The sequence below is a fragment of the Enterobacter sp. BNK-13 genome, from assembly GCF_048685015.1.
Lineage (GTDB): Bacteria > Pseudomonadota > Gammaproteobacteria > Enterobacterales > Enterobacteriaceae > Enterobacter > Enterobacter quasiroggenkampii.
In genome coordinates this window covers 3,750,535-3,806,120 of the sequence record NZ_JBLQTP010000001.1, presented here as the reverse complement: position 1 = coordinate 3,806,120, position 55,586 = coordinate 3,750,535, and the positions used below count along the sequence as shown (strand labels likewise).

Below are 55,586 nucleotides of genomic sequence, written 5' to 3'. Positions count from 1 at the left end.
GCTGAAAGAAAGTAAGCTGGACCTGGTGGTTGCGGGTACCGAAGCCGCTGTGCTGATGGTTGAATCCGAAGCAGAACTGCTGAGCGAAGACCAGATGCTGGGTGCTGTGGTCTTCGGCCATGACCAGCAGCAGGTTGTTATCCAGAACATCAACGATCTGGTGAAAGAAGCCGGTAAACCACGTTGGGACTGGCAGCCAGAAGCAGCTAACGACGCGCTGAATGCACGCGTTGCAGCTCTGGCAGAATCTCGTCTGAGCGATGCGTACCGCATCACTGACAAACAGGAGCGTTACGCTCAGGTTGACGTGATCAAGTCTGAAACTATCGCAACGCTGGTTGCTGAAGACGAAACGCTGGATGCTAACGAGCTGAGCGAAATTCTGCACGCTATCGAGAAAAACGTTGTTCGTAGCCGCGTTCTGGCAGGCGAGCCGCGTATCGATGGCCGTGAAAAAGACATGATCCGTGGTCTGGATGTGCGTACTGGCGTGCTGCCACGTACTCACGGTTCCGCGCTGTTCACCCGTGGCGAAACGCAGGCGCTGGTTACCGCGACCCTGGGTACGGCACGTGACGCACAGATCATCGACGAACTGATGGGCGAGCGTACTGACAGCTTCCTGTTCCACTACAACTTCCCTCCGTACTCCGTAGGCGAAACCGGTATGGTTGGCTCGCCGAAGCGTCGTGAAATTGGTCACGGTCGTCTGGCGAAGCGCGGCGTGCTGGCAGTCATGCCAGAAGCAGACAAATTCCCGTACACCGTACGTGTGGTGTCTGAAATCACTGAATCCAACGGTTCTTCTTCTATGGCTTCCGTGTGTGGTGCCTCTCTGGCGCTGATGGATGCAGGCGTGCCAATCAAAGCCGCCGTTGCGGGTATCGCAATGGGCCTGGTGAAAGAAGGCGACAACTATGTTGTTCTGTCTGACATTCTGGGCGACGAAGACCACCTGGGCGATATGGACTTCAAAGTGGCGGGTTCCCGCGACGGTATCTCTGCGCTGCAGATGGATATCAAAATTGAAGGTATCACCAAAGAGATCATGCAGGTTGCTCTGAACCAGGCTAAAGGTGCGCGTCTGCACATCCTGGGCGTGATGGAACAGGCTATCAACGCGCCACGTGGTGATATCTCTGAATTCGCACCGCGTATTCACACCATCAAGATCAATCCAGACAAGATCAAAGATGTTATCGGTAAGGGCGGTTCCGTAATCCGTGCCCTGACCGAAGAGACTGGCACCACCATCGAAATCGAAGATGACGGTACTGTGAAGATCGCAGCAACCGACGGCGAGAAAGCGAAATTCGCGATCCGTCGCATCGAAGAAATCACTGCAGAAATCGAAGTGGGCCGCGTCTATGCAGGTAAAGTGACCCGTATCGTTGACTTTGGCGCGTTCGTTGCCATCGGTGGCGGTAAAGAAGGTCTGGTTCACATCTCTCAGATCGCTGACAAGCGCGTTGAGAAAGTGACCGATTACCTGCAGATGGGTCAGGAAGTACCGGTTAAAGTTCTGGAAGTTGATCGCCAGGGCCGTATCCGTCTGAGCATTAAAGAAGCAACCGAGCAGTCTCAGCCAGCTGCTGCGCCAGAAGCACAGGCCGCAGAACAGCAAGGCGAGTAAGTTGCCATTTGCCCTCCGCTTTGCGGAGGGCCTATTATCAGGCAGGACGCCTTGTTAAGCCGCCGGGGGACAGGACGTTCATCCAATAGTTGTCTTCGGGAGTGGGAAATGAAGCCTTTTTTGCGCTGGTGTTTCGTTGCGACAGCTTTAACGCTGGCAGGATGCAGCAACTCTGCCTGGCGTAAGAGCGAAGTCCTCGCAGTGCCATTGCAACCGACTTTGCAGCAGGAAGTGATCCTGGCACGCATGGAACAAATACTTGCCAGTCGGGCTTTAACCGATGACGAACGCGCACAGCTTTTATATGAGCGCGGAGTGTTGTATGATAGTCTCGGTCTGAGGGCATTGGCGCGAAATGATTTTTCACAAGCGCTGGCTATCCGACCTGCTATGCCTGAAGTATTCAATTACTTAGGCATTTATTTAACGCAGGCAGGCAATTTTGATGCTGCCTATGAAGCGTTTGATTCTGTACTTGAGCTTGATCCAACTTACAACTACGCGCACTTGAATCGCGGTATCGCTTTGTATTACGGCGGTCGTGACAAGTTAGCGCAAGATGATCTGCTGGCGTTTTATCAAGACGATCCTAATGATCCTTTCCGTAGCCTGTGGCTTTACATCGTTGAGCGGAAGCTCGATGAGAAGCAGGCAAAAGAGGCACTGAAACAGCGCTTCGATAAATCGGACAAGGAACAGTGGGGATGGAACATTGTCGAGTTCTACCTGGGCAACATTAGCGAAGCAACGCTGATGGAACGCCTCAAGGCGGACGCAACGGATAACACCTCGCTCGCTGAGCATCTCAGTGAAACCAACTTCTATTTAGGTAAGTACTACCTAAGTCTGGGGGATAAGGACAGCGCTACGGCACTGTTCAAATTAGCGGTTGCTAACAACGTACACAACTTCGTTGAGCACCGTTATGCATTGTTGGAATTATCGCTCTTGGGCCAGGAGCAAGACGACCTGGCAGAATCGGACCAGCAATAGCTGACGACATAAACATCAGCCCGTAATCTTTTGATTGCCATCACCTTAACTGGTGAGGGCGTTGTTGTTCGTCAATACACCTACTTTGAGCCGGTTCACACTTTTCAATGAAAATTGCTAATCATTTTCACGATGAGCTAAGTAGACTGGCCGCCATTGACATTGAGGCACTCGTACTACATGGCTGAATTCGAAACCACTTTTGCAGATCTGGGCCTGAAGGCTCCTATCCTTGAAGCCCTTAACGATCTGGGTTACGAAAAACCATCTCCGATCCAGGCTGAGTGTATCCCACACCTGCTTTCTGGTCGTGACGTGCTGGGCATGGCCCAGACTGGTAGCGGTAAAACTGCAGCGTTCTCGCTGCCGCTGCTGAACAACATTGATCCGGACCTGCGTGCACCGCAGATCCTCGTTCTGGCTCCAACCCGTGAACTGGCTGTTCAGGTTGCAGAAGCCATGACGGAATTCTCTAAACATATGCGCGGCGTAAACGTGGTTGCCCTGTACGGCGGCCAGCGTTATGACGTGCAGTTACGCGCCCTGCGCCAGGGCCCACAGATTGTTGTCGGTACGCCGGGCCGTCTGCTGGATCACCTGAAGCGCGGTACCCTGGACCTCTCTAAACTGAGCGGTCTGGTACTGGATGAAGCAGATGAAATGCTGCGTATGGGCTTCATCGAAGACGTTGAAACCATTATGGCGCAGATCCCGGACGGTCATCAGACCGCGCTGTTCTCTGCAACCATGCCGGAAGCTATCCGTCGCATTACCCGCCGCTTCATGAAAGAGCCGCAGGAAGTGCGTATTCAGTCCAGCGTAACCACTCGCCCGGACATCAGCCAGAGCTACTGGTCTGTGTACGGCATGCGTAAAAACGAAGCGCTGGTACGTTTCCTGGAAGCGGAAGATTTTGATGCGGCGATTATCTTCGTTCGTACCAAAAACGCGACCCTGGAAGTGGCTGAAGCCCTGGAGCGTAGCGGCTACAACAGCGCAGCGCTGAACGGTGACATGAACCAGGCCCTGCGTGAGCAGACTCTGGAGCGTCTGAAAGACGGTCGTCTGGATATCCTGATTGCAACCGACGTGGCAGCACGTGGTCTGGACGTTGAGCGTATCAGCCTGGTTGTTAACTACGACATCCCGATGGATTCCGAGTCTTACGTTCACCGTATCGGCCGTACCGGTCGTGCGGGTCGTGCTGGCCGTGCGCTGCTGTTCGTTGAGAACCGCGAGCGTCGTCTGCTGCGTAACATCGAACGCACCATGAAGCTGACCATTCCAGAAGCGGACCTGCCAAACGCAGAGCTGCTGGGCAAACGCCGTCTGGAAAAATTCGCCGCCAAAGTACAGCAGCAGCTGGAAAGCAGCGATTTGGATCAGTACCGCGCGCTGCTGTCACAGATTCAGCCTGTTGCTGAAGGCGAAGAGCTGGACATGGAAACCCTGGCTGCAGCACTGCTGAAAATGGCTCAGGGCGAACGTAGCCTGATCGTGCCACCAGATGCGCCGATGCGTCCTAAGCGTGAATTCCGTGACCGTGACGATCGCTTCGAACGTCGTGGCGACCGTAACGATCGTGGCCCACGTGGTGACCGTCCAGAGCGTGGTGGTGAAGACCGTCCACGTCGTGAACGTCGCGACGCAGGTGACATGGAACTGTACCGCATTGAAGTGGGTCGTGATGATGGCGTTGAAGTTCGTCACATCGTTGGCGCGATCGCTAACGAAGGCGACATCAGCAGCCGTTACATCGGTAACATCAAGCTGTTCGCCTCCCACTCTACCATCGAGCTGCCGAAAGGCATGCCGGGTGAAGTACTGCAGCACTTTACGCGTACCCGCATCCTGAACAAGCCGATGAACATGCAGCTGCTGGGCGATGCACAGCCACGTCCTGACCGTGGCGGCGAACGCCGTGGTGGTGGTCGCGGTTTCGGCGGCGAGCGTCGTGAAGGCGGTCGCAGCGAAGGTCGCGGTGGTGAAGGTCGTCGTTTCTCCGGCGAGCGCCGCGAAAGCCGTGGTCCACGTCGTGAAGAAGGCACCAGCCGTCGTCGTTTCGGTGACGCGTAAGCCTTACGCTTCTGACGTAAAGTAAAATATACAGCCCCGATACATGCTATCGGGGCTTTTTTTATTCCCTTTGTACTCTTGTACTGGTACAGTGCGTCACATTAAAATGCAGAACCGCATGATTGACTGGAGAAAAGGCTGTATGGCGACACTAACCACCACCCAAACGTCACCTTCGCTGCTTGGCGGCGTGGTGATCATCGGCGGAACCATTATAGGTGCCGGGATGTTCTCCCTGCCCGTGGTCATGTCCGGTGCGTGGTTCTTCTGGTCGCTGGCCGCGCTGGTTTTTACCTGGTTCTGTATGCTTCATTCCGGGCTGATGATCCTCGAAGCCAACCTGAACTACCGCATTGGCGCGAGCTTCGACACCATCACCAAAGACCTGCTGGGCAAAGGCTGGAACCTGGTGAACGGTCTGTCCATTGCCTTTGTGCTCTATATCCTGACCTACGCATATATTTCGGCGAGCGGTTCGATTCTGCATCACACCTTCTCTGAGATGTCGCTGAACGTTCCGGCGCGTCTGGCCGGGCTGGGTTTTGCACTGGGCGTGGCGTTTATCGTCTGGATGAGTACCAAAGCGGTAAGCCGGATGACGGCAATCGTACTGGGCGCGAAGGTCATCACCTTCTTCCTGACCTTCGGCAGCCTGCTGGGGCACGTGACGCCCGCCACGCTGTTTAACGTTGCCGAAGTGAATACCTCCTATACGCCGTACTTGCTGATGACGCTGCCTTTCTGTCTGGCGTCGTTCGGCTACCACGGCAACGTGCCGAGCCTGATGAAGTACTACGGCAAAGATCCGCGCACCATTGTGAAGTGTCTGGTCTACGGCACGCTGCTGGCGCTGGCGCTGTACGTCATCTGGCTGCTCGGAACGATGGGCAACATCCCGCGCCCGGAATTTATCGGTATTGCGCAGAAGGGCGGTAACATTGACGTGCTGGTGCAGGCGCTGAGCGGCGTGCTGAACAGCCGCAGCTTGGATCTGCTGCTGGTTATCTTCTCTAACTTTGCGGTGGCGAGCTCTTTCCTCGGCGTGACGCTGGGCCTGTTTGACTACCTGGCGGATCTGTTCGGCTTTGATGATTCTGCGATGGGGCGTTTTAAAACCGCGCTGCTGACCTTCCTGCCGCCGATTGTGGGCGGCCTGCTGTGGCCGAACGGCTTCCTGTACGCCATCGGCTATGCCGGACTGGCGGCAACCATCTGGGCGGCAATAGTGCCCGCGCTGCTGGCGCGTAAATCACGTAAACGCTTCGGTAGCCCGAAATTCCGCGTCTGGGGCGGTAAGCCGATGATTGCGCTGATCCTGGTGTTCGGCGCGGGCAATGCCCTGGTACACGTGCTGTCGAGTTTTAATCTGTTGCCGGTGTACCAGTAAACATTTTGTGCCGGATGGCGGCTACGCCTTATCCGGCCTACGCGTCCCCGTAGGCCTGGTAAGCGAAGCGCCACCTGGCAAAAAGGCTACCCCACCAACTCCTCCTTCACCTGCATGGCCAAATCAAACGAGTGCAAACGCGCCTGGTGATCGAAAATCTGGCCGTTAACCATAATTTCATCCGCCTGCGTTTCACGCAGCACCGCCTCCAGCCCGTGACGCACTTTCGCTTTATCGCCAACTAGCGACATGCTCAGCGCCTGTTGAACGCCATACTGCTCTGAAGCTGACCACAGCTGATGCATATTCTCCACTGGCGGCGGAAGCTGGCCCGTCTCCCCGCGACGCAGCTTTACAAACGCCTGCTGCATGGAGGTGAACAGGAATTCCGCGTCGCGATTGCTGTCGGCAGCAATGATGTTGATACACACCATCGCGTACGGTTTCTCCAGACGCTCGGACGGTTTGAAGTGCGTACGGTAAAGATGCAGCGCCTGATGCAACATATCCGGCGCGAAATGGGAGGCAAACGCAAACGGCAGCCCCAGCTGTGCGGCGAGCTGCGCGCTGTAGAGGCTTGAGCCCAACAGCCATACCGGGATCTTCTCGCCGTAACCAGGTACCGGGCGCACGTGCGGGTTCGGGTCACGTGCGTCGAACCAGTCCACCAGTTCGGCCACGTCGCGCGGGAAGTTATCAATATCGCCGCTCATATGGCGACGCAGGGCGCGCATGGTCGGCTGATCGCTGCCCGGCGCACGGCCAAGCCCTAAATCGATACGGCCCGGATAGAGGGTATTCAGCGTGCCGAACTGCTCGGCGATCACCAGCGGGGCGTGGTTCGGCAGCATCACGCCGCCGGAGCCCAGGTGCAGCGTGGTGGTATTTGCCGCCAGATAACCAATCAGTACCGAGGTGGCGGCGCTGGCAATGCCCACCATGTTGTGGTGTTCGGCCAGCCAGTAGCGGTGATAGCCACGCTTTTCGGCCAGCTGAGCCAGATCCAGAGAGTGCGAAAAGGCTTCTCTCGCCGAGGAGCCTTGTGGGATCGGCGCCAGATCCAGCACCGAAAACGGAAGGGTTTTGTCAGTCATAACAGCTCACTTTGTCGACGGTGAATCTTTAATACTGCATTAAAAAATGATAACCGTTGTTAACAAAGTGAGCCTTTTTTTAGGCCTGAAGTTCCAGCCCGGCCAGACGCTTCCAGTAGCCGTTACAGTCGCTGTTCGCCGTCAGCGGCAGCGGAGCGGCACCGTTTTCGTTAGCGCGGAAGGCGTCCAGCATCGCGAACACGCCGGTATCGAGCGGCGACAGACGCACCATATCTACCAGCCCGTCCATCGACGCCAGCTCGTTGCCGAGGTTATAGACATAGCCGCTCATGGTCTGAATACCGTTGAGAACAAACACCTGCTGGTTCTCCTGCGACAGCATGCTGCGCCCGTTTGGGTACTTAATGCAGCAGGTTTCGCACTCGTCTTTCGGACGGTCTTCCGAGCGTGCGGTAAAGCAGCGGGCGGAATAGGCCAGCGGCAGATGCCCGTAGCTCAGCACTTCCACTTCAAACTTGTTGCGAATGTCCAGCTCTTCGCACTGCGTGAGCAGGTTTGCCAGCCAGTCGCGGGAGAGTTCAACCGGCATGCACCAGCGCGTCATGCCCTGTTTGAGCAGCAGGCGAAGGGTCACGGCGTTGTAGCAGTTCAGGGCATGGCCCGCGACAAACGGCAGCTTGCGTTCGGCGCACATGTTCACCACGCCCAGATCGCTCGCTTCCAGCAGGAACTCGCCGTTCTCTACGTAGCGTTTCAGCTCGCCCAGTTCGGAAGAGGCCTGCACCAGCGCGAGCGTGGAGAGCACCACCTGCTTGCCGCTGCCGGCCAGGCTTTTCGCCATCTCCAGCCAGTCGCCCACTTTGGTGGCGCGGCGCTTGCTGCACACCGCCTCGCCGAGGTAAATCACATCGGCGCTGCTGGTGGCGGCCTGTTGGTAAAAATCTTCCAGCGTCTCTTTTGGCCAGTAGTAGAGCACCGGCCCTAATGAATATTTCATGATTTTCTCACTGCCATTTACGGTGATACGCGCCCAGCGTGGTTTGCGTGCCTTCGGACATCGATCCGAGCGTCTCCATCCAGGCCTGCTGCGGAGCGTAGTTCTGCGGGTCCGCCATGCAGCGGTCGATGGCCTGACGCCACACTTTCGCCACCTGGCTCACGTAGGCCGGGCTACGCTGGCGACCTTCGATTTTCACCGAGGCAATATTGGCCGCCAGCAGTTCCGGCAGCAGCTCCAGCGTGTTGAGGCTGGTCGGCTCCTCCAGCGCGTGATAGCGCTCGCCGTCGACCAGATAGCGGCCTTTACACAGGGTGGGATAACCGGCGTTTTCACCGTCCTGATAGCGGTCGATCAGCACCTCATTCAGGCGGGATTCCAGCCCCTGCGGCGTTTGCTGCCAGCGGACAAAGCGGGCAGGGGAGCAGGCCCCGACAGTATTTGGCGACTCCCCGGTCAGATACGAGGAAAGATAGCAACGGCCTTCGGCCATAATGCACAGGCTGCCAAAGGCAAAAACTTCCAGCGGCACTGGCGTGACGCGTGCGAGTTGCTTAACCTGATGAATAGAGAGCACGCGCGGCAGCACCACGCGGGCCACGTCAAAGTTTCGGTGATAAAAACGCACGGCCTCTTCGTTGGTGGCAGATGCCTGAACAGAGACGTGGCGCTCAATATGGGGATAGCGTTCTGCCGCATACTCAAGCATGGCGAGGTCGGCCAGAATCAGCGCATCGGCACCCAGTTGTGCCGCCATATCCACCGCGCGCTGCCAGCGGGCGTACCCGTCAGGATGAGCAAAGGTATTGATGGCGATATGCAGCTTGCGGCGGTGCTGGTGAACGAAGTTAACGGCTTCCTGAAGCTTTTTCTCCGTAAAGTTAAGGCCAGCAAAATGGCGGGCATTGGTGTCATCTTTTAGCCCGATATAGACCGCATCGGCCCCATTTTCGATGGCCGCCTTAAGCGCCGGAAGGTTTCCGGCAGGGCAGAGCAGCTCCATAATTTATCCTGATGTTATCGATCGCAAAAATGTTAACGAGCTGGGATTTTAATTAACCCATACGCGACAATTTTTGATTTAAGGCAGCTAATGGCGTATTGATGGCACCAATAATGAGGTTGTCCGGACGACGGTTTGTTGATTTACGCCGCTATGTTGTGCGTCGGATATGGCAAAATAGCAGGACTATAGATATCAGGGAGTAAAGCTCGTGCTGGATAAACTGCGTTCACGTCTCGTACAATTTGGCCCATCAATGCTGAGCGTGCCGGTCAAGCTGGCGCCGTTCGCGCTTAAACGTCAGGTGCTGGAGCAGGTTCTGAGCTGGCAGTTCCGCCAGGCGCTGCAGGATGGCGAGCTGGAATTCCTGGAAGGCCGCTGGTTGAGCATTGAGGTGCGTGACATCGGGCTGCGCTGGTTTACCTCCGTTGAGAATGACCAGCTGATCGTCCGCGAAACCGCCGAGGCGGACGTGAGCTTTAGCGCCAACGCCAGCGATCTGCTGATGATCGCCGCGCGTAAGCAGGATCCGGATACGCTCTTCTTCCAGCGCCGTCTGGTGATTGAAGGCGACACGGAGCTGGGCCTGTACGTGAAGAATTTAATGGATGCCATTGAGCTGGAGCAGATGCCGAAAGCGCTGCGCGTGATGTTGATGCAAATGGCAGATTTCGTTGAGGCCGGGCTGAAAGCCCCGCCGGACAGTAAACACACTTCAGTAGGTGAGCCATGCTGATTCGAGTCGAAATAGGGATTGATGCGCCGGGGATCGATGCGCTGCTGCGCCGTGCTTTCGCGAGCGATGCCGAAGCCCAGCTGGTCCACGATCTCCGCGAAGACGGTCTGATTACGCTGGGGCTGGTCGCCACCGATGACGAAGGTCAGGTGGTGGGCTATGTTGCCTTCAGTCCGGTCACCGTTCAGGGCGAAGAGCTGCAGTGGGTCGGTATGGCGCCGCTGGCGGTGGATGAAAACTATCGCGGGCAGGGGCTGGCGCGTCAGCTGGTCTATGAAGGGCTGGATTCGCTCAATGAGTTCGGTTATGCGGCCGTTGTTGCGCTGGGCGATCCGGCGTTCTATGGCCGTTTAGGCTTCGAGCAGGCCGCGCATTACGATCTGCGCTGCCGCTGGCCGGGTACGGAATCCGCATTCCAGGTGCACCGTCTGGCGGACGACGCGCTCAACGGCGTCAATGGCCTGGTCGAGTACCACGACCATTTCAATCGCTTTTAATCATGCTCTCGCGTAGCGCCTCAAAGGAGCCGTCTCCGGTCACGAGGCGCTCTTTCTGGCGCTTCGTCAGCTGTTTGATGCGGTATTCCAGCCTGAGCGCCAGCGATCGGTCACCGACGGGCGCCGAAAAGGCGAGCTGTAATTCCCCTTTCCCTCGCAGCGCTTTTGCCCCTTTCCCCGTTTGATGTTGTAAAAAACGCCGCGCCACATCGGTGGTTATTCCGGTGTAGAGTGCGTTATCAGCGGTTCGGACGAGATAGAGAAACCAGCACACGGTAAACAGATTCAGTATGTTAAGGTGAACGCACCATAGCATGAGAGAGAACGAAAATGGAAACACTGGCAGCCATCAACCGCTGGCTGGCGAAGCAGCACGTCGTCACCTGGTGCGTCTACAGCGAGGGTGAGATGTGGTGCGCAAACGCGTTTTACTACTACGATCCGGAGCGCGTCGCGTTTTATGTCATGAGTGAAGACAAAACGCGTCATGCGCAGATGACCGGCCAGCAGGCGAAGGTCGCGGGCACGGTGAATGGCCAGCCGAAAACGGTCGCGCTGATCCGTGGAGTACAGTTTAAAGGGGAAATCCGTCGTCTGGACGGAGAAGAGAGCGACGCGCGTCGTAAGCACTACACGCGCCGCTTTCCGGTTGCCGCTGCGCTAAAAGCCCCGGTGTGGGAAATCCGGCTCGATGAGCTGAAATTTACCGACAACACCCTGGGCTTCGGCAAGAAGCTGCACTGGCTACGCGCCGAGCAGGCGTAGCGCTTCGCGGTTAAACGCCGGGAGATCGTCCGGGGTCCGGCTGGTGATCAACTGGTCTTTGTCGTTGACCACCTCCTGATCGTAAAATTCGGCACCCGCATTTTTCAGATCGATAACGATCGGTTTCACCGCCGTGAGCTTACGCCCGCGGACAACCTCCGCGCTGATGAGCAGCTGCGGGCCGTGACAGATGGCAAAGACCGGTTTGCCGGTAGAGACAAAGTCCCGGGTGAAGGTCACGAAGCGCTCGTCTCCGCGCAGGGAATCCGGTGAATGGCCGCCGGGTAACAGCAGTGCGTCAAAATCGGAGGGGCTAACGTTATCGATGGTCTCATCAATGGTTACGGTCGCCTCGCCCTTATGACCTGTCACCGTTTTGCCCGCTTCTTTCTCGATGGTGATGACCTCATGTCCCGCCTTGCGGAACGCCTCTGCAGGAGAGGTGAATTCTGAATCTTCAAACTCGTCGGTAATCAAGACTGCGATTTTCTTGCCCATGCTTCCTCCGTTGTTTTGGCTTCAGACTGATTTTTCTCCGCTTGTGGTAAATACTTACCTGTAACAGACTTCTAAGTGTGGTCGACGACGCTGAGTTCGCAAACGGACAATTCTGTAAAGGGGATACGATGAGTCAGGTACTGATTACCGGGGCTACCGGGCTAGTGGGCGATCATCTGCTGCGGCTGCTGATTCAGGATCGCCGCGTGAACTACATCGCCGCCCCGACGCGTCGACCGCTGGCGGACATCTCCGGCGTCTTTAATCCGCACGATCCTCAGCTGACGGATGCGCTGGCGCAGGTGCAGGATCCCATTGATATCGCGTTTTGCTGTCTGGGCACCACGCGGCGGGAGGCGGGGAGCAAAGAGGCATTTATCCACGCCGACTATACGCTGGTGGTGGACACCGCGCTTACGGCGAAAAAGCTGGGAGCCAGACATTTTCTGGTGGTCAGCGCGCTGGGCGCCAGTGCCGGATCGCCTTTCTTCTACAACAAGGTGAAGGGCAAGATGGAGGATGCACTGATTGCGCAGAAATGGGAGCAGCTGACGATTGTGCGCCCCTCGATGCTGATCGGCCACCGCGACGAGCGCCGCTTTAACGAGTCGATCCTGGCCCCGCTGTTTCGGATCCTTCCCGGCAACTGGAAAGCCATCGAGGCGCGGGACGTCGCGCGGGCGATGTTAAAAGAGGGACTGGCCCCGTCAAAAGCGGGCGTAAACATTATCCCTTCGGCAAAACTGCGTGAAATCGCGCAGGGCGAGGCGTAAACTCCCCCGGCTAATTACTCATACTCTCCGGGGAATGCTATGACTGGTCAGTCTTCATCTCAGGCGGCAACACCTGTTCAATGGTGGAAGCCCGCACTCTTCTTTCTCGTGGTCATTATTGGCCTCTGGTACGTGAAATGGCAGCCGTACTACGGCAAAGCCTTCACCGCCGCCGAAACGCACAGCATCGGTAAATCTATTCTCGCTCAGGCTGATGCCAATCCGCTTCAGGCGGCGTGGGACTATGCCATGGTCTACTTCCTAGCCGTCTGGAAGGCTGCCGTCCTGGGCGTGATCCTGGGCTCTCTGATTCAGGTGCTGATCCCGCGCAACTGGCTGGTGAAAACCCTCGGGCAGCCGCGCTTTCAGGGTACGTTGCTGGGAACGATCTTCTCCCTGCCGGGCATGATGTGCTCCTGCTGTGCTGCACCTGTGGCGGCAGGCATGCGCCGCCAGCGCGTATCAATGGGCGGCGCACTGGCGTTCTGGATGGGCAACCCGCTGCTCAACCCGGCGACGCTGGTGTTTATGGGCTTTGTCCTGGGCTGGCATTTCGCGTTCATTCGTCTGGTGGCAGGACTGCTGACCGTGCTGGTGGTGGCGACGCTGGTGCAAAATCTGGTGAAGGATAAGACGCCAGAGTCCGCGTCTGTTGAGCTGGACGTCAGCGAGCCGCAGGGCGGGTTCTTTGCCCGCTGGGGCAGGGCGCTATGGCAGCTTTTCTGGAGCACCATCCCGGTCTATATCCTGGCGGTACTGGTTCTCGGTGCGGCGCGCGTCTGGCTCTTCCCGCATGCGGATGGCGCTATAGACAACACGCTGTTGTGGGTCATTGCGATGGCCGTTGCAGGCTGCCTGTTTGTGATCCCTACCGCCGCAGAAATTCCTATTGTTCAGACCATGATGCTGGCCGGCATGGGCACCGCACCGGCGCTGGCGTTGCTCATCACGTTGCCTGCCATCAGCCTGCCGTCGCTGATTATGCTGCGTAAGTCATTCCCGGCGAAAGCGCTGTGGCTCACCGCTGGGCTGGTGGCGTTGAGTGGGGTGCTGGTGGGGAGTATTGCGCTTCTGTGAAAAACGCCCGGTGGCGCTACGCTTACCGGGCCTACAAAAAAATCCCCTCACTTGAGGGGATTTTTTTATTTAATGTAAGTAAACGCGGTGGTGACGTGCTTCACGCCGCTCACCCGGCTGGCGATATCGGCCGCCGCTTTCCCTTCACGGTCGGTCACCAGACCCAGCAGGAATACTTCACCGTTTTCCGTCGTCACCTTCACGTTGGAGGATTTCACCTGGTCCGAACCCAGCAGCTGAGAACGCACTTTGGTGGTGATCCAGGTATCGGAAGAAGCATCACCCAGGCCAATTGGCTTGCCCTGACGCACTTCGTTAAACACCTCTGTGGTCCCTTCAACGCCCATCGCAATCTGTTTCGCACGCGAGGCGAGTTCCATATTCGGCGCCTGGCCTGCCAACAGCACTTTGCCCTGGTAAGCCGTCACGTTGATACGCGCCTCTTTCTTGATCTGTTCGTCTTTCGACAGCGCACTGTTGACGCGCAGCTCCAGCGTACCGTCATCCACCTGTGTCCCCACAGAGCGCGGATCGGTTGCCGCTTTGGTGCCTACTGCGGCGGTACCCACAACGGCCGCAGCGATACATCCCTGAAGCAGTAATGCAGACATAAGGACTGCGAGGGTCGATAAAGCCTTCATAAGAACTCCTTAATCATCCTGGTGAGGGAAAAGCGTGTTATCGATCAAGTCACATAAGCAGTTCACCGTGAGCATATGCATTTCCTGAATACGCGCGCTCCGGTGAGACGGAATGCGGATTTCCACATCCTGCGGCCCAAGCAGACCCGCCAGCTCACCCCCGTCATAGCCGGTTAAGGCCACGATGGTCATGTCGCGGGTGACGGCGGCTTCAACGGCTTTGACAATATCCCGACTATTGCCGCGCGTGGAGATGGCCAGCAGCACATCTCCGGCATGACCCAAGGCTCGCACCTGCTTTGCGTAAATTTCGTCATGCAGACGATCGTTAGCAATCGCCGTTAAGACCACATTATCGGTATTAAGTGCAATGGCAGGTAAACTCGGGCGTTCTGTTTCAAAACGATTGATCATGCTGGCAGCAAAATGCTGTGCGTTGGCGGCTGACGTGCCGTTGCCACAACAGAGGATTTTGTTGCCGTTTAGCAGGGATTGCACCAGCGTCATTGCGGCACGCGAGATAGCATCCGGAAGGGCTTCCGCCGCGGCAATCTGAGTCTGGATGCTTTCTGTGAAGCACACTTTAATTCTTTCGAGCACGTTATCCCTTTTAAATCTTAATTATGCGTCTTCGCCAAAAGCGTTTTTAAGCCATTCGATCTCATTTCCGGTGAAGGCTATCACATCGAACCGGCAATCCACAGTATCAAAACTCCCATTATGGCGGGCAAGCCACAAGTGGGCAGTCTGTAATAATTTATGTTGTTTGGCGAGCGTCACGCTGGCGGCAGCACCGCCAAAACGGGAGGACTGTCGAAAGCGCACTTCTACAAACACGATGACCTGACCGTCTTTCATGATCAGGTCGATTTCGCCGCCACGCCCGCGGACGTTGGCGGCGATGAAATGCAGTCCTTTGCCTTCAAGCCAGCGACGCGCCTTTAACTCCCACGCATCGCCGGTCTGTTTGCGGCTTAACTGGCCGGGACGATCTGCCCCTGCTGGTATTTGAGCCATGATAACTTCCTGTTAATCACACAATCCTGAGTGGCGGTCAGATCGCCGGTGTTGCCGTTAAGCTCGAAGCCCGGCACCTGACGCATCTGGGTAAAGTGGTTCGCCAGCGCCCACGCATCAACCCCCATCGCATACAGACGCGCCAGAGAGTAATCGTTACGCACCGCGCTCAGCGCCTGCTGCATCAGGGATGGATTGCTGCCGGCCAGCATCGGGATTTCACTGTACTGCAGACCGTCCATTTCCAGACGGAAATCCGGGCCTGCGGTGCCTTGTGCGCTGCGGGAGCTGGCGTAGAGCGTTGCGCCGCTCTGGCTGCCGTTACGCATTGCAATCATCGGTTTAATAAAGGCGATCTCCTGCGGTGTGGCAACGATATAGGCCGCATCCACTTTACCGCCACCGCTAATCTGCGCGTCGGTTGGCGGTGCAGGGATCGTCAGGCCGCCAATCGTCACGCCCTGCTGCTGTGGCAGGCTCGCGGTGACCGGGCTACCGTTAAGCGCGATACCCGCCCCGCCGTTGACGCCCGCGCGCAGTTCAGAGACGGAACCGAATTTCTGCTGCAGTACCACGCCGCCGCCCAGCTTCTGCCACTCATCGGCAAAGGCATTGGCCACGCGATCACCCAGTGCGCTGCGTGGGATGAGCAACAGCGGCGCCTGCTTACCCTGCTCGTGAATATGACGCGCCGCATCGCGGGCTTCATCTTCCGGAGAGAGCGCGAAGTAGCAGATATTGGCCCGGTTCTGAACCTGCTCTGGCTGGTTGAGCGCCAGCACGTTCAGCGTGGTATTGCTCTTCATCAGCTCTTCCACGTTGTTTTTCAGCAGCGGACCGACAACGATGCTCGCGCCATCCTGTTGAACCTGCGCCAGAACCTGGTCCAGCGGCTGCGAACTGGTATCGTAGATTTTCAATTCAGCGCCCGGGTTGGCGCTGGTGGTTGCCACGGACTGCGGCTGCGCGGCAGGTTGAGCAGTCGGCTGTGCAGGCTGCGGTTGAGGCTGTTCTGCTGTTGTGGCAGGCGCTGGAGCAGATGCTGGCGGCGCTTGCGTCTCGGCCGGAGCCTGGGTCGCAGGTGCTGTAGTAGACGGTGCCGCTGTCGCTGGCGGTGTCGTCGGGGCCGTCACCGGGTTTTGCATCGTGCCCTGCGCTGGCGCTTGCGCCGTGGTCAGGTCGCTGGTCTCTGCGGCGGATGGGCTGACAACATCATTCACGTTAGCCGCCTGGGCCGCCTGTGCGGGAACGGCGCTGCCAGTGACCGCCGTCGTGCCGTTTTTCGCCGCTTCAAAGCCCTGCTGAATGGTGCGTCCAAACACCGCCGCCTGGCCGTTGAGTGGCAGAAGGAGGGCGATTTTGCTGGTCGAGGCAGGCTTAAAGTTCTGCACGTTTACCAGCTGGGTTGGCAGCATTTTCGCGCCCGGGTTTTGCGGGTAGCGCGTCTGCCAGTCCGTAATGCCGGCTTTCAACATCTTAGGGTCGCTGCGGTTGTTAAACCACATCTGCTGCAGATCCAGCCAGCCCTGCAGGACGTTTTCATCCGCGTTGATGACCAGCGCCTGCGCCTGTTCCTGCGTCATCGACGCCAGCGCTTGCCAGGTGGCATCAATATTTTTCTGCTTATCAGCACCGCCAAGCAGCGGTTCTTGGGCGACGAGCGCACGGAGCAAGGTCAGGGAAGGGCGTCCCTGCTCAGCGGTAATGCCCGCCTGCCAGAAGCGCGCCTGCTGGTTTTTATCCAGCGCGCTCACGTCGATATCACCGAGGATCTTCTTCGCGGCGGCGTAATCTTTCAGCGCAACTTTCAGCTCGGCAGAGAGCAAGCTCTGCTCACGACGCTGGGCGTCGTTAAGATCTTTTGGCAACTGGTTAAACAGTTCGGCTGCCCGCTGGGTTTTACCCTCTTTCAGCAGTGCACGAATGGCGAGTAATTGCCAGTTGGTCTTGGTATCATTTGAACTCTGCGACATTTGTTGCAGATAAAAGCCAGAATCAGCCTGAGCAGAACCCTGGAGATGGGCGGTGCTCTGGTCAGGTGCCTGGGTGCCACAGCCTGCAAAGATCAGGGCTGCCAGCAGAAGCGGCACGCTGCGCGTGGCTTTTTTTCGAAGAAACGTTAACGGTACCATACTGTATCCAGTGATTTTTTTTACGCAATGCTCAATATTAAATCGGCAATACGGACGAAACAATGAAACAACACGAAACGGCAGATAATTCTCAAGGCCAGCTTTATATTGTACCTACTCCTATCGGGAATTTGTCTGATATTACCCAACGTGCGCTGACCGTACTGCAAGCTGTTGATTTAATTGCTGCTGAAGACACCCGCCATACCGGCTTACTGCTGCAACATTTCGCGATTAACGCCCGTTTGTTTGCTCTGCACGATCACAATGAGCAACAAAAAGCCGAAACGCTGGTGGCCAAACTGAAGGAGGGGCAAAACATTGCCCTGGTCTCCGATGCCGGTACGCCGCTGATCAACGATCCGGGCTATCACCTGGTGCGTACCTGTCGCGAAGCCGGTATTCGCGTGGTACCCCTGCCGGGACCGTGCGCCGCGATTGCTGCGTTAAGCGCCGCAGGTCTGCCGTCTGACCGTTTCTGCTATGAAGGCTTCCTGCCCGCTAAATCCAAAGGTCGCCGCGACGTCTTAAAAGACCTGGAAGCGGAACCGCGTACCCTGATTTTCTACGAATCCACGCACCGCCTGCTGGAGAGCCTGGAAGATATGGTGACCGTCTGGGGGGAAGGCCGCTACGTGGTGCTGGCGCGCGAGCTGACCAAAACCTGGGAAACCATCCACGGAGCGCCGGTAGGTGAACTGCTGGCGTGGGTGAAGGAAGACGAAAACCGCCGCAAGGGTGAAATGGTGCTGATCGTCGAAGGGCACAAGGCGGAAGAAGACGCGCTTCCTGCCGATGCGCTGCGTACGCTGGCGCTGCTGCAGGCGGAACTGCCGCTGAAGAAAGCCGCTGCGCTGGCGGCAGAAATTCACGGCGTGAAGAAAAATGCTCTGTATAAGTATGCGCTGGAGCAGCAGGGGGAGTAAGGCATCTCCTGCCCGTTTTTGCCGGGGGGCGGCTACGCCTTACCCGGCCTACAGATCTTTAAGCGTCTTTTAGCTAGCAGGTATCGCCTCAAACACCAGCGTTTCCAGCGGTTGCAGCGTAATCACCACGGCGTTTTTGTACGCCTCCGGTACGGTTGAATTACGGCCATACACCGCCTTCAGACTAAACCGCGCCGCGTTTCCTGTCGGGACTTCGAAATCTCTCGTCAAATCCAGGTAGTAGCTTTGCGGCTTATCCGACGGGTTACGCAATCCAAGAATCGCTTTGTCTTTATTCCATGACGCCCAGCCGTAAACCTGCAGCGCCGTTGGGTCGCCGCCTATCCAGTGGGTGTCCACCAGCACGCTGGCGTTTTCCCGGGACCATTTCGCGGCCTGCGCCAGGGTGTCCCACTTCGACTTATTCAGCATTGACGGTGTGATATACAGCTCCTGCAGCTGCGTACCGGTCGCGAAATAGCTCCAGACCTGGTCGGCAAAATCGCTGTCCGTTTGTACCTTCTCCAGACCGTAGTAGGCATTCTCCGCGCTGACGATCCCGTGGTACATCAAGGAGTTCAGCGGGAACAGCGGGCCCTTGCGCACAATCGAGCGGTACGTTTCCGCATCGCGGTAGGTCATCCACTGCTGCACCGGCGTGCCGGGGCCGTACAGGTTGATGTCGTCCCCCTGGCGCCAGATCGAATCAGCGTAGAACAGCCAGGACGGGCTGGCGTTGGTCCCGGTGGTCAGGTTGATAAACAGGTTTGGGTTAGCGCTGCGCATGTTATGCAACAGGGCGATAGAGGCGTCAAAATCCGAGGCGAACGGACTGCCCTTAATATGCGAATTGGCGTTTCCCATCCCATCAAGTTTGAACGAAGTAATGTGTTCGTTTTTGATCAGCTTAACGATCTGCGCATTGAAGTTCTTAAAGTAGTTCGGCCCTGACAACGCCAGCTTCCCGTCGACGGTTTCGAATCCATACTCTTTTGCATGCGAGACGCGAACGTCGCGGGGCTTGTTGTAGCCTCCCCACGGTGAGAGCCACAGCCCGACCGAGCTGTGCAGGCTGTCGGCTTTTTCCCGTACCTTGCCAAAACCGTTGCTGAATGCCGGACCAAACAGCCAGCGCCCGGTAAGGTCGTCCCAGCCGTCGTCCAGCAGGAACGCGTCCAGCGCCACGCCGCGTCCGGTGATAAATTCCTTATTCCACTCGTCCATCCGCCCCAGCACATCCTGCTCGGAGTAAGGTGTAAAGAAGCCGATGTCCATCCAGCTGTTGTAGTGCAGGTAAGGCTTATACGGACGGGGACGCACGGCATCGATAAACTGGTTCACGCTGCGGCGCAGTTGGCTGGTTTCCGGGAAGGTGCCGAAATACATCGTGTAGCTGACCGGCGTTTCAGGCTGAATGGGGGTTTTTAGCTCGACGTTGAGGTTGGTCGTCGCTTCATAGGCGTAAGTATTCACGATCGGTTTATCCGGCAGAATAAAGAACGAATCAGCCACGATCGGCGAACTGTTAATGGCCCCGTCAACATATGGTGCCTGTGACTGCTTTTTCGTCGGGAAGAAGGTGATTTTCGCCACGTCTCGCGGCTGACCAACAGCCGCGAGGGTGTAATCGATACTGGCATATTTATCCTTCACCAGATTCAGCTTCACCGTTACGTTAAAATCCGGGCGCGTAAAGTCGATGACAATCGCGTTGTCCCGCTTTTCGGCATGCTTGATGGAGAAATCAGCGGCGTGGATTTTTGTCTCATCCGGCAGCGTCAGAAAGAACAGCTCCTGGGGCGTGAGCGGATGGTTAGCCTTGTTGTCCTTCACTACCACCGTTGCGTTTGCATCATCAAACGAAAGGGCAATATTGTCGTTATTGAGCGCGTAGTTGGCGGCCGCCGCGCCATGAGAAACAGAGAGAGCCAGCAGCGAAAGAGTGAGCACTTTTTTCATCGGGTTTAGATCCTTATCAGTAATGCTTCAGCATTCGGGTGATGGACTGCTCCAGCCAGTAGCGCTGGGTGCCGAAGTTAATCCGCAGGTAGTTTTCGCCGTTTTGCACGTAGTGGCTGCCGTCTTCAATGACCACGCCCGCCTGCCGGGCAAAATGTTGGGTTAACTGGGTGGCGCTGCGCTTGTCGGCGCTCACGTCTATCCAGGCCAGATACGACGATTCCGGGTTCATCATCTTCCACGCCGGGAAGTGGGTCTGAATCGCGTCTGCAAGGTAGCGCGCGTTGCCTTGCAGATACCCGTTCAGCGCGTCGAGCCACGGCAGACCGTGCTGATAGGCGAGGATAATCCCCCATACGCCGAACATATTGGGGGAAGTAATCGAGTTCTTCTCAAGCTGCTGGCGGAAGCGCTGGCGCAGCGAATCGTCCGGGATCATCGAATAAGACGTTTTCAGCCCGCCCAGGTTGAAGGCTTTATTGGGGGACGTCAGCACGATCAGGTTGTCCTGCGCGGCACAGCCCGAAGTCAGACAGCTGACGAATGTACCGTCCAGAATGTGCTCGGCGTGAACCTCATCGACCACCAGAATCGTGCCGTAGCGTTTACAGAGATCGGACACCTGCCGTATCTCATCTGCGCGCCAGATTCGGCCCGAGGGGTTATGCGGCGAGCAAAAGAACCACAGTTTTGGACGGTGGGTTTTGAGCTGATCTTCAATCAGATGAAAATCCAGCTGATAGCGGTTTTCCTCAACGCGAAGCGGGTTAGCGAGGACCTTAACGCCCTGGCGCTGTGCCGCCATTGCAAACGGGTCGTAGACCGGGGTGTTCATCATCACGCTGTCGCCAGCCCTGCAGAACGCCTGAACCGTGTAGTGCAGTGTGGACACGGTGCCGTAGGTTAGCGTGATCCACGACCTGTCTACCTCAACCTGATGACGCGTGCGCTGAAAGGCGATCGTCGCGTCGTAGAATTCGTCGAAACACCACGTATAGCCAAAGGTGCCGTGCTCCACGATGCGCTGGAAGCCTTCAATAACGGCGGGCGGTGAGGTGAAATCCATATCTGCGATCCACAGCGGAATAAACCCCTCCGGAACATCACCAAAGCGTGAGCAGACAAACGCATGGTCCCATTTACGGCACTTATCGCTTTTACGCTCGATGATTTTGTCGAAATCAAACACAACGACCCCCTGTTAAATTAAGGCTTCAATGCCGGTTTTGACGCTCTGCACCTGCGGACCGATGATCACCTGTACGCTGTGAGCATCCAGCACCACCACCGACAGGGCGCCCGCTGCTTTCAGCGCCTGCTGATCGATAAGGCCCATCTCTTTCACCACCAGACGCAAGCGGGTGATGCAGTTGTCGAGCGACTCGATGTTCTCTTTGCCACCGAGCGCCTGCAGGATAAGCCCATGATCGTATTTCGATTTTCCACGCGCGCGGGTGTTGGCTTCGACAGCCTGCTGTGCAGCCTGTACATCCACTTCACGTCCCGGCGTCTTGATATCGTGTTTGAGGATGTACCAGCGGAAGACGACGAAGTAGATAGCAAACCAGGCGATACCGACCGGGAACAGCAGATACCATTTGGTCGACATCCCCTGCATCACGCCAAAGATCAGCAGATCCAGAATCCCACCGTCGGTGTTGCCGATGGTCACCCCAAGCAGAGCCATCACCATCAGCGCCAGGCCCGACATCACGATATGGAAGGCGTAAAGCGCAGGCGCGATAAACAGGAACAGGAACTCAATCGGCTCTGAAATACCGGTAACGACGGACACCAGCACGCCGGAAAGCAGCAGTCCCTTAATCACCGGGCGGTTTTCCGGACGCGCGGTGCGGTAGATGGCATAGGCCACGGCAGGTAAGCCAAAGATAAAGGTCGGCATAAACCCTTGTGACAGAAACGCGGTAACGTGCGGGCTAAACGGCAGTCCGGCTTTCAGCTCGGCGTAGAAGATATTCAGCGCGCCGGCCACTTCATGGCCGTTGACCATCTCAATCCCGCCTGCTGGCGTGAAGCGCACCATCGCCAGCAGAATGTGGTGCAGGCCGAAGGGTTTAAGCAGCAGCACGCCCACGCCGTAAAGGAAGGGGCCGAAAACGCTGGTGCTCTGGATAATATGGCCAATCCCGGCAATCCCCAGCGCCACGTATTCCCACAGCAGGGGAATGAACAGCCCGACCAGCGAAAGGGTAAGGGCAGTGATAATCGGTACAAAACGGATGCCGCTAAAGAAGGCAAAGGCGTCGTGGAGGACCGTGTCCTGAAAACGCTCGTGCAGGAAATAGGTAATCACCCCCACCACGATGCCGCCCAGCACGCCCATCTCCAGGGTCTGGATCCCCAGCACGATCGATTGTCCCACCTGTCTCATGGTCGCGGCATCGGCAAGCTGGTGGGTGGCGGTCAGGTAGTAGTTGATGCTCATGTTCATCAGCATGTAGCCAACGAACCCGGCAAAAGCGCCCACGGCCTTGTTGCGTTTCGCGAGGCCCATCGGGATCGCCATGGCGAACATCAGCGGCAGATAGGTAAAGGCGAAGCCGCCCACCATGGCGATAAAGCCAAAGGTTAACTGCGTTAACTCGCCGCCCAGAAAGGGAAAGCTTTTAATGGTGGAAGGGCTGGTGACGGAGCTACCGATCCCCAGCAGCAACCCCATAAAGGCCAGCAGGGAGACCGGGAACATAAAGGTCTTTCCCAGGCTTTGGAAAAATTCCCACGCTTTCGATTTAAACGACTTTTCCTGTGTCATGTAGGGACTCCTCGGATTTTTAGGATAATGGAAGGCGCTGTCCGGCTTAAGGACGCGCCTTCATATTTGCGAGGCTTATAGTTATTTTTAGGTACTGACGTAATGCGCGATGGGATCAGGCTTCCGCTGGAAGCAGCAGCCGGTTTGCGGAGCCGCAAACGGTGATTTTGCTTCTGACCACCTTTTTCATGGCGTCCATGCCGACCCGCATATAGAAGCGCGGATCGTTGCCCTGCGGGTTGTCGGCAAACCAGGCTTTCACCGCGTCAGAGAAGGCGATTTTCAGCTCGGTTGCCACGTTAACTTTGCACACGCCCAGTTCGATGGTGCGACGCACATCCTCATCCGGCACATCGCTCGCGCCGTGCAGCACCAGCGGCACGGTGACCACTTCACGGATCTCGGCCAGCCGCTGGAAATCGATTTTTGGGCGCTTGGTATACAGGCCGTGTGCGGTGCCGATGGCGACGGCAAGGCTGTCGACGCCGGTCAGTTCGACAAAGCGTTTCGCTTCCTGTGGATCGGTGAGAAACGCGCTTTCCGCATCAACACTCATGTCATCTTCCACGCCGCCCAGGCGGCCCAGTTCGGCTTCGACGCTGCAGTCGTTGAGGTGGCAGAAATCGACCACCGACTTCACCAGCTTCACGTTCTGTTCAAACGGATAGTGGCTGCCGTCGATCATCGCGCTGCGCACGCCCGCGTTCACCTTGCGGCGAATATCGTCCAGCGATTCGTGGTGATCGAGGTGCAGCGCCAGCGGCATGTCGTAGGTGAGGGAGTAGGCGCTGCACAGGGCGTAAATCTCTTCCAGCGCAATATGCTTAAAGGTGCCCGGCGTGCCCGCGAGGATCACTGGCGATCGCATTTCGCTGCACACTTCGAGGATCGCCTGGATCGTCTCCGCGTTGTGGATGTTGAACGCCGGAACGGCATAGCCTTTTGTCTGCGCGTCCTGGAGAAGATATTTCGTCGAGATAATACTCATAATCAGATCCTCTTAAGCCTGCCACGGATGAATAACAACGCCCTGCACCACGCGGTTGACCGTCCCGCTGGCGGATGGCGTATCGGGCGTATTGCCTACGCTGAGCGACTGGGTAAGGGCAAAGACCTGCGCATACATCAGGAAGCAGAACGCCTGTTCCATATCGCTAAACGGACGGGAAGGCGGCAGGAGAATATGCGGCCCCGCTTCAATGGCCGGATCGTTTTCAGCGGCGATGGCGACGACGCGCAGGGCCTGGCGATCGCGGCGCAGCTCGGCCAGCAGATCCAGATCGTACTGGCGCGTATACGGATGGCTGGAGATGAACACCACCACCAGCGTTTCGTTATCCACCAGCGACTTCGGCCCGTGACGGAAACCGGTGGGGGAATCGTAGAATGCCGCCAGCTTGCCCGCCGTCAGCTCCAGCACCTTCAGCGCCGATTCGCGCGCCGCGCCCTGCAGACCGCCGCTTCCCAGATACACGACGCGTTTCCACGGTTCGCTGCCAAAGACGCCGTGGCTGAAATCGCCGAGCGAGGTGAGGATCGCCTGACAGCGATCGGCCACGTCGCGGAAGGTGTGACTGTTGATCGTTTCCGGGGCGAATACGGCCAGACAGCTCGCCATCATGGTGGTGATGCTGCTGGTCATCGCGAACCCGCGATCGTGCGTTTCGGCAGGCATCAGCAGGGCATAAGCGTTATCGCTGTCGACGGCGGTCTGGTACAGGCTTCCGGCCTCGTTACAGGTGATCGACAGGTGGTAGCACTCCGGTACGAACTGATTGGCCAGCTCAACGGCTGCGACGCTTTCCGGACTGTTGCCGGATCGGGCAAACGAAACCAGCAGCAGCGGATGCGCAGGGCTGAAGTAATCCATCGGGTTTGTGACCAGGTCAGTGGTCGGGACGGCGGAGATAGTTTTCCCGGTGTGGCTCGCAAGCCATGGCGCAATGATATCGCCGATAAACGCGGACGTGCCCGCGCCGGTCAGGACGATCCGCAGATCGTGCTTGCGCAGCAGCGGCGTAAGGAAGCTGTCGATCGAAGAGCGCAGGCTATCGATATTGTTGAGCGAGCGGATCCAGCTGGCAGGCTGCTGGCGGATCTCTTCCTCGGTCCAGGTGCCGGTTGCGGCGGTGGTAGTTTGTGGCATAACTCAATCCTTAGTCGTGTGAATTCCACATCAGACGCTGGCAATCGTGTCGCTATCTTTCGTTTCGTTTCACTTGTTCACTTTAGCAGTTAAATAAAATCTATAGAAAAGAAATCGAAACTTCAATGAAAGAAAAGAAATAAAACGAAAAGTGTGATCGTGAAGGGAAGAGGCAGATTAAAGGAAAGGAAAAGAAAGGCCTTACGGTTTCAGGCCGTAAAGCCAAAAGGAGACACAATGAAAGGGCTAAAGGGGGAGAGCCTGGCCCTGAATCCAGATCTGCTGGAGGTGTAAACCCCCGTTCAGCGCGTTGAGATTCGCGCGTTTACCCGGCGCTAACGAACCGAGTTGGTTATCCATGCCCAGCAGGCGGGCGGGATGCAGCGAGGCCATATGAATGGCGTCTTCGGCAGTGGTGCCCGTATGTTCCACCATATTGCGTACAGCGGCATCCAGCGAGAGCGTGCTCCCGGCCAGCCCGCCGGAGCCGGTTCGAACCACGCCGTTTTGCATCGTGACCGCTTCACCACAGAGCGTATACCGACCGTCCGGCATACCGGCTGCCTGCATGGCATCGGTGATCAGCACCAGGCGTTCTTTTGCACAGCAACGGCATAACCGCATGGCTCCCGGATGGACATGGTGGCCGTCGGCAATCAGCTCCAGCCACGCCCGTTTGTCCGTCAGCCCTGCGCCGACCATGCCGGGTTCCCTGTGGTGCAGTCCCGTCATGCCGTTATAGCAGTGCACCAGCCCATCGGCACCCGCGTCAAACGCGGCGAGGGTTTGATCGAACGTAGCGGCGCTGTGGCCCAGCATCACGCGTATTCCTCGCTGTTTGAGATGGCGGATCGCCAGCAACGCGCCAGGTTTTTCCGGCGCCAGCGCCACCACCCGTAACGTGCTCAGTGAAACGTCAATCAGGCCGTCCAGCTCGGCGACATCCAGTTCCCGGAACAGATCCGGCGGATGCGCCCCTTTGTTCTGCGGCGTAAAGTACGGTCCTTCCAGGTAGCAGCCCAGGATCTGCGCGCCGGGGCCGCCCGACTGACAGCGACGGGCGATTCGCGCGAGCGCGCCGTGGATAGCCTCCAGCGGCGCGGTAACGGTGGTGGGTAAAAAGGCGCCCACGCCTTCGCGCGCTTTATGCATCGCGAGAATATCCAGCACGTCAGGCGGATCATCCATCACGTCCACGCCCGCGCCGCCATGGACGTGCGTATCGATATACGCCGGGCAGAGCAGTTCCGCATCGCGCGACGTCACGCCCGCCGGGACAGGCTCAATAGCCGCAATCACGCCGTTTTCAATGCGTAGCTGGTGGTCATCCAGCCAGCCCTGTTCGGTAAGCACCCGCCTCGCGCGCAGCAGCTGCCTCATATCCCTTCCTCGGCAGGGGCTTCCTCGCGACAACGTCCCAGTTCGTCTACGAGGCTCGTCAGGCCGCGGTGCCCGCACTCCAGCGCCTGCAGACGAAACGCTTCGCTGCTTAATCCGTCGCGCTCCAGCACCATCTCCAGCAGCAGCTGCAGGTTGGTCCCGGTGATCACTTCGCTGCCCGGCCGTTGCATGGCGAGCGTCGATGCCACGCGAAACGGCGTGCCGCCGAGCAAATCGGTGAGAAACACAATATCGTGCTCTGCATCGAGTTCACTCACTGCCTGCTCAAGCTGAGCGGTCAGTCGCGCGGTGGTGGATGTTTCAGGAAAATCGATGGCGATAAACTGCGGCTGCTCGCCGAGGATCTGCTTCATCGCCTGCTCAAGCCCGCTGGCAAAACCGCCGTGACCCGTCAAAATAATGCCTAACATCGCAACCTCTTTGCTTTTACAGGAAGTGACAGAACTTACCGACTACGCCCAGCAGCACGGTGATACCGATCAGCCGCAGCGGGCTCCAGCCGCGGCGCACCAGCCAGAACATGGTCAGGGTGTAGACCAGCGGCAGGAACGCGGGCATCAGCTTGTCGATAACGTCGGCCTGCAGTTTGACGACGGCATCACCCGCCTTAATTTCAAGCGTCGTATTGAGTCGGACATAGGTTGCCACCAGCGCGCCAATCACCGTCATCCCGACGATAGACGCCGCGTGACCGACCTTTTTGGTGTTGGCTTTGATCAGCGGAATGGCCGCCACGCCCATCCGGTATGCGTAGTGCGCCAGACCAAAACGCAGGCCGAGGTGCACCACGTTAAAGAGCACGATAAAGACCACGGCCCCCAGAATCGACCCTTGCAGCGCCAGGCTAGCGCCGATACCGCCGCAGATGGGCAGCAGGGTTAGCCAGAACATGGCGTCGCCGATACCGCCGAGCGGCGCGCCGACGGCAATTTTGGTGCTCTGGATGCTGTTCACATCCTGCTTGGAGCGCTCCATCGCCAGAATGATGCCGATAACAAAGGTCACCAGGAACGGGTGGGTGTTAAAGAAGCCCATATGGCCTTTCATTGCCCGCGCCAGATCCCGCTTGTTGGTGTGGATCTTTTTCAGCGCGGGCAGCAGCCCGTACAGCCAGCCGGAGGCCTGCATACGTTCATAGTTAAACGAGGCCTGCAGCAGCATTGAACGCCAGGCCACGCGGTTAATATCTTTTTTCGTCAGTTCGGCACCGATGCTCTGGTCTTCGTAGACGTTTTCGTTGACGCCGGTCAGCAGCGTCTCTTCGGATTCAGACACGCCCGGTAACGTTGTTTGATTAGATGCCATCTTCGAATTCCTCTTTCTGGGCCGCTGTAGCCGTCGGTTCAGGTGATTTACGCATCAGGTCGATCAGCGCCATGGCCAGCGCGGCGGCCGCAATCGCCAGCACCGGAAGCTTGAGCCAGGCGGCGGCGACAAAACCGATAATGAAGTAAGGGATGTAGACGTTTTTCATCATGATCTTCAGCAGTACGGCGAAGCCGATGGCAGGCATGATGCCGCCCGCAACGCCGAGGCCGTCAATCAACCGTGCCGGCAGAACATCAATGGCGGTTTTCGCATGTTCCGCACCGAAGTAGATCGGCAGGAAGGCGCACAGAAAATAGAAGATGCCGAGCGCCAGCAGCGCAAGATAGTTCACCCGTTCAATACCGTGAGTATCTGCATTGGCCGCCATGCGATCGCAGCGTGACATCACGCCGGACATTACCGAGAAGAGGAACGTAATTCCCATCTGTACCGCGACGGCAAACGGCACGGCGACACCCACGGCAACTTCTGGCTTCACCCCGGTGCTGATGGCAAATGCGGTACCCACAATGGTGCCGATAATGACGTTCGGCGGCTGGGCACCGGCGAGCGGCGCCAGCCCCATCCAGACCAGCTCTAACGTGCCGCCGGTCAAAATACCGGTATGCAGGTCGCCCAGAATCAGGCCGACCAGCGGCCCGAGCACCACCGGGCGGTGCATGTGCGTTAACCCGTTAAACATATCCAGACCGGCGATAAAGGCGAGTATGCCCAACCCCAGCGCCTGCAACAGACTGATTTCCATTGTGAATCCCTCAGAGCAGTTTAAAGAGATCCAAAGCAGTTTCTGTTGGAACGCCCTGAACGAAGCATTCCACCCCGGCCGCTTTCAGGCCGTTGAACGCGGCGATATCGTTCGCGTCGACAGAGACCGTTTTGGCAATTTGTTGTTTGCCACTGGCGTAGTGCATGTTTCCTACGTTGATACGGGTGATGGGCACGCCGCCCTCAACCAGCTTCAGAAAATCAGCGGGTGATTTGCAGACCAGCAGGATTTTCTGGCGGTCAGCGGCGCGGTGAATGTTGTCGATCACTTTTTGCAGTGACCAGAAGCGCACGGCGATCCCTTCCGCGAGCACCATCTCCATCAGGTTCTGTTGAACCGGATCTTCAGCCACCTCATCGTTGGCGACGAGTACCAGGTTTGCCCCCGCAAACCCCACCCACTGCACGCCCACCTGACCGTGGATCAGACGTTCATCAATGCGGCATAAGACAATGTTTGGCATAGCGCTTTCCTCTTTTTATTATGCGTTTTGCGTTGTTACACCTTCGCAGGCGGCGTGGTACTGCTGGAGTATGTCCTGAATGTGGTCGATGATGAGTTCCCGTGGCGTTGACTTGAGAGCGCCCTCGCGAACTTTGCCATACTGCAGCGGCAGGTACTGGCTGATCAGCGGCAGCGGAATGGGCTCGTCTGCCAGGTTGCGCACCAGCCGTTCAAAAGCGTCGTCAATCTGGCTGTCCGGCCAGTAATAGCGCACGCGGTCAGAGTAGCTGTAGCCGCGGGCCAGGCGACGCGCGTTGCCGTCACCGTGGTAATGGCTTTGCCAGTATTCCGGGCGATCGAGCATGACGTTTTCAAGCACGTGACGCAGGCCAGAAACGGCTTTCGCTGGCAGCAGTTCCTCTTCGATGGCGGCCAGCGCGAAGAGCGCTTCGCGCAGGGCGAAGGTCAGGGCGGGGCCAACTTTCAGAATCGCAAAGTGATCGTTGACCAGCTTTCGCAGCGCCTGCGGCGTCTGGTAGTCGGTGGAGTGCGCTTCAAACACCAGCGTGTCGTAGGCTTCAACCATTTTGCTCAGGGCGACGGCTTTCTGCGGCTGATAGTCGCAGACGTGCGCATGGTCGAACTCCACGCCGGGCTGGACGACCAGACCAATAATGCGCGGCCAGATGTCGGTTAAGCCTTCCTTTTCGAATGCATGACGGTGCGCTTCAAGCGTGGCGCGGGCTGCGTCCGGCGTGGTGACTTCAAGTTCGGTGAGCGTGTCGTGCGCACCGCCGGGAACCGGCACTTCCGTGCCGATAACGTAGACCAGATCGGCTACACCAAACTGCTCGCGACAGGTCGCTTCGGCAATCTTCGCCAGGCGTGCGGCGCGTCCGGCGACGATCGCATCGGTCAGGGGAACCGGATCGTCCTCACAGGACATGCTGCAGTCGAGGTGGATCTTTTTGAATCCGGCAGAAACATAGCTTTTGATCAGATCGTCTGCGTTGGCCATTGCCTGTTCCGCAGGGAGATTTTGCCAGCGGTTGGGGCCTAAATGATCGCCGCCGAGGATCAGCTGTGACGTCGGGAAACCGAGCGACTCGGCAAGCTTGCAGACAAACCCGTGAAAATCAGCGGGCGTCATGGCGGTATAGCCGCCAAATTGATCCACCTGGTTGGAGGTGGCCTCGATCAGCAGCGGGGATCGATGCGAATGCGCATAACGAATGGCCGCTTCCAGTACCAGCGGATGCGCGGAGCAGACGGCGTAAATCCCGTTTGAATTCCCCCGTTTATGGTGTTCCACCATTTCTGTCAGATGTTTCACTTTCCTCTCCATTTCGGATGGTAATGATATCTATCTTTCGTTTTGTTTCATTTAATCCTGCATCATGGTGATATAAAAATAAAACGAAAGATAATGGTTTTCCGATCTGTTTCACAAAAGAAACATAATGAAAGGTTTCAGCGTGATGCCAGCTTGCGTATCGTCACCATGCAGGGCTTGCATTCCCGTAAAGGAAAGGTCTTAATAGGCAAAACGAAATGAAACGAAAGAATATTGATTAAGGAGCTCGTATGAGCAGCACCGATTCATCCGCAGAAAAGCGCATCACCGGCACCAGTGAAAGGCGAGAGCAGATCATTCAGCGGTTGCGGGCGCAGGGAAGCGTGCAGGTTAACGATCTGTCTCATCTGTACGGCGTATCGACGGTGACGATCCGCAATGACCTCGCCTTTCTTGAGAAGCAGGGCATTGCCGTTCGCGCCTACGGCGGGGCATTGATTTGCGAAGGTAATGTGCCGGGCGCTGAGCCTTCCGTGGAAGATAAAAGCTCGCTGAATACAGCGGTGAAGCGCAGCATTGCCCAGGCCGCTGCCGCGCTGGTCAAACCCGGGCACCGTATTATTCTGGATTCGGGTACCACGACGTTTGAAATCGCCCGCATGCTGCGTCAGCACACGGACGTGATTGCGATGACTAACGGCATGAACGTGGCGAACGCGCTGCTGGAAGCTGATGGGGTGGAGTTGCTGATGACCGGCGGACATTTGCGTCGTCAGTCGCAATCCTTTTACGGTGACCAGGCCGAGCAGTCGCTACAGAATTACCATTTTGACCTGCTGTTCCTGGGCGTCGATGCCATCGATCTCGATCGGGGCGTGAGTACGCATAACGAAGACGAAGCCCGTCTGAACCGCAAAATGTGTGAGGTGGCGGAGCGTATTATCGTTGTTACTGACTCCAGCAAATTTAATCGCTCAAGCCTGCATAAAATCATTGATACGCAACGGATTGATATGATTATTGTCGATGAAGGTATTCCGGCGGAAAGTCTTGAAGGATTACGGAAAAGCGGGATTGAGGTGGTGTTGGTTTAAATTTTTTTACCCTCTCCCTGGGGGAGAGGGTAGAGTGAGGGAAAATCACGTCACCGGTGCCGGGTTAAACACCGCCAGCTGGTTGTGTAATCCCCACTGATCCGAAAAGGTTTTCTTCCGCCCGCTGGCGACATCGAGAATGAAGTGGAACAGCTTCCAGCCCACGTCCTCAATGCTCTCTTCTCCGGTGGCGATGGTGCCCGCGTTGATATCCATTAAGTCATACCAGCGGTTCGCGAGCGCGGTGCGGGTCGCCATTTTAATCACCGGCACCGCCATCAGGCCGTACGGCGTGCCGCGCCCGGTGGTAAAGACCTGCACCGTAATGCCGGATGCGACCTGCTGCGTGCCGCACACAAAATCGCTGGCCGGCGTTGCCGCGTAGATCAGTCCGCGTTTCGTCGGGCGCTGGCCCGGAGAGAGCACCTCTGCAATGGCGCTCTGCCCGGATTTGGCAATAGAGCCGAGGGCTTTTTCCACTACGTTTGCCAGGCCGCCTTTCTTGTTCCCGGGGGAGGGATTGGCGCTGCGGTCGGTTTTGCCCATATCGAGATAGTTATCGTACCAGGCCATCTCCTCAAGCAGGCGCTTGCCGACCTCTTCATTAACCGCGCGCGGCGTCAGCAGATGGATGGCGTCTCGCACTTCGGTCACCTCGGAGAACATTACCGTGGCGCCGCAGCGAACAAGCAGATCGGATGCAAAGCCCACCGCCGGGTTGGCCGTCACGCCGGAGAAGGCATCGCTGCCGCCGCACTGGGTACCCACAACCAGCTCAGAGACCGGGCACGTTTCGCGCTGGCGGCGGTTGAGCTTGTCCAGATGGCGTTCTGCTACCTGTAAAATATCGTCGACCATTGAGCGGAAACCGACGTGGCGTTCGTCCTGCAGGCGCACGATGCTGGCCTCGTCTGCCGGGATGGCTTTGACATCCTCGGTCCCCTGCAGCAAACGTTCTGGCTGCAATTTTTCACAGCCGAGGCCAATGACCATCACCTCGCCGCCAAAGTTCGGGTTCAGGGCGATATTGTGGATGGTCCGGATAGGCACCACGGCAGCAGGGGCGTTAATCGCCACGCCGCAGCCGTAGAGGTGGTTCAGGCCCACCACGCCGTCGACGTTCGGGTATTTTGGCAGCAGATCGCGTTCGATGATTTTCACCACGTAATCCACTACGCCCGCCACGCAGTGCACGCTGGTGGTAATACCGAGCAGATTTTTGGTACCGACGCTGCCGTCCGCATTGCGATAGCCTTCAAAGGTATAGCCTTCCAGTGGGGGAAGCGGTTCCGGCACGCGGGTTGCCAGCGGGAGCGTATTCAGCGGCGGCGCTTCTGGCAGCGCCACCAGCGACTCCTCCACCCAGCTTCCCTGCGGTATCGAACGAACGGCATAGCCGATGACTTCACCGTAACGCACGATTTCGCTGTTAACAGGGATATCCACCAGGGCGACTTTATGTCCCTGCGGAACATGCTCAATCAGTTCCAGCCCGTCCGGAAAGCGGGTTCCCGCTTTTAAGCCATTGTCGTTGACGATAATCGCCACGTTATCGGTGTCGTGCACTTTTATATAAAACGCTGTCGGCGGTGCCTGTCGAATTTCAATGTCGGCCATTGTTCAGTATTCTCCAGCAAAAAGTCTGATAATAAATTCAGCCATTTTTCTAATGGTAGAAATAAATACGCGGCTTTCAGAAATAAAGCATGTCAGCAGAATGAATAGCAAAATGTGATCCCGATCGCTTCAGAACCCGTAATCCTTGATTCTGTGCATTAGCGCCCAGTGCTTTGTGCATATGCAAAAATTTTTATCAAAATATACCGTAATACCTGAGCATTAAAACAATGTGCGGTCGTGGATAGCGTCTTATACTGAATGACGTTTTTATCACGCCAGAATACGGCAGAATAATAAACATCATGCTGGCGCGGTGTCTGAAAAAAATAAAATGATGCTGAAAAAGGCTGCTGAATTAAAAAGGTAAATACGATGAATAACGCGATCTTCCCGAATAAATTTAAAGCGGCTCTCGCGGCGCACCAGATTCAGATTGGCTGCTGGTCCGCGCTGGCAAACCCTATCAGCACCGAAGTGCTGGGCCTGGCCGGTTTCGACTGGCTGGTGCTGGACGGCGAGCATGCACCGAACGATATCAGCACCTTTATTCCGCAGTTGATGGCGCTTAAAGGCAGCCACAGTGCTCCGGTGGTGCGTGTCCCCACCAACGAACCGGTGATTATCAAGGGTCTGCTGGATATCGGCTTCTACAACTTCCTGATCCCGTTTGTGGAGACGGAAGAACAAGCGGCACTGGCCGTTGCATCAACGCGCTATCCCCCGGAAGGGATCCGCGGCGTCTCCGTTTCACACCGCGCCAATATGTTTGGCACCGTCCCGGACTATTTCGCGCAGTCCAACAGCAACATCACCATTCTGGTTCAGATCGAGAGCCAGCAGGGCGTTGATAACGTCGACGCGATTGCCGCCACAAACGGCGTGGACGGGATCTTCGTCGGTCCAAGCGATCTGGCTGCCGCCTTTGGCCATCTGGGCAACGCCAGCCACCCTGACGTGCAGCGCGCGATCCAGCACATCTTTGCCCGCGCCAAAGCACACGGTAAACCGTGCGGCATTCTGGCGCCGGTTGAGGCTGACGCACGCCGCTATCTGGAGTGGGGAGCCACGTTTGTTGCCGTCGGCAGCGACCTCGGCGTTTTCCGCTCGGCTACGCAGAAATTAGCGGACGCTTTTAAAAAATAACCATCATTGAGGAAACAGATTATGACGCTGAAAGTGGGCTTTATTGGCCTGGGGATCATGGGTAAACCAATGAGTAAGAACCTCATCAAAGCGGGTTACTCACTGGTGGTATCCGATCATAATCCACAGGCCGTGGCTGAGGTGATGGCGGCGGGAGCAGAAACGGCCACCACCGCGAAAGCGATTGCTGAGCAGTGCGATGTCATCATCACCATGCTGCCAAACTCCCCGCATGTTAAAGAGGTTGCGCTGGGTGAAAACGGCATTATCGACGGCGCGAAACCGGGCCTGGTGCTGATCGATATGAGCTCTATCGCACCGCTTGCAAGTCGTGAAATCAGCGAGGCGCTAAAAGCAAAGGGCGTCGATATGCTGGATGCGCCGGTCAGCGGCGGTGAGCCGAAAGCGATCGATGGCACGCTGTCGGTGATGGTCGGCGGCGATAAAGCTATTTTCGATAAATTTTACGACCTGATGAAAGCCATGGCGGGCTCCGTGGTGCACACCGGAGAGATCGGGGCGGGTAACGTGACCAAGCTGGCAAACCAGGTGATTGTGGCGCTCAACATTGCCGCCATGTCTGAAGCGCTGACGCTGGCAACCAAAGCGGGCGTCAATCCGGACCTGGTCTACCAGGCCATTCGCGGTGGTCTGGCGGGCAGTACCGTGCTGGATGCCAAAGCGCCCATGGTCATGGATCGCAATTTCAAACCTGGTTTCCGCATCGACCTGCATATCAAAGATCTGGCCAACGCGCTGGATACCTCCCACGGCGTGGGCGCACAGCTGCCGCTGACCGCAGCGGTCATGGAGATGATGCAGGCGCTGCGTGCCGATGGCCTGGGCACGGCCGATCACAGCGCAATTGCATGCTACTACGAAAAACTGGCGAAGGTGGAAGTAGCGCGTTAATCACGCCTTACCTATACCTGAGGGTGACAGCGGCGCGCAAACCCTCTATACTGCGCGCCGAAGCTGACCAGACAGTCGCCGCTTCGTCGTCGTCCCTTTCGGGGGAGACGGGCGGAGGGGAGGAAAGTCCGGGCTCCATAGGGCAGGGTGCCAGGTAACGCCTGGGGGGGAAACCCACGACCAGTGCAACAGAGAGCAAACCGCCGATGGCCCGCGTAAGCGGGATCAGGTAAGGGTGAAAGGGTGCGGTAAGAGCGCACCGCGCGGCTGGTAACAGTCCGTGGCACGGTAAACTCCACCCGGAGCAAGGCCAAATAGGGGTTCACATGGTACGGCCCGTACTGAACCCGGGTAGGCTGCTTGAGCCAGTGAGCGATTGCTGGCCTAGATGAATGACTGTCCACGACAGAACCCGGCTTATCGGTCAGCTTCAACTTCTTCTAAAACAATTCGTTGGTGTGTCTCAGGCTTTCTAAGGCAAAATGTGACACAGACTGTGATACAAACGAGGCACACCAACGGCTGTTCCATTCCGACTATCCTGAAACCTGGCAACCGCGACAGCCTTCATTTCTGACTACCTTCAGGTGGTTTTTTCGTATGTCTCTGGATTGTGATTCATGTTTATTCCCTGTCAATATTTGATCTACAGACCACCCTGGCTCACTAAAATGTATGAGAAAAATAAATGAATCGTTAATAAATACAGTTTACCCCTAATTAATTTCTGAAAATGAAGAGGGGCTATTGCTACAGGATGATAAGAGCGCTTAACTCAACGCCTAATTTACCCATCGGTATTCAGTTGAGCATGAACAAAAAAAACAAACTAAAAAAACTGATTAAATATCATAGAAATATACTGAAAGATCACCGATACCAGCCTGATTTGGCAGGTGCAGACCTGCGGTTTATGGATCTCAGGGGGCTCTATTTACGCAATATTGATTTATCGGGATGCGATATTTCGTTTTGTGATCTTCGGGGAGCCGATTTCTCCTGTGCTAATCTTGCAGGCGCTAATCTTAGCTACTGTAAAACGGAAGGTACTATTTTTAGTCATGCTGATTGTACTTGCGTGGATTTTACTGGAAGCGATATCCATAATGCCTGCTTCAACGATCGCACCGGGCCATTGACGGAACATGAGAAAATTGAAAGTGACATGCCACTATCCCGACCACTCATCTCCATCTATATGCCAACCTGGAACCGCCAGACATTGGCGATCAGAGCCATACAATCGGTGCTGAATCAAGACTATGTGCACTGGGAACTCATTATCATTGATGATTTCTCATCGTCATTTGACCAGCTCTTGACGTATATCACTGAACTGAATGACCCGCGCATTACCTATATTCGCAATGAATTTAACTCTGGCGCTTGTGCAGTTCGAAATCAGGCTATACGGATGGCCCGGGGTGATCTTATTACGGGTCTGGACGATGATGATGAATGGCTGCCGACACGCCTGTCCTCTTTTTTTACCTGTCAACATCAACTTCAGTTGCACAGTTTTTTATACGCAAATGATTATCTCTGTGACGGTACCGGATATCATCACCCTCATGAGTTGCAGGTATATCCGAAACCGGCTTATAAAAAAAGCCTGTTTGATAAACGCAATATTATAGGCAACCAAATGCTGACCTTAACCAGTAGAATGCAACAGATCCTGTTCGACGATGCCTTGCCTGCGGCTCAGGATTATGATGCGTTTTATCGGCTTGCAGAAACCTTCGGTGAACCTTTCAAACTGGATGACATCACCCAGGTGCTTTATGTCAATCACGGCGACGTCCGCATTACCTGCTCAGGACGAAAATTTTCAGGTTATCTACGTTTTTACCGGAAACACAAAGCCAAATTAGACGTACCGAGTAAAAAATATCAGCTCTTCACTCTTTACTACATTCGCAACAAAAAAATGCGCCCGCAAACCCTGGTGAAATTGATGACGCTACGCAATCTGAAACGCTATCTGATGATGTATACCCGCTTCCGGAACAAAAAGTTCTAAGGCGTACAAACGCCAAGAGTCGTGGTGGTGTTCAGAATGAGTAGATTGATACGGAAATCTTAGCGACGAGGGGCTGGATAAGTCGCCGGGAATCACCCCGGCAGACAACCACGACGAACGGGTAAGCGCTGCGCCACCCGACAACCACACAAACGACATCAATTCTCATATTTGCGACATTAAGCACATTTCACTGTTTTTCCCTTATCAATTCCAACCCGGCATCTGCATACGATCGACATCACAAAATTTAAATCCAAAAAACCGACGATATGTAGTATTGATAATTTGTTATGATTGTTAGCTTAATGATCGCAAATCTTTTCTCGTTTGATATGCACATATTGAAATCAAATACATTTCTCCCATGAATGTGTGACGTATTCCACTCTTTTCCTGAAGTCTGAAAATTTACGCCGTAAAAAATTGATAAATTGAAAGAATGTTTCAAACAAATAACGGTTATTTATTGGTCTTTAATTGCCTGAAATATCGTCTTTATTGATTTATTAAGATCGATGAAATTTATCCGGGTTATCGCCATAAAATAAATTTATTACCGCTATTTTTGTTGATCAATATCAGCGTTATAGCGTATTTTTATGTTTCTATTTTGTTGATTTGTAAGGTTTTTAATGGGTTTTTGAGAGGTGAGTTAAAAGGGCTGAAAAGCAAATTGTGAGTAACAGCACATACCCCTTTAAACATTATTGAGTAGAATTCACCCCGTCATAGGGAAATAAGCGCAGAATATTATGAACACTATTATTCTACCGAAAACACAGCACCTCGTGGTATTTCAGGAAGTCATTAAAAGTGGCTCCATAGGTTCTGCAGCAAGGCAGCTGGGCCTGACGCAACCCGCCGTCAGCAAAATCATCAGCGATATTGAGTCCTACTTCGGCGTGGAAGTGATGGTGCGCAAAAACACCGGCGTGAAACTGACCGCCGCGGGCCAGGTTCTGCTCTCGTACTCAGAGTCGATCACCCGCGAAATGAAAAACATGGTGAGCGAAATCAACAGCCTGAGCTTCAGCACCGTTATGGATGTCTCCTTTGGCTACCCGTCACTGATCGGCTTTACCTTCCTGTCCGGGATGATCAAAAAATTTAAGGAAGTGTTCCCGAAAGCGCGCGTCTCAATGTATGAAGCCCAGCTCTCCTCTTTCCTCCCGGCCATTCGCGACGGTCGTCTGGATTTTGCCATCGGCACGCTGAGCGACGAAATGCTGCTGCAGGATCTCCACGTCGAACCGCTGTTTGAGTCCGAGTTTGTGCTGGTCGCCAGCAAAACGCGAACGTGCTCCGGCCCGACGACACTGGCATCGCTCACGCACGAGCAGTGGGTGATGCCGCAAACCGATATGGGCTACTACAAAGAACTCCTGACTACTCTGCAAGACAACCACATCAGCATCGAAAACATCGTCCAGACCGATTCGGTCGTCACCATTTATAACCTTGTCCTGAATGCCGATTATCTGACGGTGATTCCCCGCGACATGATCGCCCCATTCGGTTCGGATCAATTTATTGTGCTGCCTGTGGAAGATGAATTACCCGTGGCGCGTTATGCCGCCGTGTGGTCTAAAAATTACAGAATTAAAAAATCGGCGTCCGTATTAGTTGAGCTGGCAAAACAATATTCGTCGATGAATGTCGAAAGACGACGATAAATAATAAATTTCTATTTTAAAAATACCCAGAGCTTAACGCATTAACGCTCTGATACCCTGACTTTGCCTGAAAAGAATGAATTATTATAACGAGGATATTATGCATATTACTTACGATCTCCCGGTAACCATTGAAGATATTCAGGATGCCAGAAAACGCCTGGCAGGCAAGATATATAAAACCGGTATGCCACGCTCGAATTATCTCAGCGAACGTTGTAAGGGCGAAATATTCCTGAAGTTTGAGAACATGCAGCGTACCGGTTCGTTCAAAATTCGCGGCGCGTTTAATAAATTAAGCTCGCTGACCGATGCTGAAAAACGCAAAGGCGTGGTCGCCTGCTCAGCGGGAAACCACGCGCAGGGGGTTTCCCTTTCCTGCGCCATGCTCGGCATCGATGGCAAAGTGGTGATGCCAATCGGCGCACCAAAATCCAAGGTGGCCGCGACGCGCGACTACTCGGCGGAAGTGGTGCTGCACGGTGAGAACTTTAACGACACCATCGCCAAAGTCAGCGAAATCGTCGAGATGGAAGGGCGCATTTTTATCCCGCCTTACGATGACGCCAAAGTGATTGCCGGGCAGGGCACCATCGGTCTGGAAATTCTCGAAGATTTATATGACGTGGATAACGTGATTGTCCCTATCGGCGGCGGCGGTTTAATTGCCGGGATTGCAACGGCGATTAAATCCATCAACCCGACCATTAATATTATCGGCGTACAGTCTGAAAACGTGCACGGAATGGCAGCCTCCTGGCAGGCAGGAGAAATAACCAACCATCGCGTCACCGGCACGTTAGCCGACGGCTGCGACGTCTCTCGCCCGGGCAAATTAACCTTCGAAATCGTTCGTGAACTGGTCGATGACATTGTGCTGGTGAGCGAAGACGATATTCGTAACAGCATGATTGCCCTTATTCAGCGAAATAAAGTAGTGACGGAAGGCGCTGGCGCACTGGCCTGCGCGGCGTTATTAAGCGGCAAACTGGACCACTATATTCAGGGCCGCAAAACCGTCTGCATTATTTCCGGCGGCAATATCGATCTCTCCCGTGTTTCCCAAATTACCGGCTTCGTTGACGCATAAAGGTGACCTATGAGCAACACAGAAAGCATTATCGTTGGCCAGACAAAAACGTCCTCCTGGCGTAAGTCTGATACCACCTGGACGCTTGGCCTGTTTGGTACCGCCATTGGCGCAGGCGTGCTGTTCTTCCCCATTCGCGCAGGCTTTGGCGGATTAATCCCTATCCTGCTGATGCTGGTTCTCGCGTTCCCGATTGCGTTTTACTGCCACCGCGCGCTGGCGCGCCTCTGCCTGTCCGGCAGCAACGTCTCCGGCAACATCACCGAAACGGTGGAAGAGCATTTCGGTAAAACCGGCGGGGTGGTGATCACGTTCCTCTACTTCTTTGCCATTTGCCCGCTGCTGTGGATTTACGGCGTCACCATTACTAACACCTTCATGACCTTCTGGGAAAACCAGCTCCAGCTGCCTGCGCTGAACCGCGGCGTGGTGGCGCTGTTCCTGCTGCTGCTGATGGCTTTTGTTATCTGGTTCGGTAAGGACCTGATGGTGAAGGTGATGAGCTTCCTGGTATTCCCGTTTATTGCCAGTCTGGTGCTGATTTCGCTGTCGCTGATCCCTTACTGGAACTCCGCTGTGATCGACCAGGTCAACCTGAGCGATATCGCCTTCACCGGCCATGACGGCATCCTGGTCACGGTGTGGCTGGGGATCTCCATCATGGTCTTCTCCTTTAACTTCTCGCCTATCGTCTCCTCGTTTGTGGTTTCCAAGCGCGAAGAGTACGAGCCGGAGTTCGGTAAAGAATTCACCGAGCAGAAATGTTCCAAAATCATCGGTCGCGCCAGCATGCTGATGGTCGCCGTGGTGATGTTCTTCGCCTTTAGCTGCCTGTTTACGCTCTCTCCGCAGAACATGGCGGATGCCAAAGCGCAGAACATCCCGGTGCTCTCTTACCTGGCGAACCACTTTGCCTCGATGTCCGGTACCAAATCGACGTTTGCGACGGTACTGGAATACGGCGCTTCCATTATTGCTTTAGTCGCTATTTTCAAATCCTTCTTTGGCCACTACCTGGGCACGCTGGAAGGGCTGAATGGCCTGATCCTCAAGTTCGGCTACAAAGGCGATAAGAAGAAGGTCTCTGTCGGCAAACTGAACACCATCAGCATGGTCTTCATCATGGGCTCCACCTGGATTGTGGCGTACGCCAACCCGAATATTCTCGACCTTATCGAAGCCATGGGCGCGCCAATTATCGCCTCTCTGCTGTGCCTGCTGCCGATGTACGCCATCCGCAAAGCGCCAGCCATGGCGAAATATAAGGGCAAACCCGAGAACATCTTCGTCACGGTTGTGGGCCTGCTGACCATTCTGAATATCGTTTACAAACTGTTCTAAACCATTGCTCAGGAAGAGCGGAGTCACATGATGATTGAGTTTCCGGTTGTACTGGTAATTAACTGCGGTTCGTCCTCTGTTAAGTTTTCGGTGCTTGACGCCAGCCGCTGCGACGCCCTGATGACGGGCATTGCTGACGGCATCAACACTGAAAAGGCCTTTATTTCCGTGAACGGGGGGGAGCCAGCCAGACTGGCTCACCAGGACTACGAAGGGGCGCTGGCTGCCATCGCCCTGGAGCTGGAGAAGCGTGACCTGATGAGCAGCGTGGCCTTAATTGGCCACCGCATTGCGCACGGTGGCGACCTCTTCAGCGAGTCGACCCTGATTACGGAAGAGGTGATTGAGCAGATCCGCCAGGTCTCTCCGCTGGCGCCGCTGCATAACTACGCCAACCTGAGCGGCGTGGAAGCCGCAGAGCGTCTGTTCCCGGGCGTGCAGCAGGTCGCGGTATTTGATACTAGCTTCCACCAGACGCTGCCGCCGCAGGCGTATCTGTACGGTTTGCCGTACCGCTATTTTGAAGCGCTGGGCGTGCGCCGCTACGGTTTCCACGGCACCTCTCACCGCTATGTGGCCGCGCAGGCACATTCGCTTCTCGGGCTGTCCCCCGATGACAGCGGCCTGGTGATCGCCCATCTCGGCAACGGGGCATCCATCTGCGCGGTGCGCAACGGCCAAAGCGTGGATACTTCCATGGGGATGACCCCCCTGGAAGGACTGATGATGGGTACGCGCTGCGGCGACGTGGATTTTGGCGCGATGGCGTGGATTGCTCAGCAGACCGGTCAGTCATTTGAGGATCTGGAGCGCGTGGTCAACAAAGAGTCCGGGTTGCTGGGGATCTCCGGCATCTCTTCAGACCTGCGGGCGCTGGAGAAAGCCTGGCATGAAGGCAACGAGCGGGCTGTGCTTGCGATCCAGACCTTCGTTCACCGCATTGCGCGACACATTGCCGGGCACGCGGCGTCGCTGCACCGCCTGGATGCGGTGGTCTTTACCGGCGGCATCGGCGAAAACTCAACGCTGATTCGCGCCCTGGTGGCTGAACGCCTGAAGGTGTTTGGCGTCCTCCTCGACGACGCCAAAAACTCCCTGCCGGGCAGCGCGGGTGAGCGCGTCATCAGCACCGATTCGTCCCGCGTGGCCTGCGCGGTGATCCCTACCAACGAAGAAAAAATGATCGCGCTGGACGCCCTCCGTCTTGGGAAGGTTACCCCGGCTGCGGCTTACGCCTGATAAAGCGAGAAACACATGAACGTAACAATCGATACGAGCGTCGCCCCCTACAGCGACGCATGGGCCGGGTTTCGCGGTGAAGAATGGAAAAACGCCGTCAACGTGCGCGATTTTATTCAGCATAACTACACCCCTTACGACGGCGATGAAGCTTTCCTCGCGCAGGCGACGCCAGCAACGACGGCGCTGTGGCAGAAGGTGATGGTCGGCATTCGTCAGGAGAATGCCACCCACGCCCCGGTGGATTTTGACACCAACATTGCCACCACCATTACGGCCCACGGGCCGGGCTACATCGATCAGGATCTGGAGACGATCGTCGGCCTGCAAACCGACAAGCCGCTCAAGCGCGCCCTGCATCCGTACGGCGGGATCAACATGATCCGCAGCTCGTTTGAGGCCTACGGGCGGGAGATGGATCCGCAGTTTGAATATCTCTTTACCGAGCTGCGCAAAACCCACAACCAGGGGGTGTTTGACGTCTATTCACCGGAGATGATGCGCTGCCGTAAATCCGGCGTGCTGACCGGGTTGCCAGACGGCTACGGGCGCGGGCGCATCATTGGCGACTATCGCCGCGTGGCGCTGTACGGCATCCGCTATCTGGTACGCGAGCGTGAACTTCAGTTCGCCGATCTGCAGGGCAGGCTGGAGCGCGGCGAAGATCTGGAGGCGACGATCCGCCTGCGCGAAGAGCTTGCGGAGCACAAGCGCGCGCTGCTGCAGATCCAGCAGATGGCGGCGAACTATGGCTTTGATATCTCACGCCCGGCGATGAATGCCCAGGAAGCGGTGCAGTGGCTCTATTTTGCCTACCTGGCAGCGGTGAAATCCCAGAACGGCGGAGCCATGTCGCTGGGGCGCACGGCCTCGTTCCTCGATATCTACATCGAACGCGACATGCAGGCGGGACGCCTGAATGAGGTGCAGGCCCAGGAGTTGATCGACCACTTCATCATGAAGATCCGCATGGTGCGTTTCCTGCGCACGCCGGAATTCGACACGCTCTTCTCCGGCGATCCGATCTGGGCCACGGAAGTGATCGGCGGCATGGGGCTGGACGGCCGCACGCTGGTGACCAAAAACAGCTTCCGCTATCTGCACACGCTGCACACCATGGGACCCGCGCCGGAGCCGAACCTGACGATCCTCTGGTCAGAACAGCTGCCGATCGCGTTCAAGAAATATGCCGCGCAGGTGTCGATTGTCACTTCGTCGCTTCAGTATGAAAACGACGACCTGATGCGTGCCGACTTCAACAGCGACGACTACGCGATTGCCTGCTGCGTCAGCCCGATGGTGATCGGTAAGCAGATGCAGTTCTTTGGCGCGCGCGCCAACCTCGCCAAAACGCTGCTGTATGCGATCAACGGTGGGGTGGACGAGAAGCTGAAGATCCAGGTCGGCCCGAAAACCGAGCCGCTGCTGGACGACGTGCTGGATTACGACACCGTGATGGCGAGCCTCGATCACTTTATGGACTGGCTGGCGGTGCAGTACATCAGCGCGCTGAATCTCATTCACTACATGCATGATAAGTACAGCTACGAAGCCTCGTTAATGGCGCTTCACGATCGGGATGTCTACCGTACCATGGCCTGCGGCATTGCCGGGTTGTCGGTAGCGGCGGACTCCCTGTCCGCCATTAAATACGCCACGGTGAAGCCGGTGCGCGACCATACCGGTCTGGCGGTCGATTTCGTAATAGAAGGGGACTATCCGCAGTACGGCAACAACGACGATCGCGTGGACAGCATCGCCTGCGATCTGGTGGAGCGCTTTATGAAGAAAATTCAGGCGCTGCCAACCTACCGCAACGCGGTACCGACCCAGTCGATCCTGACCATCACCTCCAACGTGGTTTACGGGCAGAAAACCGGGAACACGCCTGACGGACGCCGCGGCGGCACGCCGTTTGCCCCAGGCGCGAACCCAATGCACGGCCGCGACAGAAAAGGGGCGGTGGCCTCGTTAACGTCGGTCGCCAAGCTGCCGTTCACCTATGCTAAAGACGGGATCTCTTACACCTTCTCCATCGTGCCGCAGGCGCTGGGTAAGGACGAGCTGGTGCGCAAAACCAACCTGGTAGGGCTGCTGGACGGGTACTTCCATCACGAAGCGTCTATTGAGGGCGGGCAGCACCTGAACGTTAACGTGATGAACCGGGAGATGCTCCTCGATGCCATTGCGCATCCCGAGAACTACCCGAACCTGACCATCCGCGTCTCGGGCTATGCGGTGCGGTTTAATGCCCTGACGCGCGAGCAGCAGCAGGATGTGATTTCGCGAACGTTTACCCAATCTATCTAAATGTGAGTTCTCATGCCCCCTCAACGCAGGGGGCATTTTTTTGCCCGCTAAACATACAAAATTGTTTATATAATTACTCACACATATTCATCCGCTCTTGAAAAACAATGCTCCTGCTTTTTCCTATAACAGAATGTAAGGACAGTAAGATGATGAAAATGACCCGTATTGCGTTGGCAGCCGCCGCGCTGGCCGTGTGCAGTTTTACGGCGCAGGCCGCTAACGTTGAGGCTGCTCCGTCTCCATCGCAGGACCCGCTGGTTCAGCACCTGAAGCTCAGCAATGAGCAGGTTAAGAAGATTGAAGATCTGCATAAGCAGCTGGAACAAAATGTCAGCAAGATCCCAATGACGGGCGTGAAGGACGGTGCGCTGATCGACATGTTCCAGGCGGGTAAATGGGACGAAAGCACGGTGAAAAGCCAGCTTAGTGCATTCAGCAAAATTGAAGAGCAGACCCGCTATTACCGCGTGAAATATTACTTCGACGTCAGCCAGGTGTTAACGCCGGAACAGCGCAAACAGATTAGAACGGATATGGCTAACGCGCTGGCTGAGTAATCCTGAAATCATTCATTAGAAATGAGACCTCACAGAATCGCTTTAAATAGATTCTGTGAGGAATGATCCTGACTTTCATGCTGATGCCCGTTCATTCCATGCATCTGAGAATTGAATGTTCCCATCGCAATAGGTCCAGGTCGCTTTTTCGTAGCGCAATTGAATAGATTCAAGGTGGCCAGTACCAGGACAGTGACGAGTATCGTTAACAATTGGGGAGATAGAGACAACTTTCACACTGTCCAGCTCAGTTTTAAAATATTCTACCTCCAGACCTGCATCATTAATTCGGTAATATCTAATCTCAACTTTCTTAAGGTTTTGTCCTGTCGCTACCGCCTTATAAAGATAGGGAGATGAGCTATCAATTTCCTTCTCGAAAAGAAAAGGAGCGTGTTTCCTCGTCCCGGTTAATCTTCCGGAGAGTGGATCGGTTGGAATACTCACATTATGGGTTAAACCTCTAATTTCAACACTCCCTTCACGATCCTGAACATCACATGAACCTTTAATGAGTGAGCCACCATCGTCATAGAACCAAATGTGAACAGGTACGGCCATTATAAATACTCCTTCTAAATATCAATCGTGTATCCATTTACCTGCTTTAACCGCTTCGGCAAACATTCTTACCGTCAATGGCTTTGATATTTGCTTAACCGGTTCTTTAGTAAACCATTTCCTAAAAAACCAGGTTTGAGTCCAGGGGAAATAATTTTCAGTGTTAACGTCGATAAGGTACACTTTTTCAAATCTCTCAATGGCATATACAACATCATCCAGATCGGTGTAATCCTGTAGAACATCATCCATCTCAAGTGGGATTCGCTTGCCAGTAAATGTTCCTTGTTCTGGTAAAATATCTCTGAAGAATTTCAAAACATCCGTTTCACTAGTCATATTCACCAAATCCGATCTTTAGGATGAGCAATTGTATTATAGCGTGAGAGCGTTTTGTAACTTATCATTGCAACATCTGCAGTAAGTATGGTTATTCCTAATGCCGGTATCCATCTACCGATGAATGCACCTAAGTTTTTTGTATACTTTGGTTTTCGGTATCTGAAGCTTGCAAGTGTAATTGTAGGTAGTCGGTGTGGTAGCTGTACATTCAGTAGATCTCGCAGGTATTTAGATGCTACAGATGTGCCTATTGTAGCCGTTTCTGGCTTTGTTCTGGTTTCAAGTATCGGTAAACCAAGAACCATAGTGGCCATCATTACGACATCCTTTAATCCGCCGAACTGTTCATCGGTGGCATCCAGAAAAATCCAAAAAAATAACTCAGATGCTGAGATGTTACATACTCCTTTATAAAAGTATGTTCCATTGAGTTCTTCAACGCTGTCCATAGTAACCGTAATCATCCGGTGGTTTGTTGAAATATCATCCTATAAAAAAGAAAAGGCGGAGAGTAGGGCTTTCATCTTTATAAATTCTGAAATATTCTCGTTTTAATGATGATATGATTTTTTGAAGTGAATCACTTTTGGAAAATGTTATCTGTTTTTTATGGTTTAATAGAATTTCTTACTCTTAATGCGGAAAACTCTCATAAAAGTTGTGACTTTTTTCTCCCTCGCTCCGGTTAAGATTTTCTCACACCAATAACAAGCACCTGCTGCCATCTGAATCGCAATCGCTGGCGATCGGAACCCTATAAAAACAACTGTTTACCCTACAAAATAAGCGAGTGCCCCATGGATACGGCAACAAACAGCAGTGTCATTGTGAATGATTCCCCCGCGGCTAGGCGGGCTGGAATGAGTGAAAGTGAGTGGCGAGAGGCGATTAAATTCGACAGCACCGACACGGGTTGGGTCATCATGAGTATTGGGATGGCTATCGGCGCGGGGATTGTTTTTCTCCCCGTGCAGGTCGGATTAATGGGGCTGTGGGTATTTTTGCTCTCCTCCATTATTGGTTATCCCGCCATGTATTTATTCCAGCGGTTGTTTATTAACACGCTGGCGGAATCCCCGGAATGCAAAGACTACCCGAGTGTAATTAGCGGGTATTTGGGTAAGAACTGGGGCATTTTATTAGGTGCGCTCTATTTCGTCATGCTGGTGATCTGGATGTTTGTCTATTCCACGGCCATTACCAACGACAGCGCCTCGTATTTGCACACCTTCGGCGTGACCGACGGTTTGCTCTCGGAAAATCCGTTCTACGGTTTATTTCTGATTTGCATTCTGGTCGCGATTTCGTCACGCGGTGAAAAGCTGCTGTTTAAAGTGTCCAGCCTGATGGTGCTTACCAAGTTGTTTGTCGTTGCGGCGCTGGGGTTGTCAATGATTGGCCTCTGGCATTTAGCCAACGTGGGCATGCTGCCGCCGCTGGGGCTGCTGATTAAAAACGCCATCATTACGCTGCCCTTTACCTTAACCTCCATTCTCTTTATTCAGACCCTGAGCCCGATGGTGATCTCGTACCGTTCACGTGAAAAATCGGTGGAGGTGGCACGTCATAAGGCACTGCGGGCGATGAACATTGCCTTTGGCATCCTGTTTGTGACGGTCTTCTTCTACGCCGTCTCCTTCACCCTGGCGATGGGGCACGATGAGGCGGTCAAAGCCTACGAGCAGAATATCTCTGCCCTGGCGATTGCGGCGCAGTTCATCAGCGGCGACGGCGCGGGCTGGGTCAAAATCGTCAGCGTGATCCTCAATATCTTCGCTGTGATGACTGCGTTCTTCGGCGTCTACCTCGGCTTCCGCGAGGCTACGCAGGGTATCGTCATGAACATCCTGCGCCGCAAAATGCCGGCAGAAAGAATCAATGAAAACGCCGTCCAGCGCGGGATTATGCTATTCGCCATTCTGCTGGCCTGGAGCGCGATAGTCCTGAACGCGCCGGTGTTGAGCTTCACCTCCATTTGCAGCCCCATCTTCGGCATGGTGGGCTGTCTGATCCCGGCATGGCTGGTCTACAAGGTACCGGCGCTGCATAAATATAAAGGCGTATCGCTGGTGATAATCATCATCACCGGACTGCTGCTTTGTGTTTCTCCTTTCCTCGCATTCTCCTGAGGGTCATTAAGGTCGTAACGATGTCTGAGCAAACTCATCCTTTATGGAATCAATTTATTCGCGCGGTGCAGGAAGAAGTGAAGCCTGCCCTTGGGTGTACCGAACCCGTCTCTCTGGCACTGGCCTGTGCGATTGCCGCAGACCTTCTGCCGGGGGAGGTCACACGGATTGAGGCGTGGGTCTCGCCGAACCTGATGAAAAACGGACTGGGCGTGACGGTGCCGGGTACCGGCATGGTGGGGTTACCGATTGCGGCGGCGCTGGGCGCAATTGGCGGTAACGCGCACGCCGGACTGGAGGTGTTGAAAGATGCCACCGCCGATGCACTGGTCCGCGCCAAAGCCCTGCTTGAGGCAGGGCACGTGCAGGTAAAACTGCAGCAGCCCTGTGATGAGATCCTCTATTCCCGCGCCTGCGTTCATGCCGGCGATATCTCGGCGATGGTGACCATCGCGGGCGGGCATACCCGGGTGGTGGAAGTGGTTTGCCAGGGGGAAACGCGCTTTACGCTGGATAAGCCCGTGACCGAGGCGGATGGCGATCCGCTGGCGGTACTGTCGCACGCTACGCTGTCGCAGATCCTGGAATTTGTCGAGCAGGTGCCGTTTGAAGCCATCCGCTTCATCCTGGAAGCAGGACAACTGAACGATGCGCTCTCCCGGGAAGGGCTCAGCGGGAAGTGGGGGCTGCATATTGGCGCAACGCTTGATAAGCAGCGCTCGCGCGGATGGCTGGCGCAGGATCTGGGTTCAGACATTGTTATTCGCACCAGTGCCGCCTCGGATGCCCGGATGGGGGGCGCAACGCTGCCGGCGATGAGCAATTCGGGCTCTGGTAACCAGGGGATCACCGCCACCATGCCCGTCGTTGTTGTGGCTGAGCATCTTCAGGCCGGTGACGAACGGCTGGCGCGGGCGCTGATGCTGTCGCATCTGTCGGCGATCTATATCCATTATCAGCTTCCACGCCTGTCCGCACTGTGTGCGGCGACAACGGCGGCGATGGGCGCTGCGGCGGGAATGGCGTGGCTGATGGGTGGCAGTTACCAGACCATCGCGATGGCGATCGGCAGTATGATCGGCGACGTCAGCGGGATGATTTGCGACGGCGCGTCAAACAGCTGCGCCATGAAGGTCTCTACCAGCGTCAGTAGCGCCTGGAAAGCGGTGATGATGGCGCTGGATGAGTCGGGCGTGACGGGCAACGAGGGGATTGTCGCGCACGATGTGGAGCAGTCGATCGCGAACCTGTGCGCGCTGGCGTGCCGCTCGATGCAGGCAACGGACCGGCAGATTATTGAGATTATGGCGAGTAAGGTGTCGTGATTTAATCCAACCCGTTACCCCTCACCCTAACCCTCTCCCACTGGGAGAGGGAGCCGATCGAGCGAGGGAGCGTGTTTATCTTAAACCGGCAAATCAATCAGCAGCGCGCGCAGTGGCGTATCCGCCACCAGGGTGATATTCGCTTCATCACGAATAAACGCCCCGTCGCCGCAGGTGAGGGCTTCTTTCTCTTCCGTGTGCGTCACCGCATGCACCGTACCGTGAATGGACTGCAGATAGGCGCGCGGACCATGAAGCTGGAAGCTTGCCTGTTCACCTTTTTTCAGCTCGATATGATGCAGCCACACCTGCTGACGCAGCTGCAGGCTCCCTTTGCTGCCATCCGGCGATGCAATCAACTGCTGCTTATCGCCCGTTAAATCTAACTTCTGTACCAGCGGATTTTCCCGCTCAGGGCAGGCGTCGAGCCACAGCTGCATGCGCGTCAGCGTTTTGTCTTTGCTGAGGTTATGCTCGCTGTAGCTGATGCCCGGCTGCGTGGAAATTAACAACGCTTCGCCAGCCTTTGCCTGGACATGATTGCCCTCGCTATCGCGGTATTCTGCCTCGCCTTCCAGGATCAGGTTCAGGATATCGACTTTCGGGTACGTACGCGGCTGGAAGGAGGCACCCGGGGCGAGCACTTCCTGGTTCAACACGCGCAGTGAAGCGTAACCGAGGAGTTTAGGGTCAAAGTAGTGTCCAAAGGAAAAGGTGTAGCGGGCCTGCAGCCAACCGAAATCGGCTTGTCCGCACTGTTTAGCTGTTCTTGTCGTAATCATAAACTTGACCTCTCTTTACACTAAAACAATGGTAAAGGTATGGACGCTTCATTGTTAGCCAGATATTCTGCCTGGTATGTTCAAATTTCCTGAATGAGAACGAGATGGCTAAAGAGAGAGCATTGACGCTTGAGGCGCTTCGCGTCATGGACGCGATTGACCGGCGCGGCAGTTTTGCGGCGGCGGCCGATGAACTGGGGCGCGTTCCGTCTGCGCTGAGCTACACCATGCAGAAGCTGGAAGAAGAGCTGGACGTGGTGCTTTTTGACCGCTCCGGTCATCGAACAAAATTCACCAACGTGGGCCGAATGCTGCTGGAGCGCGGCCGCGTGCTGCTGGAAGCGGCGGATAAGCTGACGACAGACGCCGAAGCGCTCGCGCGCGGCTGGGAAACGCATCTGACGTTAGTTACCGAAGCGCTGGTCCCGACCGAAGCGCTGTTCCCGCTGGTGGATCGCCTGGCGGCGAAGGCCAATACGCAGCTGTCCATCATCACCGAGGTGCTGGCAGGAGCGTGGGAACGTCTGGAGACGGGCAGGGCAGATATCGTTATTGCGCCGGACATGCACTTCCGCTCATCGTCAGAAATCAACTCGCGCAAGCTCTACAGCGTCATGAACGTCTACGTTGCCGCCCCCAACCACCCGATTCACCAGGAGCCGGAGCCGCTCTCTGAAGTCACACGCGTGAAGTATCGCGGCGTGGCGGTCGCGGATACCGCGCGCGAGCGTCCGGTGCTGACGGTGCAGCTGCTGGATAAACAGCCTCGTCTGACGGTGACCTCACTGGAAGACAAACGGCAGGCGCTGCTGGCCGGTCTGGGCGTGGCAACGATGCCGTACCCGTTTGTGGAAAAAGATATTGCGGAAGGGCGGCTGCGGGTCGTGAGTCCGGAGTACACCAGCGAAGTGGATATCATTATGGCGTGGCGTCGCGACAGCATGGGTGAAGCCAAATCGTGGTGCCTGCGTGAAATTCCAAAGCTGTTTGCGCACCACAACAAATAAGCGTGTAGGCCCGGTAAGCGAAGCGCCACCGGGCTTTTTTTATGCGCCGATCTTAGGATCCGGACCAAAGCGGTTTTCGCCCGGCGTCCCACTCTGACAGTTGAAGATCAAAATCACGATCCAGCCCACGATCGGAATCAGCAGCAGCAGTAACCACCACGCCGAACGATCGGTATCGTGCAGCCGACGGAACAGTACCGCCCATGATGGCAGCAGGACTAACAGGCCATAGATGGTGGTCAGTACGCCTTCACCGCCAGCCCGCTCCCAGCCGAGAATTTTATCCACGATGCCCAGCACCATAATCAGGACGAAGTTCACCAGAACGAACATCCAGTACTCTTTGCGGCGGGCGCGGCCACCAAATCCAATGTAGTTGCGCAGTACTTTTAAATACCAGTCCATTTTCCTTGCCTCATTAGTCAGTCAATCACTTGTTTTCTAAGCGATCGAGGTAAGGATAGATGGAGATTGTGAATTAAAAAAGGGCATCTATTGATGCCCTTAATATTTATCCAAAACGGACGTCGCGCCCGTGCGGTTCATCCAGGTCCTGCCACGGACCGATGGAGATAATACCCGTTGGGTTGATGGTCTTGTGGCTGCGGAAATAGTGGGTGCGAATATGGTCGAAGTCGACCGTCTCCGCGATGCCCGGCATCTGGTAGATGTCGCGCAGGAAACCATACAGGTTCAGGTAGTCGCTGATGCGGTGTTTATCGCACTTAAAGTGGGTGACATAGACCGGATCAAAGCGAACCAGCGTGGTCCACAGGCGAATGTCCGCTTCCGTCAGGCGATCGCCCGTCAGGTAGCGATGCTGGCCCAGAATCTGTTCCAGGCGTTCCAGTGATTCAAACACCTTCCCGACCGCTTCGTCATACGCTTCCTGGCTGGTGGCGAAACCGGCCTTATAGACACCGTTGTTGACGTTGTCGTAAATCCAGCTGTTCAGCTCATCAATCTTATCGCGCAGTTCAACCGGGTAGTAATCCCCGGCACGGGCGCCGTGGGCATCAAATGCGGTATTGAACATGCGGATGATTTCCGCAGACTCATTGCTGACAATCGTCTGGTTTTTCTTGTCCCACAGCACCGGCACGGTCACGCGACCGGTGTAATGCGGATCGGCGCGCAGATAGAGCTGGTACAGGAAATCGTGGTGATACAGTTCGTCGCCGGTTGCCGCAGGGAAATCACTGTCAAACGTCCAGCCGTTTTCCAGCATCAGCGGGTTGACGACGGAAACCGGAATGAAGGATTCGAGACCTTTCAGCTTGCGCACGATCAGCGTGCGGTGGGCCCACGGGCAGGCGAGGGAAACATAAAGATGATAACGATCTTTCTCAGCCGCGAAGCCGCCTTCGCCGCTTGGGCCCGGCGCACCGTCGGCGGTCAGCCAGTTACGGAAGGCCGAAACAGAGCGCTTAAAGCGACCTCCGGTGGATTTGGTGTCATACCAGACATCCTGCCAGACGCCGTCTACGAGTTGTCCCATTTTTTCTCCTCCGTCAGATAGCAAAAGCGAGGAGATGTCTCCTCGCTTTGTGTTTATTCAGTATAGCGTGCTTACCATTTCTTATTCAGAACGCGGTCGATGCTGTATGCGCCCGGGCCAGTAACGGCCAGCAGAAGGAAGCCACCCGCGATGGTCAGGTTTTTCATGAACATCAGAGAGTTCACGCCTTCCGCAAAGTTGCTGTGGAAGATGAATGCCGTCAGCACGGTGAAGCCTGCAGTAAACAGCGCGGTGGTGCGGGTCAGGAAGCCGAACAGGACTGCCAGACCGCCGCCGAACTCAAGAAGAATGGTCAGTGGCAACAGGAACCCCGGAACGCCCATGGCTTCCATATACTGCTGGGTGCCTGCATAACCGGTGATTTTTCCCCAACCTGCCACGATGAACAGAATTGGCATCAGAATACGCGCTACCAGTACACCAACATCTTCTAATTTTTTCATTTTACTCTCCAGGAAACCACATCAGCGGCTGAACGTTATTTGTCTGCAATTCCGGGTAGATACCGCGTCGTTGCTGTCGATGGAGAGCATCATAAACGTGACGGTGGGCGATTGTTAGCAAGGAAAACTGTCAATCTTCTTCAAAGATATTGAGTAAGGGAGGGGGGAGGATTTTGCCGGGAGGCGCTGCGCTTACCCGGCCTACGCGTGCAAGTAGGCCGGGTAAGGCGTAGCCGCCACCCGGCGAGAAGGCTACCGCAACTGCTGCTGACGAATCGTGGCTTTCACCAGACGCCAGGCGCTCCAGGCACCAAATCCACGGCGCGCCCAGCGGATCAGCATATTTGGATGACGAACCGTCCAGATAGCCATCACGCTGCTGCCGACCAGCGCCCATGAACGCAGGCTCAGGAAGGTGTTCCAGCCCCGGTCAAACCGTCGCGTCGCGTCAATCCAGTCGCGGCGGCTCGCCGACAGATCCAGCCGTTGCTGCTGGATCTGGCTTAGCAGGTACGCTTTTCGCTTTTGACGTTCGGCTTTACCGCTCACGGCTTGTCATCCTCCAGCAGGGCGCGATCGTTAGCCAGCTCCTGACGCGTATGACGCAGGAACGTGGATTTACGCGCTTTCCGCAGCGTCCAGATACCGCCAATCAACGCGGCGACCAGCAGAACGACGGTGGTGGCAATCATCGCGTTAAGACGATACTGCGGGTCAATGGCCCAGATGATTAACACCATCAGGCTCATCAGACCAAACGCGGCGAAGAGCATGGTCAGTCCGAGCATCAGCAGCATCTGGAAGAGGTTGGCTTTCTCCTCTTCCAGCTCGACCACTGCCAGCCGGACGCGCGTTTCGGCAATCCCGACCAGCGTCGTTAAAATACGCTGGCCGATGCCGAGGACGTTGTTAGCAGGCCCTTGTGCGTGACGAGGATCTTCCATATCAACGACGCGTCAGCAGGACACCCAGTACCACACCGACTGCGGCACCAATCCCTACGCCCGTCCATGGATTATCACGCACGTATTCGTCCGCACGCGCGGCCGCTTCGCGGGTCTGTTTTGCCAGTGCATCACCGGTTTCACCCAGGCGATAGCGGCTCTCCTTGAGCGCCTGCTCCGCCTTGCTGCGCAGCTTGCTGACCTCTTCTTTTGACTTGTCAGCAGAGGAGTTCAGCACCTCTTCAAGGGTATCGGCCAGGGATTTCAGTTCAGCGCGCAGATGTTCAGACGTCGTATCTTTTGACATGATTCTCTCCTGTTGAGATTTCCGTTAACTCAATAATCGCGAGCTTCCAGCGCTTTCAGGTCGTCCTGCGCTTCTTTCAACTTCTTCTCGCGCTTAGCAATTTTTTCCGCATCCCCTTTCTCTTTCGCTTCCTGCAGGTCGCGACGGCGCTCGGCTATCTCGTCCTTCTGTTCAGCGATTTTCTTCTGGTGGTCGGCACGAAGCTTGCTGTCTGAACAGTTCGCTTTCACTTCGCTCAGCGCTTTTTTGAGACCATCAACACGGTGCTGATTGTTATGCTTTTCGGCATAACCGATCTCACGCTGAATATCCTGTTCTTTCTCCTGACAGAGAGAATTGGCGAAGGATGCTGTGCTTAAAGAAAAAAGGGCCAGAGCCAGAGTCATGCGGAATTTCATTATCGAAACCTTCCATTGTGTTGCGGCGTAAGCCGCTATCCAAAGTTATGCGGAGTACAGTCGAGGGGTGCTCCGCGTACTTAAGCATAGTAAGTAAACGGGGGATTCACCAAAGTGAGTGAAAAGATTCGGAATCCTGGTAATTATCCAAATCGATGCGACGTATCGCGAATCAGCGACAGCCAGGCTGCTGGCTGGCTGTCATCTTCCTGCTGAGCAATGATATACCCCTGCGGCAGCGTACGGTCGAGAACTACTTTTGCGGCGGCACTTTGCGCACGGGAATCAAACTTGATCAGTAAAACATCGTCCTGAGGGGTGATGCTCTTAAAACGTATCCCGTTCGCGTCCAGATGATGCCAGACAGAAAAACCGTCAGGCACGCTGGCACCCTGGTTCACCGGGCGAATGGCCAGCGTGGATTCCTGGTGCGAAAGCGCGCTCCATACCAGCAGCATGGCGCTGAGCACCACCAGCGTCATCACGGCACAGGCAAAACGGCG

57 protein-coding genes, 1 other RNA gene and 1 pseudogene (2 of these 59 only partly in view) are annotated in these 55,586 nt (G+C 55.7%); 26 read left to right on the top strand and 33 right to left on the bottom strand.

The genetic code is table 11. The features are described 5' to 3' along the window. The 5 genes from pnp to mtr all read left to right on the top strand — a co-directional run. On the top strand, window positions 1-1,633 hold the 3' portion of the coding sequence (pnp, locus tag ACMGGQ_RS18350; RefSeq protein ID WP_045910096.1) for a polyribonucleotide nucleotidyltransferase. The gene continues 506 nt to the left of window position 1, outside the view; only the last 1,633 of its 2,139 coding nucleotides appear in the window; its start codon lies off the left edge, out of view; its stop codon occupies window positions 1,631-1,633. Between the two features lie 108 nt (window positions 1,634-1,741). Beyond that, window positions 1,742-2,626, top strand: a complete 885-nt coding sequence (gene nlpI / locus ACMGGQ_RS18345) for a lipoprotein NlpI (RefSeq protein ID WP_420290386.1) — start codon at window positions 1,742-1,744, stop codon at window positions 2,624-2,626. A 107-nt stretch (window positions 2,627-2,733) separates the two neighbouring features. Further along, a complete protein-coding gene (gene yrbN / locus ACMGGQ_RS18340) occupies window positions 2,734-2,814 on the top strand; it encodes a protein YrbN (protein ID WP_100122156.1) in 81 nt (26 codons plus the stop codon). Then, entirely contained in the window at window positions 2,807-4,702 is a 1,896-nt protein-coding gene (locus ACMGGQ_RS18335) for a DEAD/DEAH family ATP-dependent RNA helicase (protein WP_048028855.1), read from the top strand. Before yrbN ends, ACMGGQ_RS18335 begins: the two co-directional genes overlap by 8 nt. Window positions 4,703-4,844: 142 nt before the next feature. Next, window positions 4,845-6,089, top strand: a complete 1,245-nt coding sequence (gene mtr / locus ACMGGQ_RS18330) for a tryptophan permease (protein ID WP_196346511.1) — start codon at window positions 4,845-4,847, stop codon at window positions 6,087-6,089. Window positions 6,090-6,175: 86 nt separating this feature from the next. Here the strand turns inward: mtr and ACMGGQ_RS18325 are convergent, their stop codons facing one another. From ACMGGQ_RS18325 to ubiU, 3 genes are all read right to left on the bottom strand, one after another. Then, window positions 6,176-7,183 (bottom strand): luciferase-like monooxygenase, encoded by a 1,008-nt coding sequence (locus ACMGGQ_RS18325; protein WP_023326163.1) that lies wholly within the window; start codon window positions 7,181-7,183, stop codon window positions 6,176-6,178. Window positions 7,184-7,262: 79 nt separating this feature from the next. After that, a complete protein-coding gene (locus ACMGGQ_RS18320; RefSeq protein WP_111967404.1) occupies window positions 7,263-8,141 on the bottom strand; it encodes a U32 family peptidase in 879 nt (292 codons plus the stop codon). A gap of 7 nt (window positions 8,142-8,148) precedes the next feature. Then, window positions 8,149-9,144, bottom strand: coding sequence for a ubiquinone anaerobic biosynthesis protein UbiU (ubiU, locus tag ACMGGQ_RS18315; protein WP_021242249.1), 996 nt, complete (start codon window positions 9,142-9,144; stop codon window positions 8,149-8,151). Window positions 9,145-9,355: 211 nt separating this feature from the next. Between ubiU and ubiT the strand changes: the two genes are divergently transcribed. Further along, a complete protein-coding gene (ubiT, locus tag ACMGGQ_RS18310; protein ID WP_045910093.1) occupies window positions 9,356-9,880 on the top strand; it encodes a ubiquinone anaerobic biosynthesis accessory factor UbiT in 525 nt (174 codons plus the stop codon). Next, window positions 9,874-10,377: a GNAT family N-acetyltransferase gene (locus ACMGGQ_RS18305; RefSeq protein WP_045910092.1), complete on the top strand. Its 504-nt coding sequence runs from the start codon at window positions 9,874-9,876 to the stop codon at window positions 10,375-10,377. The genes ubiT and ACMGGQ_RS18305 overlap by 7 nt, the downstream gene beginning before the upstream one ends. Here the strand turns inward: ACMGGQ_RS18305 and ACMGGQ_RS18300 are convergent. Further along, entirely contained in the window at window positions 10,364-10,693 is a 330-nt protein-coding gene (locus ACMGGQ_RS18300; RefSeq protein WP_420290385.1) for a GIY-YIG nuclease family protein, read from the bottom strand. The two genes, ACMGGQ_RS18305 and ACMGGQ_RS18300, sit on opposite strands and share 14 nt — an antisense overlap. A gap of 14 nt (window positions 10,694-10,707) precedes the next feature. Here ACMGGQ_RS18300 and ACMGGQ_RS18295 point away from each other — a divergent pair, with 14 nt between their 5' ends. Next, window positions 10,708-11,142: a YhbP family protein gene (locus tag ACMGGQ_RS18295; protein ID WP_008501485.1), complete on the top strand. Its 435-nt coding sequence runs from the start codon at window positions 10,708-10,710 to the stop codon at window positions 11,140-11,142. Here the strand turns inward: ACMGGQ_RS18295 and ACMGGQ_RS18290 are convergent. Further along, entirely contained in the window at window positions 11,122-11,640 is a 519-nt protein-coding gene (locus ACMGGQ_RS18290; RefSeq protein WP_023333577.1) for a type 1 glutamine amidotransferase domain-containing protein, read from the bottom strand. The two genes, ACMGGQ_RS18295 and ACMGGQ_RS18290, sit on opposite strands and share 21 nt — an antisense overlap. 128 nt (window positions 11,641-11,768) lie before the next feature. Here ACMGGQ_RS18290 and ACMGGQ_RS18285 point away from each other — a divergent pair, with 128 nt between their 5' ends. Continuing rightward, window positions 11,769-12,413: an NAD(P)H-binding protein gene (locus ACMGGQ_RS18285; protein WP_045910091.1), complete on the top strand. Its 645-nt coding sequence runs from the start codon at window positions 11,769-11,771 to the stop codon at window positions 12,411-12,413. 39 nt (window positions 12,414-12,452) lie between these two features. Next, a complete protein-coding gene (locus ACMGGQ_RS18280) occupies window positions 12,453-13,490 on the top strand; it encodes a permease (protein ID WP_420290384.1) in 1,038 nt (345 codons plus the stop codon). A gap of 65 nt (window positions 13,491-13,555) precedes the next feature. Here ACMGGQ_RS18280 and dolP read toward each other — a convergent pair whose 3' ends face one another. The 4 genes from dolP to ACMGGQ_RS18260 are packed head-to-tail and all read right to left on the bottom strand — an operon-like array spanning window position 13,556 to window position 17,280. Next, window positions 13,556-14,131 (bottom strand): division/outer membrane stress-associated lipid-binding lipoprotein, encoded by a 576-nt coding sequence (gene dolP, locus ACMGGQ_RS18275; RefSeq protein ID WP_024906379.1) that lies wholly within the window; start codon window positions 14,129-14,131, stop codon window positions 13,556-13,558. A gap of 9 nt (window positions 14,132-14,140) precedes the next feature. Beyond that, window positions 14,141-14,731, bottom strand: a complete 591-nt coding sequence (gene diaA, locus ACMGGQ_RS18270) for a DnaA initiator-associating protein DiaA (protein WP_003861754.1) — start codon at window positions 14,729-14,731, stop codon at window positions 14,141-14,143. 21 nt (window positions 14,732-14,752) lie between these two features. Next, a complete protein-coding gene (locus ACMGGQ_RS18265; protein ID WP_045910089.1) occupies window positions 14,753-15,148 on the bottom strand; it encodes a YraN family protein in 396 nt (131 codons plus the stop codon). Next, complete coding sequence (locus ACMGGQ_RS18260; protein WP_420290383.1) at window positions 15,106-17,280, bottom strand: penicillin-binding protein activator; 2,175 nt, start codon at window positions 17,278-17,280, stop codon at window positions 15,106-15,108. The genes ACMGGQ_RS18265 and ACMGGQ_RS18260 overlap by 43 nt, the downstream gene beginning before the upstream one ends. Window positions 17,281-17,342: 62 nt before the next feature. Between ACMGGQ_RS18260 and rsmI the strand changes: the two genes are divergently transcribed. Continuing rightward, a complete protein-coding gene (gene rsmI / locus ACMGGQ_RS18255; RefSeq protein ID WP_048028870.1) occupies window positions 17,343-18,206 on the top strand; it encodes a 16S rRNA (cytidine(1402)-2'-O)-methyltransferase in 864 nt (287 codons plus the stop codon). A 69-nt stretch (window positions 18,207-18,275) separates the two neighbouring features. Here the strand turns inward: rsmI and ACMGGQ_RS18250 are convergent, their stop codons facing one another. The 11 genes from ACMGGQ_RS18250 to kbaZ form a co-directional block, all read right to left on the bottom strand. After that, the gene (locus tag ACMGGQ_RS18250) at window positions 18,276-20,165 is read right to left on the bottom strand and encodes an enterotoxin (protein WP_420290382.1); all 1,890 of its coding nucleotides are present in this window, start codon (window positions 20,163-20,165) and stop codon (window positions 18,276-18,278) included. Between the two features lie 16 nt (window positions 20,166-20,181). Then, window positions 20,182-21,354, bottom strand: coding sequence for a MalY/PatB family protein (locus tag ACMGGQ_RS18245; RefSeq protein WP_420290381.1), 1,173 nt, complete (start codon window positions 21,352-21,354; stop codon window positions 20,182-20,184). A gap of 12 nt (window positions 21,355-21,366) precedes the next feature. Then, the gene (gene malX, locus ACMGGQ_RS18240) at window positions 21,367-22,938 is read right to left on the bottom strand and encodes a maltose/glucose-specific PTS transporter subunit IIBC (RefSeq protein WP_045415298.1); all 1,572 of its coding nucleotides are present in this window, start codon (window positions 22,936-22,938) and stop codon (window positions 21,367-21,369) included. A 115-nt stretch (window positions 22,939-23,053) separates the two neighbouring features. Continuing rightward, entirely contained in the window at window positions 23,054-23,926 is an 873-nt protein-coding gene (kbaY, locus tag ACMGGQ_RS18235) for a tagatose-bisphosphate aldolase subunit KbaY (protein WP_048028878.1), read from the bottom strand. A 12-nt stretch (window positions 23,927-23,938) separates the two neighbouring features. Continuing rightward, a complete protein-coding gene (locus tag ACMGGQ_RS18230) occupies window positions 23,939-25,084 on the bottom strand; it encodes an SIS domain-containing protein (protein ID WP_420290380.1) in 1,146 nt (381 codons plus the stop codon). Between the two features lie 246 nt (window positions 25,085-25,330). Continuing rightward, window positions 25,331-26,464 carry an N-acetylglucosamine-6-phosphate deacetylase gene (nagA, locus tag ACMGGQ_RS18225; RefSeq protein ID WP_420290379.1) on the bottom strand — a complete coding sequence of 378 codons (1,134 nt, stop codon included), beginning with the start codon at window positions 26,462-26,464 and terminating at the stop codon, window positions 25,331-25,333. Next, window positions 26,461-26,895 (bottom strand): PTS galactosamine/N-acetylgalactosamine transporter subunit IIA, encoded by a 435-nt coding sequence (agaF, locus tag ACMGGQ_RS18220; RefSeq protein ID WP_045355421.1) that lies wholly within the window; start codon window positions 26,893-26,895, stop codon window positions 26,461-26,463. Before agaF ends, nagA begins: the two co-directional genes overlap by 4 nt. A gap of 16 nt (window positions 26,896-26,911) precedes the next feature. Next, window positions 26,912-27,790, bottom strand: coding sequence for a PTS N-acetylgalactosamine transporter subunit IID (gene agaE, locus ACMGGQ_RS18215; RefSeq protein ID WP_024906386.1), 879 nt, complete (start codon window positions 27,788-27,790; stop codon window positions 26,912-26,914). Further along, window positions 27,780-28,559: a PTS N-acetylgalactosamine transporter subunit IIC gene (gene agaW, locus ACMGGQ_RS18210; RefSeq protein WP_223539608.1), complete on the bottom strand. Its 780-nt coding sequence runs from the start codon at window positions 28,557-28,559 to the stop codon at window positions 27,780-27,782. The genes agaE and agaW overlap by 11 nt, the downstream gene beginning before the upstream one ends. Before the next feature lie 10 nt (window positions 28,560-28,569). After that, window positions 28,570-29,043: a PTS N-acetylgalactosamine transporter subunit IIB gene (agaV, locus tag ACMGGQ_RS18205; protein WP_023333561.1), complete on the bottom strand. Its 474-nt coding sequence runs from the start codon at window positions 29,041-29,043 to the stop codon at window positions 28,570-28,572. Between the two features lie 18 nt (window positions 29,044-29,061). Continuing rightward, window positions 29,062-30,369, bottom strand: a complete 1,308-nt coding sequence (gene kbaZ / locus ACMGGQ_RS18200) for a tagatose-bisphosphate aldolase subunit KbaZ (RefSeq protein ID WP_420290378.1) — start codon at window positions 30,367-30,369, stop codon at window positions 29,062-29,064. A gap of 239 nt (window positions 30,370-30,608) precedes the next feature. Between kbaZ and ACMGGQ_RS18195 the strand changes: the two genes are divergently transcribed. Continuing rightward, the gene (locus ACMGGQ_RS18195; protein WP_045415290.1) at window positions 30,609-31,412 is read left to right on the top strand and encodes a DeoR family transcriptional regulator; all 804 of its coding nucleotides are present in this window, start codon (window positions 30,609-30,611) and stop codon (window positions 31,410-31,412) included. Between the two features lie 45 nt (window positions 31,413-31,457). On the opposite strand, the gene garD is transcribed toward ACMGGQ_RS18195, so the two are convergent. Beyond that, complete coding sequence (gene garD, locus ACMGGQ_RS18190; RefSeq protein ID WP_420290377.1) at window positions 31,458-33,029, bottom strand: galactarate dehydratase; 1,572 nt, start codon at window positions 33,027-33,029, stop codon at window positions 31,458-31,460. A 375-nt stretch (window positions 33,030-33,404) separates the two neighbouring features. Here garD and garL point away from each other — a divergent pair, with 375 nt between their 5' ends. The 11 genes and pseudogenes from garL to ACMGGQ_RS18135 all read left to right on the top strand — a co-directional run bounded on the left by garL (window position 33,405) and on the right by ACMGGQ_RS18135 (window position 45,326). Beyond that, window positions 33,405-34,175, top strand: a complete 771-nt coding sequence (gene garL, locus ACMGGQ_RS18185) for a 2-dehydro-3-deoxyglucarate aldolase (RefSeq protein WP_420290376.1) — start codon at window positions 33,405-33,407, stop codon at window positions 34,173-34,175. 21 nt (window positions 34,176-34,196) lie between these two features. Continuing rightward, window positions 34,197-35,087, top strand: a complete 891-nt coding sequence (garR, locus tag ACMGGQ_RS18180; protein WP_045910074.1) for a 2-hydroxy-3-oxopropionate reductase — start codon at window positions 34,197-34,199, stop codon at window positions 35,085-35,087. Window positions 35,088-35,146: 59 nt separating this feature from the next. Then, window positions 35,147-35,523, top strand: an RNA gene (gene rnpB, locus ACMGGQ_RS18175) — RNase P RNA component class A. 297 nt (window positions 35,524-35,820) lie between these two features. Continuing rightward, window positions 35,821-36,198: pseudogene (locus ACMGGQ_RS18170) on the top strand (pentapeptide repeat-containing protein); the annotation flags it as partial. A gap of 54 nt (window positions 36,199-36,252) precedes the next feature. Next, complete coding sequence (wcaA, locus tag ACMGGQ_RS18165) at window positions 36,253-37,110, top strand: colanic acid biosynthesis glycosyltransferase WcaA (RefSeq protein ID WP_420290580.1); 858 nt, start codon at window positions 36,253-36,255, stop codon at window positions 37,108-37,110. 755 nt (window positions 37,111-37,865) lie between these two features. Further along, window positions 37,866-38,786 (top strand): transcriptional regulator TdcA, encoded by a 921-nt coding sequence (gene tdcA, locus ACMGGQ_RS18160; RefSeq protein ID WP_229226334.1) that lies wholly within the window; start codon window positions 37,866-37,868, stop codon window positions 38,784-38,786. Window positions 38,787-38,886: 100 nt separating this feature from the next. Next, the gene (gene tdcB, locus ACMGGQ_RS18155; protein WP_167213297.1) at window positions 38,887-39,876 is read left to right on the top strand and encodes a bifunctional threonine ammonia-lyase/L-serine ammonia-lyase TdcB; all 990 of its coding nucleotides are present in this window, start codon (window positions 38,887-38,889) and stop codon (window positions 39,874-39,876) included. 9 nt (window positions 39,877-39,885) lie between these two features. Continuing rightward, window positions 39,886-41,217 carry a threonine/serine transporter TdcC gene (gene tdcC / locus ACMGGQ_RS18150; protein WP_045415282.1) on the top strand — a complete coding sequence of 444 codons (1,332 nt, stop codon included), beginning with the start codon at window positions 39,886-39,888 and terminating at the stop codon, window positions 41,215-41,217. A 30-nt stretch (window positions 41,218-41,247) separates the two neighbouring features. Then, window positions 41,248-42,456: a propionate kinase gene (gene tdcD / locus ACMGGQ_RS18145; RefSeq protein WP_420290579.1), complete on the top strand. Its 1,209-nt coding sequence runs from the start codon at window positions 41,248-41,250 to the stop codon at window positions 42,454-42,456. Between the two features lie 15 nt (window positions 42,457-42,471). Further along, window positions 42,472-44,766 (top strand): formate C-acetyltransferase, encoded by a 2,295-nt coding sequence (pflB, locus tag ACMGGQ_RS18140; RefSeq protein WP_420290375.1) that lies wholly within the window; start codon window positions 42,472-42,474, stop codon window positions 44,764-44,766. 149 nt (window positions 44,767-44,915) lie between these two features. Continuing rightward, on the top strand, window positions 44,916-45,326 hold the full coding sequence (locus tag ACMGGQ_RS18135) for a Spy/CpxP family protein refolding chaperone (protein ID WP_045371418.1): 411 nt from the start codon (window positions 44,916-44,918) through the stop codon (window positions 45,324-45,326). Window positions 45,327-45,401: 75 nt separating this feature from the next. On the opposite strand, the gene ACMGGQ_RS18130 is transcribed toward ACMGGQ_RS18135, so the two are convergent. From ACMGGQ_RS18130 to ACMGGQ_RS18120, 3 genes are read right to left on the bottom strand one after another with little or no spacing between them, the layout of a single operon-like run. After that, the gene (locus ACMGGQ_RS18130; protein ID WP_111967420.1) at window positions 45,402-45,887 is read right to left on the bottom strand and encodes an Hcp family type VI secretion system effector; all 486 of its coding nucleotides are present in this window, start codon (window positions 45,885-45,887) and stop codon (window positions 45,402-45,404) included. Between the two features lie 21 nt (window positions 45,888-45,908). After that, a complete protein-coding gene (locus tag ACMGGQ_RS18125; protein ID WP_223540595.1) occupies window positions 45,909-46,226 on the bottom strand; it encodes a DUF1493 family protein in 318 nt (105 codons plus the stop codon). Window positions 46,227-46,228: 2 nt separating this feature from the next. Continuing rightward, a complete protein-coding gene (locus tag ACMGGQ_RS18120) occupies window positions 46,229-46,678 on the bottom strand; it encodes an STM2901 family protein (RefSeq protein WP_420290374.1) in 450 nt (149 codons plus the stop codon). Window positions 46,679-47,026: 348 nt separating this feature from the next. On the opposite strand from ACMGGQ_RS18120, the gene ACMGGQ_RS18115 reads away from it, so the two are divergent. Both ACMGGQ_RS18115 and ACMGGQ_RS18110 read left to right on the top strand, forming a co-directional pair. Further along, the gene (locus ACMGGQ_RS18115) at window positions 47,027-48,358 is read left to right on the top strand and encodes an amino acid permease (protein ID WP_045910069.1); all 1,332 of its coding nucleotides are present in this window, start codon (window positions 47,027-47,029) and stop codon (window positions 48,356-48,358) included. Window positions 48,359-48,378: 20 nt separating this feature from the next. Continuing rightward, entirely contained in the window at window positions 48,379-49,683 is a 1,305-nt protein-coding gene (locus ACMGGQ_RS18110) for a serine dehydratase subunit alpha family protein (RefSeq protein WP_420290373.1), read from the top strand. An 80-nt stretch (window positions 49,684-49,763) separates the two neighbouring features. Here ACMGGQ_RS18110 and ACMGGQ_RS18105 read toward each other — a convergent pair whose 3' ends face one another. Continuing rightward, on the bottom strand, window positions 49,764-50,465 hold the full coding sequence (locus ACMGGQ_RS18105; RefSeq protein WP_023309295.1) for a pirin family protein: 702 nt from the start codon (window positions 50,463-50,465) through the stop codon (window positions 49,764-49,766). Window positions 50,466-50,569: 104 nt separating this feature from the next. On the opposite strand from ACMGGQ_RS18105, the gene yhaJ reads away from it, so the two are divergent. Then, window positions 50,570-51,472 carry a DNA-binding transcriptional regulator YhaJ gene (yhaJ, locus tag ACMGGQ_RS18100; protein WP_008503135.1) on the top strand — a complete coding sequence of 301 codons (903 nt, stop codon included), beginning with the start codon at window positions 50,570-50,572 and terminating at the stop codon, window positions 51,470-51,472. 39 nt (window positions 51,473-51,511) lie between these two features. Here the strand turns inward: yhaJ and ACMGGQ_RS18095 are convergent, their stop codons facing one another. The 8 genes from ACMGGQ_RS18095 to mzrA all read right to left on the bottom strand — a co-directional run. Further along, entirely contained in the window at window positions 51,512-51,877 is a 366-nt protein-coding gene (locus tag ACMGGQ_RS18095; protein ID WP_023615581.1) for a DUF805 domain-containing protein, read from the bottom strand. A 106-nt stretch (window positions 51,878-51,983) separates the two neighbouring features. Then, the gene (locus tag ACMGGQ_RS18090) at window positions 51,984-52,970 is read right to left on the bottom strand and encodes a glutathione S-transferase family protein (protein WP_045910067.1); all 987 of its coding nucleotides are present in this window, start codon (window positions 52,968-52,970) and stop codon (window positions 51,984-51,986) included. 71 nt (window positions 52,971-53,041) lie between these two features. Beyond that, the gene (locus ACMGGQ_RS18085; RefSeq protein ID WP_023309292.1) at window positions 53,042-53,434 is read right to left on the bottom strand and encodes a DoxX family protein; all 393 of its coding nucleotides are present in this window, start codon (window positions 53,432-53,434) and stop codon (window positions 53,042-53,044) included. A 252-nt stretch (window positions 53,435-53,686) separates the two neighbouring features. Then, window positions 53,687-53,983: a YqjK-like family protein gene (locus ACMGGQ_RS18080; RefSeq protein WP_008503139.1), complete on the bottom strand. Its 297-nt coding sequence runs from the start codon at window positions 53,981-53,983 to the stop codon at window positions 53,687-53,689. Then, window positions 53,980-54,378, bottom strand: a complete 399-nt coding sequence (locus ACMGGQ_RS18075) for a phage holin family protein (RefSeq protein WP_014885329.1) — start codon at window positions 54,376-54,378, stop codon at window positions 53,980-53,982. The genes ACMGGQ_RS18080 and ACMGGQ_RS18075 overlap by 4 nt, the downstream gene beginning before the upstream one ends. Window position 54,379: 1 nt before the next feature. Next, the gene (locus tag ACMGGQ_RS18070) at window positions 54,380-54,685 is read right to left on the bottom strand and encodes a DUF883 family protein (protein ID WP_008503141.1); all 306 of its coding nucleotides are present in this window, start codon (window positions 54,683-54,685) and stop codon (window positions 54,380-54,382) included. 29 nt (window positions 54,686-54,714) lie between these two features. Then, window positions 54,715-55,083 (bottom strand): DUF1090 domain-containing protein, encoded by a 369-nt coding sequence (locus tag ACMGGQ_RS18065; protein ID WP_008503142.1) that lies wholly within the window; start codon window positions 55,081-55,083, stop codon window positions 54,715-54,717. 143 nt (window positions 55,084-55,226) lie between these two features. Next, a protein-coding gene (gene mzrA, locus ACMGGQ_RS18060; RefSeq protein WP_045910066.1) for an EnvZ/OmpR regulon moderator MzrA crosses the window boundary here: on the bottom strand, window positions 55,227-55,586 show its 3' portion. It continues 24 nt past the right edge of the window; only the last 360 of its 384 coding nucleotides appear in the window; its start codon lies beyond the right edge, outside the window; its stop codon occupies window positions 55,227-55,229.

Excerpts from the sequence above, each read along its gene's own strand:
- nlpI (WP_420290386.1), top strand. The coding sequence starts at position 1,742 with ATGAAGCCTTTTTTGCGCTGGTGTTTCGTTGCGACAGCTTTAACGCTG.
- yrbN (WP_100122156.1), top strand. The coding sequence starts at position 2,734 with ATGAAAATTGCTAATCATTTTCACGATGAGCTAAGTAGACTGGCCGCC.
- ACMGGQ_RS18335 (WP_048028855.1), top strand. The coding sequence starts at position 2,807 with ATGGCTGAATTCGAAACCACTTTTGCAGATCTGGGCCTGAAGGCTCCT.
- mtr (WP_196346511.1), top strand. The coding sequence starts at position 4,845 with ATGGCGACACTAACCACCACCCAAACGTCACCTTCGCTGCTTGGCGGC.
- ACMGGQ_RS18325 (WP_023326163.1), bottom strand. The coding sequence starts at position 7,183 with ATGACTGACAAAACCCTTCCGTTTTCGGTGCTGGATCTGGCGCCGATC.
- ACMGGQ_RS18320 (WP_111967404.1), bottom strand. The coding sequence starts at position 8,141 with ATGAAATATTCATTAGGGCCGGTGCTCTACTACTGGCCAAAAGAGACG.
- ubiU (WP_021242249.1), bottom strand. The coding sequence starts at position 9,144 with ATGGAGCTGCTCTGCCCTGCCGGAAACCTTCCGGCGCTTAAGGCGGCC.
- ACMGGQ_RS18305 (WP_045910092.1), top strand. The coding sequence starts at position 9,874 with ATGCTGATTCGAGTCGAAATAGGGATTGATGCGCCGGGGATCGATGCG.
- ACMGGQ_RS18300 (WP_420290385.1), bottom strand. The coding sequence starts at position 10,693 with ATGCTATGGTGCGTTCACCTTAACATACTGAATCTGTTTACCGTGTGC.
- ACMGGQ_RS18295 (WP_008501485.1), top strand. The coding sequence starts at position 10,708 with ATGGAAACACTGGCAGCCATCAACCGCTGGCTGGCGAAGCAGCACGTC.
- ACMGGQ_RS18290 (WP_023333577.1), bottom strand. The coding sequence starts at position 11,640 with ATGGGCAAGAAAATCGCAGTCTTGATTACCGACGAGTTTGAAGATTCA.
- ACMGGQ_RS18285 (WP_045910091.1), top strand. The coding sequence starts at position 11,769 with ATGAGTCAGGTACTGATTACCGGGGCTACCGGGCTAGTGGGCGATCAT.
- ACMGGQ_RS18280 (WP_420290384.1), top strand. The coding sequence starts at position 12,453 with ATGACTGGTCAGTCTTCATCTCAGGCGGCAACACCTGTTCAATGGTGG.
- dolP (WP_024906379.1), bottom strand. The coding sequence starts at position 14,131 with ATGAAGGCTTTATCGACCCTCGCAGTCCTTATGTCTGCATTACTGCTT.
- ACMGGQ_RS18265 (WP_045910089.1), bottom strand. The coding sequence starts at position 15,148 with ATGGCTCAAATACCAGCAGGGGCAGATCGTCCCGGCCAGTTAAGCCGC.
- ACMGGQ_RS18260 (WP_420290383.1), bottom strand. The coding sequence starts at position 17,280 with ATGGTACCGTTAACGTTTCTTCGAAAAAAAGCCACGCGCAGCGTGCCG.
- rsmI (WP_048028870.1), top strand. The coding sequence starts at position 17,343 with ATGAAACAACACGAAACGGCAGATAATTCTCAAGGCCAGCTTTATATT.
- ACMGGQ_RS18250 (WP_420290382.1), bottom strand. The coding sequence starts at position 20,165 with ATGAAAAAAGTGCTCACTCTTTCGCTGCTGGCTCTCTCTGTTTCTCAT.
- malX (WP_045415298.1), bottom strand. The coding sequence starts at position 22,938 with ATGACACAGGAAAAGTCGTTTAAATCGAAAGCGTGGGAATTTTTCCAA.
- kbaY (WP_048028878.1), bottom strand. The coding sequence starts at position 23,926 with ATGAGTATTATCTCGACGAAATATCTTCTCCAGGACGCGCAGACAAAA.
- ACMGGQ_RS18230 (WP_420290380.1), bottom strand. The coding sequence starts at position 25,084 with ATGCCACAAACTACCACCGCCGCAACCGGCACCTGGACCGAGGAAGAG.
- nagA (WP_420290379.1), bottom strand. The coding sequence starts at position 26,464 with ATGAGGCAGCTGCTGCGCGCGAGGCGGGTGCTTACCGAACAGGGCTGG.
- agaF (WP_045355421.1), bottom strand. The coding sequence starts at position 26,895 with ATGTTAGGCATTATTTTGACGGGTCACGGCGGTTTTGCCAGCGGGCTT.
- agaE (WP_024906386.1), bottom strand. The coding sequence starts at position 27,790 with ATGGCATCTAATCAAACAACGTTACCGGGCGTGTCTGAATCCGAAGAG.
- agaW (WP_223539608.1), bottom strand. The coding sequence starts at position 28,559 with ATGGAAATCAGTCTGTTGCAGGCGCTGGGGTTGGGCATACTCGCCTTT.
- agaV (WP_023333561.1), bottom strand. The coding sequence starts at position 29,043 with ATGCCAAACATTGTCTTATGCCGCATTGATGAACGTCTGATCCACGGT.
- kbaZ (WP_420290378.1), bottom strand. The coding sequence starts at position 30,369 with ATGGAGAGGAAAGTGAAACATCTGACAGAAATGGTGGAACACCATAAA.
- ACMGGQ_RS18195 (WP_045415290.1), top strand. The coding sequence starts at position 30,609 with ATGAGCAGCACCGATTCATCCGCAGAAAAGCGCATCACCGGCACCAGT.
- garD (WP_420290377.1), bottom strand. The coding sequence starts at position 33,029 with ATGGCCGACATTGAAATTCGACAGGCACCGCCGACAGCGTTTTATATA.
- garL (WP_420290376.1), top strand. The coding sequence starts at position 33,405 with ATGAATAACGCGATCTTCCCGAATAAATTTAAAGCGGCTCTCGCGGCG.
- garR (WP_045910074.1), top strand. The coding sequence starts at position 34,197 with ATGACGCTGAAAGTGGGCTTTATTGGCCTGGGGATCATGGGTAAACCA.
- wcaA (WP_420290580.1), top strand. The coding sequence starts at position 36,253 with ATGCCACTATCCCGACCACTCATCTCCATCTATATGCCAACCTGGAAC.
- tdcA (WP_229226334.1), top strand. The coding sequence starts at position 37,866 with ATGAACACTATTATTCTACCGAAAACACAGCACCTCGTGGTATTTCAG.
- tdcB (WP_167213297.1), top strand. The coding sequence starts at position 38,887 with ATGCATATTACTTACGATCTCCCGGTAACCATTGAAGATATTCAGGAT.
- tdcC (WP_045415282.1), top strand. The coding sequence starts at position 39,886 with ATGAGCAACACAGAAAGCATTATCGTTGGCCAGACAAAAACGTCCTCC.
- tdcD (WP_420290579.1), top strand. The coding sequence starts at position 41,248 with ATGATTGAGTTTCCGGTTGTACTGGTAATTAACTGCGGTTCGTCCTCT.
- pflB (WP_420290375.1), top strand. The coding sequence starts at position 42,472 with ATGAACGTAACAATCGATACGAGCGTCGCCCCCTACAGCGACGCATGG.
- ACMGGQ_RS18135 (WP_045371418.1), top strand. The coding sequence starts at position 44,916 with ATGATGAAAATGACCCGTATTGCGTTGGCAGCCGCCGCGCTGGCCGTG.
- ACMGGQ_RS18130 (WP_111967420.1), bottom strand. The coding sequence starts at position 45,887 with ATGGCCGTACCTGTTCACATTTGGTTCTATGACGATGGTGGCTCACTC.
- ACMGGQ_RS18125 (WP_223540595.1), bottom strand. The coding sequence starts at position 46,226 with ATGACTAGTGAAACGGATGTTTTGAAATTCTTCAGAGATATTTTACCA.
- ACMGGQ_RS18120 (WP_420290374.1), bottom strand. The coding sequence starts at position 46,678 with ATGGACAGCGTTGAAGAACTCAATGGAACATACTTTTATAAAGGAGTA.
- ACMGGQ_RS18115 (WP_045910069.1), top strand. The coding sequence starts at position 47,027 with ATGGATACGGCAACAAACAGCAGTGTCATTGTGAATGATTCCCCCGCG.
- ACMGGQ_RS18110 (WP_420290373.1), top strand. The coding sequence starts at position 48,379 with ATGTCTGAGCAAACTCATCCTTTATGGAATCAATTTATTCGCGCGGTG.
- ACMGGQ_RS18105 (WP_023309295.1), bottom strand. The coding sequence starts at position 50,465 with ATGATTACGACAAGAACAGCTAAACAGTGCGGACAAGCCGATTTCGGT.
- yhaJ (WP_008503135.1), top strand. The coding sequence starts at position 50,570 with ATGGCTAAAGAGAGAGCATTGACGCTTGAGGCGCTTCGCGTCATGGAC.
- ACMGGQ_RS18095 (WP_023615581.1), bottom strand. The coding sequence starts at position 51,877 with ATGGACTGGTATTTAAAAGTACTGCGCAACTACATTGGATTTGGTGGC.
- ACMGGQ_RS18090 (WP_045910067.1), bottom strand. The coding sequence starts at position 52,970 with ATGGGACAACTCGTAGACGGCGTCTGGCAGGATGTCTGGTATGACACC.
- ACMGGQ_RS18085 (WP_023309292.1), bottom strand. The coding sequence starts at position 53,434 with ATGAAAAAATTAGAAGATGTTGGTGTACTGGTAGCGCGTATTCTGATG.
- ACMGGQ_RS18075 (WP_014885329.1), bottom strand. The coding sequence starts at position 54,378 with ATGGAAGATCCTCGTCACGCACAAGGGCCTGCTAACAACGTCCTCGGC.
- ACMGGQ_RS18070 (WP_008503141.1), bottom strand. The coding sequence starts at position 54,685 with ATGTCAAAAGATACGACGTCTGAACATCTGCGCGCTGAACTGAAATCC.
- ACMGGQ_RS18065 (WP_008503142.1), bottom strand. The coding sequence starts at position 55,083 with ATGAAATTCCGCATGACTCTGGCTCTGGCCCTTTTTTCTTTAAGCACA.